Origin of the sequence: Nocardia amamiensis NBRC 102102, from assembly GCF_001612745.1 — a bacterium.
Lineage (GTDB): Bacteria > Actinomycetota > Actinomycetes > Mycobacteriales > Mycobacteriaceae > Nocardia > Nocardia amamiensis.
Genome location: NZ_BDBA01000061.1, coordinates 1 through 54,187, shown reverse-complemented (window position 1 = coordinate 54,187; position 54,187 = coordinate 1). Strand labels below are relative to the sequence as shown.

Here is a 54,187-nt window from a genome sequence, read left to right as displayed (position 1 = left end):
TGCCCGCCGATGGCGGCGCCTGGGACCTGGCCACCGTCGAGGCCGAGGCCAATATGCGCATCGCGCAGGCGCTGCGGGTGCAGGGCATCCCCACGGTGATCGCGATCGCGGCCGGTCAGCCGCTGGCCGACTTCGAGGGTGCGCAGCCGGAGCCGCAGGTCCGGCAGTGGCTGAACGCGGTGATAGACGCGGTGGCGGGCAAGCTGGAGGGCGGTGGACAGCCACAGCAGCCCGCCGAGGACCCGCGTTTCGCGGCGGCCGAGGCCGCGCTGGAGCAGGGCGACCTGGCCGGCGCGGAGGCGGCCTACGAGGCCATCCTCGCCGCCGAGCCGACGAACGAGGAGGCCAAGGGCGCGCTGCGCCAGCTCCGGTTCCTCGCCCGCGCGCAGGAGCTTCCGGAGGGGGCAATCGCGACTGCGGACGCCGACCCGTCGAATGTCGACGCCGCGATCGACGCCGCCGACCTGGAGCTGTTCCAGCAGCGACCGGAGGCGGCATTCGACCGGCTGATCGAGGTCGTGAAGCGCACGGCGGGCGACGAGCGCACGAAGGCGCGCACGCGCCTGCTGGAACTGTTCGAGCTGTTCGACCAGGCCGAGCCGTTCGTCGTGTCCGCGCGCCGTAAGCTCGCCGCCGCACTGTACTGAGCCCGCGCGCCGGCACCTTTCCGAGTTGACCGCGGTCCGCCTGACCGCGACTTCTCTGGATGCCCGCGAAGATCGCCGCGGAAACCAATGGCCGAGCCGGGGCGGAACTGGGACCATCGGCTGATGCCGCACTGGGTTCACGTTCTTCCCCAATTCCTGCTGGCCTGCCTGGTTCTCGCGGCGCTGCCGGGACCGGCGACCGCGCTGTTCCTGCAGCGCTCCGTACAGGACGGACGCACCGCTGGCTTGGCGGCCGTGGCCGGGAACGAAATCGGCGTGCTCGGCTGGACGCTCGCGGGCGGGGCCGGTCTGTCGGTGCTCCTGGTCGCGAATCGGGCGATGCATACCGCGGTGCACATCGTCGGTGCGCTGGTGTTGATCTGGCTCGGCGTGCAGGCGTGGCGGGGTGCGCGCGGCGGCGACGAGTTCGGTAGCGCGATGACGAAGTTGCTCCCGCCGGGCCGCGCGCCCGGCTCCGCCTTCCGCGCGTCGTTGCTCTCGATCGCGGCGAACCCCAAGGCGGCCGTCTTCGGTCTGACGATCCTGCCGCAGTTCCTTCCCACCAGCGGGCCGGTGCTCCCGACCGTGCTAATCCTGGCGCTCATCCAGTTGGTGATCGACACAGCCTGGTGCGTCGGGGTGGTCTTGGCCGCCGACCGCGCGGGCGCCTGGCTGCGCCGGACCGGCATCCGGCAGCGGGTCGAGCGCGCGCTCGCCGCGATCCTGGTCGCCCTTGGTCTCGGACTGGCCGCTGACGCACGCTGACCGAGCTCACCCGCCCGTCGGCGGGTTACCGCCCCTCGACCAAGCGGGCCGGATGGGCATACAGCGGAGCCGGACGTGCGGCTCGGCGCGGTCTTGGTCGCCTTCGGCCGGGGCTTGCCGAGGACGCACGCTGACCGAGCGCCTCCGCTTCGGCGCATTCCAGTCCCGCTCACGCGCTCCTTTCAGCACCGATCAGGGTCGAACGCCTCTCGCCACGATCCGATCACGTGGCCACGGCCGCAACCGATCGGACCGCGCCGCTCGCGTGTATCGCGACCACGTCCCGAATGCGCTCCGGAATGCCCGCTGACCCGGTCCTCGGCGTGGTGTACCGGTAGGTTGGTCCCGTGACCGGCCGCATCGCTATCGATGACACTGCCCCGTCCATCGCAGGCGGTCGGCCTGCCAAGGCCGTGGTCGGCGAGGTATTCCCGGTACGCACCGTGGTGTGGCGAGAAGGCCACGACGCTGTCGCCGCCACGCTGGTCGTGAAAGGTCCCGGCGCGTCGCGGCCAACCCGTGTCCGCATGACGCCGGACTACGAACCCGACGTGTTCAATGCCACGTTCACCCCGAACGCCGCGGGCACGTGGACTTACCGCATCGAAGGGTGGAGCGACCCCATCGCCACCTGGCGGTCGGCGATCGAGGCGAAGCTGGCCGTCGGGCAGAGCGCCGCCGACTTGGACAACGACCTCGAGCTGGGTGCCCGGCTGTTCGATCGCGCCGCGCAGGCCGTTCCGAAGAAGCAGTTCGAGCACCTGCGCGCGGTCGCGGCGGCGCTGCGCAGCGCCGAGCAGCTACCCGCGCGGGTGGCCCCTGCCTTCACCGAGGAAGTCGCCGACATTCTGCGCGCCACGCCGCTGCGCGACCTGGTCACCCGCGGTCCCCAGCACACAGTCCACGTCGAGCGGCACCGCGCGCTCTACGGCTCGTGGTACGAATTCTTCCCACGCTCGACCGGCGGTCGCGACGCCACCGGCAAGCCGGTCCACGGCACCTTCGCGACCGCGGCCGAACAACTCCCGCGTATCGCCGGTATGGGCTTCGACGTGGTGTACCTGCCGCCGATCCACCCGATCGGTGAGGTGAACCGCAAAGGCCGCAACAACGCGCTCACCGCGGAGCCGGGTGATGTCGGCTCGCCGTGGGCGATCGGTTCCGAGCACGGCGGTCATGATGCTGTGCACCCCGGGTTGGGCACGGAGGCCGATTTCGCCGCGTTCGTCGCGGCGGCGCACCGGCACGGCCTGGAGGTCGCGCTCGATCTCGCACTGCAATGCGCGCCCGACCATCCGTGGGTGCGGGCCCATCCGGCATGGTTCACCACCCTGCCCGACGGCAGCATCGCCTACGCCGAGAACCCGCCGAAGAAGTACCAGGACATCTACCCGGTCAACTTCGATATCGACCCCGATGGCCTCTACGCCGAGGTGCTGCGCGTGGTACGGCACTGGATCGACTCGGGCGTCAAGATCTTCCGCGTCGACAACCCGCACACCAAGCCCGCCGACTTCTGGGAATGGCTGATCGCGAACGTACGCCGCACCGACCCGGACGTGATCTTCCTGTCCGAGGCGTTCACCCGCCCCGCCCGCCTCTACGGGCTGGCGCGGCGCGGATTCAGCCAGTCCTACACGTATTTCACCTGGCGGGTGGCGAAGTGGGAGCTGACCGAGTTCGGCAACGAGCTGGCCGCGAAGGCCGACGAAGCCCGCCCGAACCTGTTCGTGAACACTCCGGACATCCTGCACGAGAGCCTGCAGCACGGCGGGCCGGGCATGTTCGCCATCCGTGCGGTGCTGGCTGCCACCCTCGCACCCACCTGGGGGGTGTATTCGGGTTTCGAGCTGTTCGAGCACCAGGCGGTGCGTCCGGGGAGCGAGGAGTACCTGGACTCGGAAAAGTATGAGCTGCGTCCGCGCCCGTTCGCCGAGGCGCTGGCTCGCGGGGAATCGTTGGAGCCGTGGCTCACCCGGCTCAACGAGATCCGTCGCGCGCACCCGGCCCTGCAACAGTTGCGCTGCCTGCACTTCCATCACGTGGACAACGACGCGCTGCTCGCCTTCTCCAAGATCGACCCGGCCAGCGGCGACGCCGTGCTGGTCGTGGTGAACCTGAACCCGTTCGGCGCGGAGTGGGGCATGCTCTCGCTCGACCTGCCCGCGATCGGACGTGAGTGGCACGACCACCCGGTGGTGTACGACGAGGTCAGCGGCGAGGAATATCACTGGGCCCAGACCAATTACGTGCGATTGGACCCCGCCAACGCGGTCGCGCACATCATCACGTTGCCGCCGGTATCCCAGCAGGCACGCGCCGAGCTGGCCTACCGCAGGACGCTGCGATGAGGCGACGGGACCTCATGCTGCTCGCGGCGGGCACGCACGCCGACCCGCACACCGTGCTCGGCGCGCACCCCCATCCCGACGGCACGGCCGTGCGGGTACTGCGCCCGCACGCGGAAACGGTGTCGGTGCGAGTGGGTGGCGTCGACCATGCGCTGAAATCCGTTGGCCACGGCGTGTTCGCCGCAGTGGTGCCGCATCCCGAGCTCATGGACTATCGCGTCGTGACCACCTATCCCGGTGGTCAGACGATCATCAGCGCCGACGGTTACCGCTTCCTTCCCACGCTCGGCGACCTCGACCTGCATCTGATCGGCGAGGGCCGCCATGAGCGTCTGTGGGAAGTGCTCGGCGCGCATCCGCGCCGGTACACCACCCTGGACGGGGAAGTCGATGGCACGTCGTTCGCGGTGTGGGCGCCGAACGCGCGCGGCGTCACCGTGATCGGGGATTTCGACGGCTGGAGCGGTAGTACCGCGCCGATGCGCTCGCTGGGCTCGTCCGGTATCTGGGAGGTCTTCGTCCCGGGTGTCGGACCGGGCAGCAAGTACAAATACCGGGTGCACGGCGCCGACGGACGCACCGTCGATCACGCCGACCCGCTGGCGTTCGCCACCGAACAACCCCCTGCCACAGCTTCGGTGGTCACCGAAAGCCATTACGGGTGGAACGACCACGCCTGGCTCGAGCGGCGCGCGGCCACCGACCCGACCCGAGCGCCGATGAGCGTCTACGAGGTGCATCTCGGCTCGTGGCGTCCCGGCCTCGGCTATCGGGAAATGGCCGACCAGCTGGCCGAATACGTGCAGGCGGCCGGATATACCCACATCGAATTGCTTCCGGTCGCCGAGCATCCGTTCGGCGGATCGTGGGGGTACCAGGTCACCTCCTACTATGCGCCGACGGCGCGCTTCGGTTCCCCCGACGACTTCCGCGCGTTCGTCGACCGCATGCACGCCGCGGACATCGGAGTACTGCTGGACTGGGTCCCCGCTCACTTTCCCCGCGACGAATGGGCGCTGGCCCGTTTCGACGGCACCCCGCTCTACGAACACGCCGACCCGCGCCGCGGCGAGCAACTCGACTGGGGCACCTACGTCTTCGACTTCGGCAGACCGGAGGTACGTAACTTCCTGGTCGCCAACGCGCGCTACTGGATCGAGGAATTCCACATCGACGGCCTGCGCGTGGACGCGGTCGCCTCCATGTTGTACCTGGATTACTCCCGCGCGGAAGGCGACTGGGAACCCAACGTGCACGGCGGCCGGGAGAACCTGGAGGCCGTCGACTTCCTCCAAGACCTCAACGACACCGTGCACCGCAACCACCCCGGCGTGGTCACCATCGCCGAGGAATCCACCACCTGGCCCGGCGTCACCCGCGGCACCGACGTCGGCGGACTCGGGTTCACGATGAAGTGGAACATGGGCTGGATGCACGACACCCTGGGGTTCCTCGGCCGCGACCCGGTGCACCGCAGCTGGCACCACAACGAGATGACTTTCTCGCTGATGTACGCCTGGAGCGAGAACTACGTGCTGCCGATCAGCCACGACGAAGTGGTGCACGGCAAAGGCACGCTCTGGACCAGGATGCCGGGTGACGATTTCGCCAAGGCGTGTGGCGTACGGGCGCTGCTGGCCTACATGTGGGCGCATCCCGGCAAGCAATTGCTGTTCATGGGGCAGGACTTCGGCCAGTTCCGCGAGTGGTCGCACGACCGCGGCCTGGACTGGCACGAACTGGACAACCCCCTGCACCAGGGCATCACCGCGCTGGTGCGGGACCTGAACGCGGTCTACCGCGCCTACCCCGCCCTCTGGAGTCAGGACACCACGCCGGGCGGCTACGCGTGGATCGAGGCGAACGACCGGGTCAACAACGTGCTGGCGTTCCTGCGCTACGGCTCGGACGGCTCGGTCGTCGCGTGCGTCTACAACTTCTCCGGATCGATGCACGAGGCCTACCGCGTCGGCCTTCCGCATGCGGGCTGCTGGGTCGAACTGCTGAACACCGACGCGGCGCACTACGGCGGCGCCGGTATCGGCAACCTCGGCGAGGTAATGGCGACCGACGAACGTTGGCACGACCGACCCGCCTCGGCCACGGTGACTCTCGCGCCGAACAGCGCGGTGTGGCTGCGGCCCGTTTGACGATGGGGTCGACGTGGCCGCGCGTCGGTCGTGCTGCGGAGAGTGCCTAGGTGAGCGAGCCGTTCAGGGTGTCCGATGGGCGTGCGGTCCCCGTTGCTCGGCCTGAGCGGCTGTCCTGCACGGTGGCCGCATCCGGCTCGCTCGCGCCGCACCGCTGTTGGGCGCTTACGGCATTACCAGGCACGCGATCCCGAGGTTCATACCGTTGCCGACCGTCATCGCGGGTGTGCTTACGGCGGCCGCTCCCTGCGTCATGGAGGTCCCCGGTGTCGTGGCGGTCCCTTGTTTCGCGGAGATGGTGTGTTGTCCGGTCGCGGTGGGCGTCCAGACCGTGGTGGCCTGGTTGCCGCTCACCTGCGCGGGATTCGGCGAGAAAGTTCCGCCGGCGCTGTCGGTGAACATGACCGGGTCGGAAGATGAAGCACTGTCCATCATGGCCGTCACGCGGTATTCGCAGTTGGTGCCGTAACTCGCGAAACCGAAGCTCATTCCTTGGGCCGCGCTGACCGAGGTGACTGCCGCCCCGGCGTTCGGTGCGACGAGCACGAGCGCGGTCGCGATGGCTCCGATCCCCGTGATGCCTACTCCAGCCCGCGACAAGTGGCGTTTGCGGGCGCGATACGGGTGTGCTGTCGTCCACATCTTGATCACTCCCGGACTGATTCGGTTGATGCGGCCGGATGGTCCGCACAGCTTCTGGGTTTGCCCCGCGCTCCGCAGTTCACAACCGAGCGTGGGTCTCGATCGGGTAGCGGGATGTGTCGTTCGCGACGATCCCCGGGACGTCCGGGCGGCGGAGTTTGCGGCGAACCCGCCGGTGAGCGTCACGTGTCCGTTCCGTGACGGTAGAGATGCCTATCCGGCTCTCGGTGGCCGCGCCGACGACCCGGCATCGGCCGGAATATGCAGGTCAGAAGTCATTCGACGATGAACCTCAGCGGAGCTCCGCTCGCTCCGGTGTGCCCAATGGAGCACTGCGTCGATGCGACGCCTACGGAAGGAATTCCCGGTAGCGCGGATCGGAGATGACGCTCCTCTCATCGGAGCGCCCGTGCGGGCTTCACGAGCCCAGCCTCCACGAGCACCCGGAACGCCGCGGCCTTGGCGTCGCAATGCTCGGCGTCGCAGCGAATCAGCTTCTGCATGACGATCCGGGATTGCGCGACGGTGAACGGCACCAGCGGCGCGGGATGACAGCGTGATTCGACTAGTCCGCCGTCAGGGACAGGCCCGGTTGCCTTTTCGCGGCGGTCGAGAAACCTGGGCAGGCCGTCGAATATCAGCCAGAGCAGAGCAAGAACCGTCGCGATGATGAGCAGCGTGGTGACAAGGTCATCGGGCATCTGGATCCCCCTGGCGCTATGTTGGTGTGGTTGGTGAGCACCCGGCGCCGGGGGCGGCTCAACCCGGCGCCGGGGCCACATTCAGAGTCGTCCTCCGGATCGTGTCCGCGCGATGGCGGAATCGGCGTCAATCCATAGCTATTCAGGGCGACATTTAGGCGTCAAAGGGCTACCGTGACGTCATGCCCACCACTCCGAATACGGCACTACGCGCGGCCAGGAACGCGCGACTGATGAGCCAGGACGATCTAGCCAGAGCGCTCAGGGAGGCCGGGTGCGCGAGCGCCACCAAACGCCTTGTGCAGCGCTGGGAGTCCGGCCTCACCACCAACCCCCGGCCGTCGCACGCACGAGCACTCGAGAAAGTCATGCGGCTCCCGATCGAATCGTTGGGATTCGGCGCCGTCATGGCAGGCCGAAGCCTGTCCGGCGGTGAGGACGGGACCGAGGTCGACTCGGCCATCGGTCAGGTGGAAACGGAGCAGTTCGCGAACGCGCGACGACCGCGGACTCCCGGCAACTACTCCGGGATCTGGCTGTCGCGCTATGAGTACTACTCGTCCGGCCGAGACGCGACGTTCACGGCCGTGCACCACGTAGTGGTGCTACAGCACGACAACCGCCTGACTGTGCGTAGCCTGCCGAACTCCGCACAGTCCTCCATGGAGATGGACCTGACAGTCGACGGGCACGTTGCCACGGGCACATGGAACGAGCACACGGCGCAGGAGGGCTACTATCGCGGCGCCTACTACCACGGCGCGATCCAATTGTTGATCGAGCTGACCGGGACTCGCATGGCGGGCAAGTGGATCGGGTTCGGCAAGAGCTTCGAGATCAACTCCGGTCCGTGGGAGCTGGTGTTGCAGGACTCCTCGACCTCGAAGGCCACGATCGAGGCGTACGATCGACCGCCGGATGTGGCCTGACCAGCGCAGCACTTTGACCGGGTATCCCCAGGTCAGAGCATCGCTGAAGATCACGCCAGGACGCAGCAGCGCACCGCCGACCCGTGTAGTTTTTACCCAATGAAGGCATTGCGTCGTTTCACCGTCCGTGCCCATCTGCCCGAGCGTTTGGCGGCCCTGGGTGAGCTCGCCACCAATCTGCGCTGGTCGTGGCATCCGCCGACGCAGGACCTGTTCGCCGCGTTGGATCCGCGGCGGTGGCAGGAGATGGGGCATGATCCGGTTCGGATGCTGGGCGAGGTGCCCGCGGTGCGGTTGGACGAGCTGGCCGCCGATCCGGATTATGCGGCGCGCGTGGACGCCGCGGCCGCGGACTTGCGCGATTACCTGGCGGCGCCGGGTTGGTTCCAGCGTCGGGCGGGGGAGGAGGGGGTGCGCGGCATCGCGTACTTCTCGATGGAGTTCGGCGTTACCGAGGTGCTGCCGAACTACTCGGGTGGGCTGGGCATCCTGGCCGGCGATCACCTGAAAGCCGCGTCCGATCTGGGACTGCCGCTGATCGGCGTGGGACTGCTGTACCGCTCGGGGTACTTCCGGCAGTCGTTGTCCGCGGACGGCTGGCAGGCCGAGCACTATCCGGCGCTGGACCCGCAGGGTCTTCCGCTGCGCGCGCTCACCTCGGGTGGTTCGCCGGTGCTCATTCATGTGGCCATGCCCGAGGGCAGGGTGCTGCGTGCGCGGGTGTGGATCGCGCAGGTCGGCCGGATTCCACTGCTGCTGCTCGACTCGGACATCGCCGAGAACGATCCGGAACTGCGCGCGGTCACCGACCGCCTCTACGGCGGCGACCAGGAACATCGGATCCGGCAGGAGATCCTGGCCGGCATCGGCGGCGTCCGCGCGGTCCGCGCCTACACGGCCGTGGAAGGGCTGCCTGATCCCGACGTGTTCCACATGAACGAAGGCCACGCGGGTTTTCTCGGTGTCGAGCGCATCCGCGAATTCATCTCGGCCGGAAAGGATTTCGATGCCGCGCTGGCCGCAGTGCGGGCGGGCACGGTGTTCACCACGCACACTCCGGTCCCGGCGGGCATCGATCGGTTCCCGATGCCGATGGTGCGCCGCTACTTCGGCGGCGCGCACGGCGAATCCGAATCCGCGCTGCTACCCGGCCTTTCCGTGGACCGGATCGTGGCGCTCGGACGGGAAGCCGACCCCTCCGTGTTCAACATGGCCCACATGGGGCTGCGGCTCGCGCAGCGCGCCAACGGCGTCTCGAAGTTGCACGGCGAGGTCAGCCGATCCATGTTCGCCTCGCTGTGGCCCGGATTCGACCCCGCGGAGGTGCCGATCGGGTCGGTCACCAACGGCGTGCACGCCACCACCTGGGCCGCGCGGGAATGGGTGGACAAGGCCCGTCAGCACATCGGGGCGGAGCTGGTCGAGGAGGCGCGCGGCTGGGAACGCCTGCGCGATGTCGACCTCACCGAGCTGTGGTCGACGCGGAACACGCTGCGCGGCATCCTGGTCGAGGAAGTGCGCCGCCGAGTGCGGGCGTCCTGGCTGGAGCGCGGCGCGGCGGAGGCCGAACTCGGCTGGGTCAACGGGGTTTTCGATCCGAACGTACTGACCGTCGGGTTCGCGCGGCGGGTGCCGACCTACAAGCGCCTCACCCTGATGCTGCGCGACCCGCAGCGATTGCGCGCCCTGCTGCTGGACCCGCGCCGTCCGATGCAGTTGGTGGTCGCGGGCAAGAGCCACCCCGCCGACGACGGCGGCAAGGCGCTCATCCAGCAGGTGGTGCGCTTCGCCGACGATCCGGAAGTGCGGCACCGGATCGTCTTCCTGCCCGACTACGACATGTCGATGGCTCGCTTCCTGTACTGGGGTTGCGACGTCTGGCTGAACAACCCGCTGCGCCCGCTGGAGGCGTGCGGCACCTCCGGCATGAAGTCCGCGCTGAACGGCGGGCTCAACCTGTCCATCCGGGACGGCTGGTGGGACGAGATGTTCGACGGCGACAACGGCTGGGCCATCCCCACCGCGGACGGCGTCCGCGACGAGCAACGCCGCGACGACCTGGAGGCCGCCGCGCTCTACGACCTGTTCGAGGGCACCGTCGCGCCGCGCTTCTACGATCGCGACGCGTCGGACATGCCGGTCCGCTGGGTCGAGATGGTCCGGCACACCTTGCAGACCTTGGGACCGAACGTGCTGGCCTCGCGGATGGTCCGCGACTACGCGGTGCAGTACTACGCCCCTGCCGCCGCGGCATATCAGCGGGCGACGGCCGACGATTTCGCCGTCGCGCGCGCGATCGCGGAGTACCGCCACCGGGTGGAGTCGGCGTGGCCGTCGGTCAAGGTGATCCAGGTGGACAGCGCGGGACTACCGGACACGCCGGTCATCGGGGCGCGGCTGTCGCTGACCGCGCGTGTCGAGCTCGGCGGGTTGAGCGTCTCGGACGTGGTGGTCCAGGCGGTGCTCGGACGGGTGTCCGCGACCGACGACCTCTCCGACATCACGACGGTCCCGATGACGCACAGCGGGTCCGATTCCGGCGTGGAGCTGTTCACTGTCGACACCCCGGTACCGCTGTCCGGCGCGGTCGGCTACACCGTGCGCGTTCTGCCGCACAACGACCTGCTGGCCTCCGACGCGGAGTTCGGCTTGGTGTCCGCGCCGAGCGCGTAGTGGGCGTGGCGCTGGTCATGACCTGCGACAGCGTGCCAGGCCGGTGTTGTTGTCGGTGGCGGGTGTCATGATGCCGGGTGTGACCAGGAGCGGTGTACCGAATGGGCGGGTGGTGCAGGCGTACCGCTTCGCGCTCGACCCGACGTCCGGTCAGGTGGACGCGCTGCGGTCGCATTGCGGCGCGCAACGGTTTGTCTACAACTGGGGCCTGCGCACAATCAAAGCGAACCTCGACCAACGGAATGCGGAACGCTCTTGCGGCATCGCAGACGATGATCTGACTCCATTGGTCGGGTGGTCAGCGTACGGGCTGCGCAAGATGTGGAACCAGGTCAAGGACGATGTGGCGCCATGGTGGCGGGACAACAGCAAGGAGGCGTACTCGTCGGGGCTGGCGAATCTGGCCGCCGCGCTGTCGAATTGGACGGCATCGCGTTCCGGAGATCGCAGCTACCGGCGAGTGCGGTTTCCGCGCTTCAAGTCGGGGAAGGCGCTGTTGTCGTGCCGGTTCACCACTGGCGCGTTCGGGCTCGCGCCCGGCACCGACCGGCGGCATCTGCGGCTGCCACGGATCGGGATGGTGCGTACCCACGAGTCGACCCGCAAACTGGCCCGCCGGATCGAGGCGGGGACCGCGCGGATCCGGTCGGCCACCGTCACGTCCAGCCGGGGCCGTTGGTTCGTGTCGTTCTCGGTCGAAGTTGCCCGCACTCACCGCGCACCGCAGCTGCCGGACACAGTGGTCGGGGTGGACCTCGGCGTGATGCGGCTGGCCGTGCTGTCGCGTCCTGTTACCGGCGTCTCCGACGAGCACGGGATGGTGGCCAACGCCGACCATCTCGAACACGCCCAAAAGCAGCTGAGACGGTTGCAGCGCCGGGCCGCGCGCCGCTGCGGACCGGACAAGCGGAGCGGTGCGACCCCATCGAAGCGCTGGCAGCGCACGACCACAAAGATCGCGCGATTGCATGCGCGGGTGGCGAACGCGCGGGTCGACGGACTACACCAGCTCACCACTGCGCTGGCCGACCGGTTCGGCACAATCGTGATCGAAGACCTTAACGTCACCGGCATGCTGCGTAACCGGCGGCTGGCCCGGCGTATCGCCGGGGCCGGGTGGGGTGAACTGCGTCGGCAACTGGACTACAAGACCAGGTGGCGCGGTGGCCGACTCGTGGTCGCTGACCGCTGGTTCCCGAGTTCGAGAACCTGCAACTGTTGTGGCGTGGTGAAAGCCAAACTGCGCCTGTCTGATCGTGTATTCGGTTGTGAGATGTGCGGTCACACCGCTGATCGCGACATCAACGCCGCCCGCAACCTCGCCGCTATCGCGGCAACGGTGACCGGCGGTGGGTCCTCCCCGAGTTGCGGGGCGACTGTAAACGAGCCCGCTGGAAACCCATGTAAGACCAGCTCTGCTGGCAGCGGGTACCGCCACGGGAAGCCCCACGAGGGCAACGCCGCGTGAGCAATCACGCGACTGCCGACGAGCTTGCAACATATGCACACTCCACGGCAACGGCTCAACGCGTTCTTCGCGACGACGATGCGATGATGTGGTTTACCTAATCCTCGCGGAGTAACCTCTCGCTCGCTTTCGCGCTGAACCATCCCACTCACCGGACCGTGGAATAAGCGGAGTGGGTTGGGCAGTTGAGCCCTTCGTGCGACAATCGGACCGCAGTCCGGTTTGTTTAGCCGGGGCACCATGTCCGCCGGAACGACTTGCAGGGATGAGGACCAGCATGACCATCAAATCCGTACTCGAACGCAGCAGCGGAAACACCCAGTTGGACGCGATCTCCACCGACATCGGCTTGCTGATCGTGCGCGTCGTCTTCGGCGGCTTGCTCGCCGCGCACGGCGCGCAGAAGCTCTTCGGCTGGTGGGGCGGCCCGGGCTGGCGAGCCAACGCCGACGGCTTCGAGCAAATGGGCTACAACCCGGGCAAGATCTTCGGGACGCTGGCGGGCCTGACCGAACTCGGTGGCGGCCTGCTTCTCCTGCTCGGCCTGCTGACCCCGCTGGCCGCTGCCGCCGTGCTCGGCACCATGATCAACGCGATCAACGTCACCTGGAGCGGCGGCCTGCTCACCGGCAAGGGATATGAGATGGGATTGCTGTTCGCGGCCGCGGCCGCCGGGCTGGCCTTCACCGGTGCCGGCAAGATCTCGCTGGATGCGGGACGTCCGTGGGAGCGTCAGGGATTCGTGTGGGGTGTGGCCGCGGTGATCCTCGGGGTCGTGACCGGCGTCCTCACGCTGATCCTGAAGTGGGTGCTGTGAATCATTGCCGAATCGCGGCGCGGTGACCTCGGGTCACCGCGCCGCGGTCGTTTATGGCCGATGTCATGTCACACTGCGGCCTGCTGAATCGTCGTTTCGGTGTTGCAGCAGAAGACAACCGAGCAAGGAGATGACCATGGCCATCGAGATCAGCAACCCCGCCGAACTGCACGACCCGACCGGATTCGGCTACAGCCATGTGGCGACCACACGCGGGGAGTTGGTGTTCATCGCGGGGCAGTACGACTCGGACGCCGAAGGGCACACCACCAGTACGGATTTCGCGGCTCAGGTGGACAACGCGTTCGCCAATCTCGGCATCGCGCTGCGCTCGGTGGGATTGGGCTTCACCGACGTCGCGCAATTGCGGACGCATATCGTCGACCACGACCTGGACAAGCTGGCCGTGCTCGGCAAAAAGATCGCGGCGATCTGGGGGGACAAACCCCCTGCGCAGACACTGACCGGAGTGGCCGCGCTTGCGCTGCCCGGGATGTTGTTCGAAGTCGATGCGGTGGCCGTGCGGGGCTGAGATCGCGTCGCCGGACAAAGGATTCGGTGGTGTCCCCGCGCCGCGTGCAGGGCTTGGCGCGGGGACGATCGATACGTTCGGTGTGGGAATTGGGGGTCACCGAAGTACCGCACACCAATCTACTTCCGTCTGGAAATATAGACCGGCGGGTGTGCGCGGTATCACACCGCCGCTGCTGCGGCGAGTCGTCCTAGCGCTTTGACCACGACGTCGGGGTCGGCGGTCTCCCAATAGGGCGGCAGTGAAGCGCGCAGATATCCGCCATAGCGAGCCGTGGCGAGGCGGGAATCCAGGATGGCCACCACACCGCGATCATCGACGCTGCGCAGCAGGCGCCCGGTGCCCTGCGCCAGCAGGAGCGCGGCATGGTTGGCGGCCACCGTCATGAATCCGTTGCCGCCCCGCGACTCCACGGCGCGCTGCCTGGCCGTGAGCAGCGGATCGTCCGGGCGTGGGAACGGGATGCGGTCCAGGATCACCAAGCTCAGCGAAGGGCCCGGCACGTCGACACCCTGCCACAGCGACAGCGTGCCGAACAGCGAGGTCTCCGGGTCGTCGGCGAACTTGCGGACCAGCGCCCCCGTGGCATCCTCGCCCTGGCACAAGATCGGTGTCCGCAACCGGTCGCGCAACGCGTCGGTGGCCGCGCGCGCCGCGCGCATCGAGGAGAACAGGCCGAGGGTGCGCCCGCCCGCCGCGGTGATCAGTCGCTCGATCTCGTCCAGGTACGCGGGCGCCAAGCCGTCGCGTCCCGGTGCGGGCAGGTGCTTGGCGACGTAGAGGATGCCGGACTTGGCGTGGTCGAACGGAGAGCCGACATCGAGCGAGTTCCAGCGGACGGTCTCGGCGTCCGACGGCGCCTCCGCGCCGTTCGCGGTGGCCGGGTCGACGCGGTTGCCCGACTGCGCGGGCAGGCCCCAGGTGATCGCGAGCCCGTCGAACGAGCCGCCGATCTGCAACGTGGCGGAGGTCAGCACCACGGTGGCGGTGCCGAAGAGCCTGCTGCGCAACAATCCGCCGACCGAGAGTGGGGCCATGCGCAACGAACGGCGCACGACGCCGCGGACCTCGTCGGCGGCCAACCAGATGACGTCGCGCCGGGCGGCCGGATCGGGCTCCTCGAACGCGGTCAGCGCGCGGACCGCGCTGTCGTGCACCTCATCGATCGCGGCCAGCGCCAGATTGCGGGCCGCGGCGCTCTCCGGATCGCCCTGCGCGGTGGTGGCGCCCGGCGGCGCGAGGGCGGTGCGCGCGTTCCAGGCCGCGTCCCGGATCAGGGCCAGTACCGGGGCGACGCCGTCGGGGAGGGTGTCCCAGCGTGCGGCGGGCAGCTCGTCCAGCACGGTGTGCCAGGCATCGGCGGCGCCCTCCAGGCGGTCCACCTCCTGCTCGTCGATCAGTTTGGCGCAGCGTCGCGCGGCGGCGCTGATCGCGGAAGGGGCGAGCTCGGCGGTGGCCACGCCGGTGACCCGATCGACCAATTCGTGCGCCTCATCGATGACCACGACATCGTGCTCGGGCAGTACCTGGATACCGCTGATCGCATCGATCGCGAGCAGCGCGTGATTGGTCACCACCACGTCGGCCTGCGCCGATTCCGTCCTGGCGCGCTCGGCGAAGCAATCCTGGCCGAACGGGCAGCGCGACTTGCCCAGGCACTCCCGCGACGACACACTGACCTGTCGCCAGGCGCGGTCGCTCACCCCGGGGGCGAGTTCGTCGCGGTCTCCGGTCTCGGTGTCGGAGGCCCAGTCGTTGAGCCGCTGCACCTCGCGGCCGAGGCGGGAGATCGCGAACGCGTCGAACAGCTCCGCCTCGGCAGGCTCGTCCGGGATGGCGCTGTTGATCTTGTTCAAGCACAGATAGTTGTTGCGTCCCTTGAGGATCGCGAACTTCGGCGTCCGGCCCAGCGGCCCGCGCAACGCCTCGGCCAGCCGCGGCAGATCCCGGTCGACCAGTTGGCGCTGCAACGCGATCGTCGCTGTGGAGACCACCACGGTGCGACCGGTGCGCACCGCGTGGTGCAGGCTCGGCACCAGATACGCCAGCGACTTGCCGGTACCCGTGCCCGCCTGCACCGCGAGGTGCTCCTTGGTATCGATCGCGTGGTCGACCGCCGCGGCCATGGTCACCTGCCCGGCGCGTTCCTTCCCGCCGAGCGCCTGCACGGCGGTGGCCAAAAGGTCGGAGACGGGCGGAAGTTCGGACACGCGAGCAGCCTACTCGGTGCCTCCGACAGGACGGGCCGGTCGGCGAGACCGGGCGGTCTACCGGCTGATGCTTCCTTCGAGATCGACGCCCGCCCCGCGCATGCGGTCCAGCGCGGCGGTCACGGTGTCCGATGCCACCCCGGCGGTGAGATCGAGCAGGACGCGGGTGTCGAAACCCTCGATGCGCGCGTCCAGCGCGGTGGCGCGCACACAGTGATCGGTGGCGATGCCGACCACGTCGACGGCGTCCACGCCGCGGTCGTGCAGCCAGTCGGCCAGTCCGGTGCCGTCGTCGGTCGTGCCCTCGAAACCGGAGTAGGCCGCGGTGTAGGCGCCCTTGGAGAAGATCTGGTGGATCGGGTCGATGGTCAGGGCGGGGTGGAAGTCGGCGCCGGGCGTGCCGACCCGGCAGTGCGGCGGCCAGCTGTCCACGTAGTCGGGCTCGTCGGAGAAGTGCGCGCCGGGATCGATGTGGTAGTCGCGGGTCGCGACCACCACGCTGTAGTGCGTCGCCGCGAGATGCTCGCTGATCCGGGCGGCCACCGCGGCGCCGCCGGTGACCGCGAGCGATCCGCCCTCGCAGAAATCGTTCTGGACGTCGACGATGATCAGTGCTCGGGTCACGGTGACCTCCCGCGGTGTGACTGGTGACCTACCGAGATTCTGCCGCCAGGCCGGACCACCGGTTAACTCGACGCGCGGGAAATTCCGGTGGACGCGATGTAAACGCCGCCATCTGGTGCACCACGTCGCCGAGCGCAGGCGCTGACCTCAGGCGAAGGTGGTTACGATCGCCGGTTCGCCCGAGGACAACTTGAGGCCCTCCCACGGCAGGCTGATCAGCCCGCGGGCGACCAGGTCGCGGCTGTCGGACAGCGTGGGCAGGTCTTCCACCGGCTCACCTCCGCGGACCAGCGGGACGAGCAGATCACGGGCTTGGAAGCCGTTCGACGGCGGTACCGGTCCGCCCGCCGGGTAGACGATCTCCTCGACGATCGTGCCGGTGTCGCGGGCCAAGCGGACCGCCTTCTTCGTGCCGCCGCGCGACTGTTTGTGACTGCTGCGTTTGGCCACCGGCAACCCGTCCACCTCGACCAGCTTGTAGACCATTCCCGCTGTCGGCGCGCCCGACCCGGTGACCAGCGCCGTGCCGACGCCGTAGACGTCGACCGGTTCGGCGCGCAACGCGGCGATGGCGTACTCGTCGAGATCGCCGGAGACCACAATGCGGGTCTTGGTCGCGCCGAGCGCGTCGAGTTGGTCGCGCACCTGGCGGGCCAGCACGCCGAGATCGCCGGAGTCGATCCGGACCCCGCCCAGTTCGGTGCCTGCCACCTCGATGGCGGTCGCCACGCCCTTGGTGATGTCGAAGGTGTCCACCAGCAGCGTCGTCCCGATCCCGAGTGTCCGCAGCTGGCTGCGGAACGCTTCGGCCTCGTGCGCCCCGTCGGGACCGCTGTGCAGCAGGACGAACGCGTGCGCGCTGGTGCCCGCGCCCGGAATACCGTAGCGGCGCACCGCCTCCAGATTGGAGGTGGCGTCGAAACCGGCCAGATACGCCGCGCGGGAACTGTCGGGGGCGGCATGTTCGTGGGCGCGCCGCGAGCCCATCTCGATCATCCGGCGCCCACCGGCGGCGCTCACCATGCGCGCTGCCGCCGACGCGATCGCGCTGTCGTGGTTGAGAATCGACAGGACCAGCGTCTCCAGCAGCACGCATTCGGCGAAGCTGCCGCGCACCGAGAGGATCGGGGAGCCGGGGAAATAGAGCTCTCCTTCGGCGTAGCCGTCGATGTCGCCGGTGAATCGATAGTCGCGCAGCCAGTCGAGGGTTTGCCGATCCGAGAACGGCGCGATGACGGCGAGTTCCGCGTCATCGAAGCGGAACCGCCGCAGTGCCTCGAGCAGCCTGCCGGTGCCACCGACCACGCCGTAGCGACGACCATTGGGCAAACGTCTGGCGAACACCTCGAAGGTGCACTGCCGCTGCGCCGAACCGTCGGCGAGCGCCGCGGCGAGCATGGTCAGTTCGTACTGGTCGGTCAGCAGCGCCGTGCTCGCGGTGCCGTCACGCAGGTCCACGCAGTCACTGTAGACATGGCGGCCGGGCCGCAGCGGCGGGCATCGTGCCGGTGAACCGGGAAAGCGCGAATCGGGGCTGCGTGGGCTTGTTTATCGGGAGTCGAGTCGTACCCTTGACGTTATGGCCTTGTGCAACATAGTCCGGGGTGACGTCGTCATGGGCGCCGCGAACGCGACAGTTTCCGCGGCACAGGCGACGCCAGAGGCGGTCGAATACACCGAGATCCTGGAGGCGGAGGACCGCCCCTGGGTGACCGTGGTCTGGGACGATCCGGTCAATCTCATGCATTACGTCACCTACATCTTCCAGAAGCTGTTCGGCTACAGCAAAGCGAAGGCGACCGAGCTGATGTTGAAGGTCCACAACGAGGGCAAGGCGGTGGTCTCGTCCGGTTCCCGGGACAAGATGGAACATGATGTCCAGCGGCTACACGCCGCGGGCCTCTGGGCCACCATGCAGCGGGACGACTGACCAGAACGCTACCCTGACGCCGTGCGTAAGTGGAGCAGGAAGAACTCGCTGAGCGGTCTCAAACTGCGTTCCGAAATGGACGCACGCGAGGCCAACGTGCTTCGGTCACTGGTGGGAGCGGTCTCCGGGCTGCTCACCGAACGCGCCGCGTCCGCCCCCGATGACGATCTGGCCGCGCTGACCGGATTACGATCCGGCAACACCGTCCCGCCCGACGACCCGCGGCTGCGCAGGCTCCTCCCGGACTTCCACCGCAGCGAGCCCGGCTCGCCGGACGCCGAGCGCGCCGGTCTCAACAGCGCGCTGCGTGGCCTGCACGAGCCCGACATCATCGATGCCAAGCTGGCCGCTGGCTCGGTGGTGCTGGATACCGTGCCGAGCGCGGGCGGCAAGATCGTGATCACCCCGGAGCAGGCCGACGCGTGGCTGACCGCGCTCACCGACGTGCGCCTTGCGCTCGGCACGGTGCTGAACATCGACGCCGACACGCCCGACCATCTCGAGCCCGAAGATCCGCGCGCTCCGCACCTGGACGTGTACCACTGGCTGACCTGGATGCAGGACTCACTGCTGCAAGCGCTGGCTCCCTGACCGGCTTCGGTGCGAAGATCGGCGCGGTCGATCAGCCGCCGTGAGGAGTAGAGATGGTGAAAGCCGAGCCGGGGGAGAACAGTTCGCTCACCGATGTCCCGGGTGTGCTGGTCGGTCATCACCACGTCCTCGATCCCGACGCTGCACTGGGCGCCGGGGCGGCCACCGGCTGCACGGTCGTGCGCGTGCCGGGCGGCGCGGTGGCGTCGGTCGACGTGCGCGGCGGCGGGCCGGGCACCCGCGAGACCGACCTGCTCGATCCGATGAACACCGTCCGCCAGGTCGACGCGATCCTGTTGACCGGTGGCAGCGCCTACGGTCTCGCCGCGGCCGACGGCGTCATGCGCTGGCTGGAGGAGAACGGCGCGGGCATCGTGATGGATCCGACCGACCCGGGCCGGGTGGTGCCGATCGTCCCCGGCGCGGTGATCTTCGATCTTCCGGTCGGGGCGTGGGGTATCCGGCCGACGGCCGAGTTCGGCTATCAGGCGGCGAAGGCCGCGGCGGTCGATTTCGCCCGCGGGTCGGTCGGTGCGGGTGTCGGCGCTCGCGCGGGATCGATCAAAGGCGGGGTGGGGACCGCGAGCGTTGTGCTGAGCGAAGGCGCCGCCGCCGGGATCACCGTCGCCGCGTTGATCGTGGCCAATCCCGTTGGCTCGGTATTCGATCCGCGCACCGGGTTGCCGTGGGGGTGCGGCACCGACGGACCCGAGTACTTCGGCCTGCGCGCGCCGACGGCCGAGCAGTTGGCCGCGGCCAATGCACTGCCGGTGAAAGGCACGGTGCTCAACACCACGATCGGAGTCGTGGCGACGGACGCCCCGCTCGATCCGGCCGGGTGCAGGCGGGTGGCGGCCACCGCGCACGACGGCTTGGCCAGGGCGATTCGTCCCGCGCATTCACCGCTCGACGGGGACACGATCTTCGCGCTCGCCACCGGTACGGCCGAGGAGAGCCCCGATCTTCCGCTGCCGCCCGCCTTTCCCGCCGATCTGCTCGTCCTGGACGAGATTTGCACGGCGGCCGCGGTGTGCGTCGAACGCGCCGTCGTCGACGCGATCCGCTCGGCCCACGCGGTCGCGGGCATCCCCGCCTATCGCGACATATTGTCGGGCTGATCTGCCGCGAACGTCCCGGCGCCACACACCACAGACCCGCCCGATATGTTCGTGGGAATAGCCGAATATCCTGGCTCGTTGTCGACTGCGATGGGTCGGCGTTGCGGAAAGGGTGTGCGACTCGTGCTGGTGATCAGGGCCGACCTCGTGGAGGCGATGGTGGCGCACGCGCGCGCCGATCACCCCGATGAGGCCTGCGGTGTCATCGCCGGGCCAGAGGGCTCGGATCGACCGGAGCGCTTCATCGCCATGGTCAACGCCGAGCGTTCGCCCACTTTCTACCGCTTCGACTCCGGCGAGCAGTTGAAGGTCTGGCGGGAGATGGACGAGGCGGACGAGACGCCGGTGGTGATCTACCACTCGCATACCGCCACCGAGGCCTACCCGAGCCGGACCGACGTGTCGTATGCCTCCGAGCCGTTCGCGCACTACGTGCTGATCTCCACCCGCGATCCCGAGCAGCACGAGCTGCGCAGCTACCGGATCGTCGACGGCGAGGTCGCCGAGGAGCCGGTGCAAATCGTCGACGCGTATGAGACCTAGACCGATGCCTGTTCCGGAAAACGAGGAGTACCCATGCCGGTAACCGTGTCCATCCCGACCATCATGCGCGGCCTCACCGGAGGTGAGAAGCGGGTGCAGGCCGAGGGCGCCACGTTGGCCGCGCTGATCGATGACCTCGAGGCCAACCACCCAGGTCTTGCCGAGCGCCTGCTCAAGGAGGGCAAGCTCAACCGCTACGTCAACATCTATGTCGACGACGAGGATGTGCGTTTCGCCGGCGGTCTCGCGGCCGAGGTGCCCGAGGACGCGAGCGTGACCATCCTGCCCGCCGTCGCCGGAGGCTGACCCGTCCCGTGGCGCGTTACGAATCGCTGATCGCGACCCTCGGCAACACCCCGCTGGTCGGGCTGCGCACCCTGTCCCCGCAATGGGACGGCGAGAACCACGTGCGGTTGTGGGCCAAGCTGGAGGACCGCAACCCCACCGGCTCGATCAAGGATCGGCCTGCGCTGCGCATGATCGAGCAGGCCGAGGCCGACGGGCTGCTGCGCCCCGGATGCACCATCCTGGAACCCACCAGCGGCAACACCGGCATCTCCCTGGCCATGGCCGCCAAGCTCAAGGGCTACCGGCTGATCTGCGTGATGCCGGAGAACACCTCGGTGGAGCGCAGGCAGCTGCTCACCATGTTCGGCGCGCAGATCATCGATTCCCCCGCGGCGGGCGGCTCCAATCAGGCCGTCGCGCTGGCCAAGCAGATCGCGGCGGAGAACCCCGACTGGGTGATGCTCTACCAGTACGGCAATCCGGCCAACGCGCTGGCGCACTACGAGACCACCGGCCCCGAGATCCTGGCCGACCTGCCGGAGATCACGCATTTCGTCGCGGGTCTCGGCACCACGGGCACGCTGATGGGCACGGGCCGGTTCCTACGCGAGAAGGTGCCCGGCATCGAGATCGTCGCCGCCGAGCCGCGTTACGGCGAGCTGGTCTACGGTCTGCGCAACATCGACGAGGGATTCATCCCCGAGCTGTACGACGAAAGCGTGCTGACCACACGTTTCTCGGTCGGTCCTTATGACGCGGTCAAACGCACGCGCGAATTGGTGCTGGAAGAAGGCATCTTCGCCGGGGTCTCCACCGGCGCCATCCTGCACGCGGCGCTCGGCGTCGCCCGCAAGGCGGTGCGGGCGGGCACGCGAGCGGACATCGCGTTCGTGGTCGCCGACGGCGGCTGGAAGTATCTGTCCACCGGCGCCTACGACGGCACCCTCGAGGAGGCGGAAGAGCGGCTCGACGGCCAGCTCTGGGCCTGATTCCCAGCACGCGCCGGTACCCTCGGTGAGGCGGGGCCACAACCCCGCGCGGCGAGGAGGTGGCCATGACCGGCGCGGGACTCGGGCCGTCGTTCGACCCTGATCGGATCGCGGCGATGCGTGCGCGGGTGGGGAAGCCCATCGGCGTTCCGGGGCCGCCGCCCGCGCCGAGCGGGGGATTCACCACCATCAAGCGGCTGTGGTTGCGTTCGGGGGTGCTGATCCTCGGATTCGTCGGACTGCTCTACGGCGTCGAAACAGTCGATGTCATGCTCGGCGGTCGGCTCGACTACGCGGGCATCGAGCCGCGCGAGGCCGACGGGTTGACCGGCATCCTGTTCGCCCCTGTGCTACACGATGACTGGGGTCACCTGATCGGCAACACATTCCCGGTGCTGGTGCTCGGCTTCCTCGTCCTGCTGGCGGGTCTCGGCCGCGGGTTGGCCGCGACCGCGATCATCTGGCTCGTGGCGGGAGTCGGCACTTGGCTCACCGGAGCGACGGGCAGCGTGCACATCGGTGCGTCCGCGCTGGTGTTCGGCTGGCTGACATTCGTCATCTCGCGCGGCTGGTTCGCCCGCAATATCGGACAGATCGCGCTCGGTATCGTGGTGCTTGCCCTGTACGGCTCGCTGCTGTGGGGCGTCCTGCCGGGACAGCCGGGAATCTCTTGGCAGGGGCATCTTTTCGGGGCGTTGGGTGGACTGTTCGCTGGCTGGGTACTCTCTGGTGATGAACGTCGACACCGCCGCGGGGATCGAGCCGGAGTCAACGCGTCGCCGCGATGAGCGCGCGGCCCGTCGCGAAACGAGGGGGATCCTTTCGTGAGCCAGAATTCCGCGTGGCAGCATGGGGGAATGCGCCTTACCGTCCTCGGGTGCTCGGGCAGCGTGTCCGGCCCGGACTCTCCTGCGTCGGGTTACCTGCTCACCGGCCCGGATATGCCGCCGACGGTCATCGATTTCGGCCCGGGAGTTCTCGGCGCGTTGCAGCGCTACGCCGACCCAGGTGAGGTCGATATCTTCCTGACTCATCTGCACGCGGACCACTGCCTGGATTTGCCGGGCCTGCTGGTGTGGCGGCGTTACCACCCCACACCGCCGGAGGGAAAGGCGATCGTGCGCGGTCCTTCGGACACGTCGCTGCGTATCGGCAACGCGTCCGCCGAGGTCGGCGGCGAATGCGACGACTGGTCCGATGTGATCGACATGCAGCCGTGGGCCGAGGGACAGCCGGTCGAATTCGGGCCGGGCCACACCGTCACCGCGCGCCGGATGTATCACCCGCCGGAGTCTTATGGCCTGCGGATCGAGACCGTGAGCGGCCGCACATTCGTCTACACCGGCGACACCGCGCTGTGCCCGCAGGTCCACGAACTCGCCCACGGCGCCGACGTCCTGATGGCCGAGGCGTCCTGGACGCACGACCCGGCCAATCGCCCGCCCGGCATACACCTTTCGGGCACCGAGGCGGGCCAGATCGCCGCCGCGGCCGGAGTGAAGGAACTGCTGCTCACCCACATCCCCCCGTGGACTTCCCGCGAGGACGTGATCGCCGAGGCGAAGGCACAGTTCTCCGGCCCGGTACACGCTGTCGCACCGGGCGAGACCTTCGATCTCTGATCCGATGATGGCCGAAGGGCCGCGAACACGCGGCGCCGCAGGCGCCGCAAATTCAACACAGTAGGCTGTGGCCCGTGTCGAGACGAGCCGATGGCAGGGCGGACGATGAGCTCCGCGAGGTCCGGATCACCCGTGGGTTCACCACGCATCCAGCCGGTTCCGTGCTGGTGGAATTCGGGCAGACGCGGGTGATGTGCACCGCGAGTGTCACCGAGGGCGTGCCCGCGTGGCGCCGCGACTCCGGGCTGGGCTGGCTCACCGCCGAATACGCGATGCTGCCCGCCGCGACGCATACCCGCAGCGGCCGCGAATCGGTGAAGGGAAGGATCGGTGGGCGGACTCAGGAGATCAGCCGCCTGATCGGCCGCTCACTGCGCGCCTGCATCGACCTGGCCGCCATCGGGGAGAACACCATCGCGATCGACTGCGATGTGCTCCAGGCCGACGGCGGCACCAGGACGGCCGCGATCACCGGCGCCTACGTCGCCCTGGCTGACGCGGTGACCTATCTCGGCGCGGCCGGGGCCTTGGCCGACCCGCAGCCGATCTCGTGCGCGATCGCCGCGGTGAGCGTCGGCGTGGTCGACGGCCGGGTGCGCGTGGACCTGCCCTACGAAGAGGATTCGCGCGCCGAGGTCGACATGAACGTGGTCGCCACCGATACCGGCACCCTGGTGGAGATCCAGGGCACCGGCGAGGGCGCCACCTTCCCGCGCTCCACGCTGGACAAGTTGCTCGACGCCGCGCTGGTGGCCTGCGAGAAGTTGTTCGTTGTGCAGAAGGAAGCGCTGGCGCTGCCGTACCCCGGCGTGCTTCCGGAGCCGGCCGAGCCGAAGAAGAAGTGATGACCCGCCGCCTGCTGGTCGCCAGCCGCAATGCCAAGAAATTGAACGAGCTGCGCCGCATCCTCGACGAGGCGGGCGTCGCCGGTATCGAGATAGTCGGGCTGAACGACGTTCCCCCGTACGACGAGGCTCCCGAGACCGGTGCGACGTTCGAGGAGAACGCGCTGGCCAAGGCCCGCGACGGTGCCGCGGCGACCGGTTCGGCCTGTGTCGCCGACGATTCCGGCCTCGAGGTGGACGCCTTGAACGGCATGCCGGGTGTGCTGTCGGCGCGGTGGTCGGGCGGCCACGGGGACGACGCCGCCAACAACGCGCTGCTGCTGGCGCAGCTTGCCGACGTTCCGGACGAGCGGCGCGGCGGGCGGTTCGTGTCGGCCTGCGCGCTGGTGGTGCCGGGCGGCGCGGAGACCGTGGTGCGCGGCGAATGGCCGGGCTCGATCGGACGCAAGCCGGTGGGCGACGGCGGCTTCGGCTACGACCCGCTGTTCATCCCGGCGGGCGGCGACATCACCGCGGCTCAGCTGACAGCCGCCCAGAAGGACGCGGTCTCGCATCGTGGGCGGGCGCTGGCCCAATTGGTGCCCGCGCTCGCTGCCCTGGCCGACTGACGCGGGCGTAATCCGTCCACCCGGGCGGCGTTCGGTCCGCCCGGGGTCAGACCCCGAAGTCTTGCTTGACCTGCTTCGCGTTGACGTGCTCGACGAAGAACGACAGCAGCGGGATGGTGCCTGCGAGCAGCGTGCCGACGGTGCGCGGGACGGGCCAGCGCACCTTGACCGCGAGATCGGCCGTGACCAGCAGGTAGACGAAGTACACCCAGCCGTGCACCACGGCGATCCAGCTCGGGGGGTGCATGCCGAAGCCGTACTTGGCGATCATCTCACCGGTGAGCAGCAGCAGCCAGAGGCCGGTGATCCAGGCCAGCGTGCGGTAGCGCAGCAGCGCCGGGGCGATCTTGGCGGCCTTCGCCGTCGGCGCGGGGGCGACGGCGGTCTCGGCGGAATTCTCGCTGGTGGTCAACCGGCGCTCCTCTCGCGGGTGTGCAGGCGGACCTGCGCATCGATGTCGTTGGCGTGCAGTTCGGCGAGGTACCGGTTGTACTCGGCGAGCACGGGGTCCTCGTCCCGGACGGCCTTCGGGCGCTCGGGCAGCAGGCCCGCCGGGATCTCCTTGGGAGCAACCGGTTTCGCGGCCCGTCCGGATGTGGCGGCGCCGCGTCCCGTGTCGGCGGGTTCGCCCTTCTCCTCGGCCTCGCGCTCGAGCCGGACGAACCGGAAGTAGGCGAAGACGGCGAATGCCGCGAACAGCGGCCACTGCAGCGCGTACCCGAGATTCTGGCCGGTGCCGCTCGCCGACTCGTACCGCTCCCACTGCCACCAGGCCAGCGCCAGGCAGCCCAGCGCGGCGACGATCACCAGCGCGATGAGGGCCGGACGATTGTGTGCCGAGCGGCGAGGTGAGGCGGACACGGCCTCTACGGTACCCGTTCTACTACGCAGGCCGTAGAGCTGGGTTTGTTTGCGCGGTGCTCAGAACGAGTAGATGACGCCGGTCAGTCGCTCGGATTCCGTCCACAGCCGCTGCCACAGGTCTTTGTTCTTCGACAGGCCGGTGGACGAGGAGGCGCGCACCGGGCCCTGGGTGCCGAAGAGCCTGGTCGGGCCCCAGTACACCGTGGGGTCGGCGTCGGGCATGGTCGCCGCGAACAGCGTCGAGTGGGCTGCCTTGGCGGGGGAGTGCCCGATCAGGCGGATGAACGGCTTGGCGATGTGGTCGAGCGGCGTCTCGGTGTGCGCGAAGAGGTCGGTGGCCGAGACGCCGGGGTGTACGGCGTAGGAGCGTTTGGCCGACCCGGACTCCATCAGCCTGCGTTGCAGTTCCCGCGCGAACATCAGGTTGCACAGCTTGGACTGCGCATAGGCGAGATTGCGCTGGTAGCGGCGCTTCTTGTAGTCGAGGTCGTCGATCTGGAGTTTCGGGGTCTGCTTGTGCGCGATGCTGGACAGCGTCACCACACGGTCGGTGATCCGGTCCAGCAGCAGCCCGGTGAGCGCGAAGTGCCCGAGGTGGTTGACGCCCCACTGGGTTTCGAAACCGTCCTTGGTCCGGGAGAACGGCAGGTTCATCAGCCCCGCGTTGTTGATCAGCACGTCGAATTCGCCGCAGTCGTGGGCGAATTTGCGCACCGAGGCCAGGTCGGCAAGGTCGAGTTCGGCCACCCGGACATCGCCGTCGATGCGGTCGGCTATCTCCTTCGCCTTGGCCGCGTTACGGCAGCCCATGATCACGGTCGCGCCTTTGGCCGCGAGGACTTCGGTGGTCACAGTGCCCAGACCGCCGTTAGCGCCGGTGATGACAAAGGTACGTCCCGTCTGGTCCGGGATCTCAGTGGGTTTCCACGCCATGGGCCAACCTTACTTTGGAGTAAGTTTCTGGGGAAGGTGTGTGCGGGATTCGGCTTAGATCGTCTCAGACGCGAGCGCCGGTTTCCGAGGATCGCCGCCACGACACGGGCATTTGCGCGGTCGTCGAGCTGTCGATCGGCTGCTGCGTCGCGGGTCGGGACGCCGGGCGCCATGGCCGCACATCGTGTGCCCGCGCAGACCGGTCGTGGTCGCTGTGATTTCGCTACGGTGGAAGATGTGACGGCCACAGTAGGCAGGCAATACGGCGGGCGCGCCGTCGTCGAGCGGAAGGCCGAGCGGCGTCAGCGTTTCCTCGAGGCGGCAACGCGGATCTTCGCCGAGCGCGGCTACGCGGACTGCTCGCTGGCCGACGTGTGCGCCGCCGCGGGCCTGTCCAAGCGGCAGTTCTACGAGGAGTTCCACACCAGGGAGGACGTCCTGGTCGCGGCCTACGACCGGATCCAGGACGAGGCCGCAGGCGCCGTCCTGGCGCGGATGCGGGAACTCGACCCCCGATTCGATCTGACCGCCGCGATGACCGCCGTGGTCACCGCCTACCTCGAATCGATCGGCTCCGACCCCTATCGCGCCAAGCTCGCCTTCATCGAGGTGGTCGGGGTGAGCGACCGGATGGAGCGGCATCGCCGCGAGCGGCGCCACGCCTGGGCGTCCGTGCTGGAGTCCCACGTCGTGCCGGCGGTCGCGCCCGGTTCCCGGGTGCGCGGCGCACCCGGATGGGCAGCGAGCGCTCTCATCGGCGCGATCAACGGGCTTGCGCACGAGTGGGTGCTGGCCGACCCGCGCCCGGCCGTCGCCGAACTGGTCGATCTGCTCGTCCCGATCGCGATGTCGCTGCTGGAGCGGCCGGAGCAGAGCTAATCGCCGCGGACGGCGTAATCGCCGATCGCCTGTTCCAGCGTGTCGAACGCGGTGGCGATGTATTCGGCGAGGGCGCTGGCGATGTCGTCGTTGGATTGCCCGTCGAGGGTGCGGCGCAAGGTTTCATCGAACAGCACGCGGTGCACTCCGCCGAGTAACGCGGCCACCACGCGGGGCATGATATCGGTTGCGGCGGAGTCGGTCTCGTCGGCCAAGGTAGTGGCGAGCGCCTGTTCGCGTTCGTCGTGGAACTCGCGTAACCGGGCCACCAACGCCGGACTGCCGGTGATCATGCCGGCGAATTCGGGTCCGGAGAAGCCGGTCACCGGATCGTGCCGCGCCGCCGCGTCCAGATAGGCCCGACGCAGCGCTGCGACCGCGGACTCGCCGGGTCCGCGCTCGCGCACGGCACGCGCGAGCTGGCCGACGAACACGTCGTGCAGGTCGAGGGCGAGGTCCTCTTTGCGGGGGAAGTAGTTGGTCACCGTCATCTTGGCGACCTGCGCCGCCGCGGCGACGTCGGCGATCGTCACGTTGTCGAAGCCGCGCTCGAGAAACAGCATGGTCGCGTGGTGGGAGATGTTGTCCCTGGTCTGCTGCTTTTTTCTGGCGCGAAGCCCGAGGTCTGCTGAGCTCATGCCGCCACGATATCTGATATCGACACAAAAATCTTCTTGACATAATTTTAGGTGCAGCATAAGTTTGTAGTCGTCACTAGAACGAAGGAGTGCCGGCGCGGATGAACCACGCACTTGTCGAAGCGGCCTCGGCTCGCATCAGTTCCACCATCGACCGAAAGGGATCGGCCACCATGCCCGATAAGACCAGTGCTCACGCCGCCATCGAGGCCGCGGTTCGCCGGCTCCGCACCGAAGGAGGCGCAACCGCCATCTCCCCGATCGCCGCGGCGCGACCTTCCCACTCCTTCCCGAGCGCCTCGCGCCGAGAACGGAAGGGAACCACGCCGATTCGCCCTGCAACGGCCTATCGCGCCAAGCCGCAGCGACCTCTGCGGATTCCCGGGCGCGGCTGACCACCGCTCCCGACCCGCCGTTCGGCGGCGTGCTCCGCGCGCCGCCGCACGGTCCACCCGGCAGGAAGGACGTTCCGTGACCCAGTTGTGCACCCATCCGGCCCGTTTCACGGGATCCGTCAGCGAGGACCCGATCAAGGACTACCTGCGGCTCATCGGCCGCACCGCGTTGCTCACCGCCGCGCAGGAGTTCGAGCTCGGCGAGCGGATCGAGGCGGGCGAGTGTGCCGCTCGTCGCCTCGAAAACTCCGGCGAGGCAGCGGAACTCGACGCGCGGGAGCGCCGGGAATTGCGTCGCCGGATCTCGGACGGTCAACGGGCCAAGAACCATATGGTCGAAGCCAATCTGCGCCTGGTGGTCTCGATCGCCAAGCGGTATCCCACACCGGCGGGCATGTCGCTGCTGGACCTGATCCAGGAAGGGACGCTCGGGATGATGCGCGCGGTGGAGAAGTTCGACCACCGGCGCGGACTGAAGTTCTCCACCTACGCGACCTGGTGGATCAAGCAGTCGATCGGACGCGCGCTGGCCGATCAGGGCCGCACCATCCGCATCCCGGTGCATGTCGTCGACGTGCTCAACCGGGTGAACCGCGCGCAGCGCGTCCTCGCGCAACGTTTGGCCCGCCCTGCCACGGTGGCGGAACTCGCCGCAGAGCTGGAGCTGTCCGAGGAGAAGGTGCGCGATCTGCTCGACCTCGGCCGCGAACCGCTCTCGCTGCAGACCCCGGTCGGCGCGGACGCCACCGAATTCGGCGAGCTCATCGCCGATACCGCGCCGGATCCGTCCGACGCGGTGGCCGAGTCCGCCCTGCGCGGCCAGCTCGACAAGGTGCTCGGCTCGCTGACCGCACGCGAGGCCGAGGTGATCGCACTGCGCTTCGGCTTGCACGGCGCAGAACCGCGAACCCTGGAGGAGGTCGGCAAGACCTACGGAGTATCCCGCGAACCGGCTCGCCAGATCGAGGCCAAGGGCATGGCGAAGCTACGGCAGCCTGGGCGGGCCAAGGCGCTCGAAGGCCTGCTCAGCTGATTCGCTGCCGTGTCGCTGGGATCTCACCTCGGCGGCAACATCGGCCCTGACGAACATCGCCACCAAGTTGCTGGAAGACCAGGCACGCGAGGAGGAGTCCGTGCTCGCGTGAGCCACTTGCGCTGCAATACTCGTGCACGTATATTCGTAGACGAGTAAAGGAGGTGCCGCGATGAAGAAACGCAAGGTCGACAACCTGCTGGCGCTCGCGGTGCTGTCCGTGATCGTCGAGCGGCCGATGCATCGCTACGAGATCGCGCAGACCCTGCGCGACCGGGGCAAAGACCAGGACATGACGATCAAGTGGGGTTCGCTCTACACCGTCGTGCAGAACATGGCGAAGGTCGGCTTCCTCGAGGTCGTCGGCAGTGAACGCGAGGGCGCGCGGCCGGAGCGGGTGATCTACCAGATCACCGGCGCGGGCCGCGCCGAGATGGCCGACTGGACCAGGGAACTGCTGTCCACTCCGGAGCCGGAACAGCACCGCTTCGTCGCGGGTCTGTCCATTCTCGCGGTGCTGCCGCCCGGCGAAGTGATCGAGTTGCTCGGCAAACGCCTCGACGCGCTGGAGCGGACCATCGGGACGGTGCGCCGCGAACTCGACGAACTCAGCACAACGCTGCCCCGGCTGTTCATCGTCGAAACCGAATTCGGGGTGGCGATGCTGGAAGCCGAAGCGGCATGGACGCGTTCGCTGCGCGACGAGCTGACCGAGGGCACCTTCCCCGGTCTGGCGCAGTGGCGTGAGTGGCACGACCGTGGCATGCGACAGTCCGAGGTCGCCGATCTGGTGGAGAGGGGGATGGCCGAGAGCTAGCCGAAACCGGACCCGGCGAGGTGCGGCAACACCACCGCCGGGGCCGATCGAACAGTCTCGAACCGCGCCCGCGACGCGCACCCGGCTACAAGGCTGGCAACCACAGGATAACCGGGTGGATGGCGCGCGGGTTGGTTCGGGCAACCGAAACCCGTATCGCACGAATCCTGGAGACACCTATGTCCACAACACGTACCGCCCTGGTCATCGGAGGCGGCATCGCCGGACCCGTCGTCGCGACGGCCCTGCGCAAAGCGGGCATCGACGCCCGCGTCTACGAGGCCTATCCCGGCCCGTCCTACGGCATCGGCAGCGGACTCGCGCTCGCGCCGAACGGCGTCGCCGCGCTCGACATCATCGGAGCGGGTGATCCCGTGCGCGATATCGCGCTCCCGGTCAGGGGGATGAGCATGTCCGTGGGAGACAAGCGGCTGTCCCTGCCGATCCTGTCCGGCCTGCCGCCGCTGCAGTTGGTCGATCGGAGCGAACTGCACCAGGCGTTGCACCGGCACGCGGTCGAGGCGGGCGTCCCGTTCGAGTACAACAAGCGCCTGCTCGATGTGCGCGAGGACGAGTCGGGCGTCACCGCCCGATTCACCGACGGCAGCACCGCCACCGCCGACGTTCTGATCGGCGCCGACGGCATCCGCTCGACCGTGCGCACGCTGATCGACCCGAATGCGCCGGGCCCCGACTACACCGGCATGCTCGGCTTCGGCGCGATCACCGAGTGCGACGCCGACATCCCGCCGGACAGCATGACTTTCGCGTTCGGCAAGCGCGCGTACTACCTGTACTGGCCGATGGGGGACGGGCGGGTGGCATGGGGCGCCAACTTGCCGCACAAGGAGTACCTGTCGCTCACCGCGGCGCGAGCCATCCCCAGCGCACAGTGGCTGAAGATTCTGCGCGAGACCTACGGCGAGGACACGCCGGGTGGCGAACTGGCCAGGCGCACCACCGAGGAGCAGTTGGAGGTGGTCGGGGCGCTGCACATCATGCCGCCGGTGCCGCATTGGTACCGCGGACGGATGGTGCTGGTCGGCGACGCGGTGCACGCGCCGTCCAACAGTTCCGGCCAGGGCGCGTCGCTGGCCATCGAGAGCGCCGTGCAGCTGGCCCGCTGCCTGCGCGATCTGCCCGCCCCGGAGGCGTTCGCGGTCTACGAGCGTTTGCGGCGCGGCCGTGTGGAGGGTGTCGCGGCGCGTGCGGCGAAGATCAACCACAGCAAGACGCCGGGGCCGGTGGGGCGCAAGATGATGCAGCTGCTCGCGCCGCTCATGATCAAGACGGTGATGAACCCGGAGAAGACCATGGGTCCCGAGCAGCGCTACCGGATCGACTGGGACGCGCCCGCGGATCGCGAACTCGCGGCGGCCTAGTGGTGAAGTCCTGCCGGTTCACCGGACCGGCAGGACTTCGAGCGCGGGGTGCATCGGCTAGGGAATAGACTTGCGCGGTGAACGATAGGGATTCCGATGGGAATGTCGATCTGAACCAACTGCGCACCTTCCTGGCCGTGCACCGCGCAGGGTCGATCACGGCGGGGGCCCGGCTGGTGGGGCTGTCCCAGCCGACGGTCACCGGTCAGTTGCAGGCGTTGGAGAAGCGGCTGGGCGCACGGCTGTTCGACCGACTGCCCCGCGGGGTGGCGCCGACTGCGGCGGCGACCCAGCTGGCGGCGCGGATCGCCGCACCGCTGGACGCGCTGGACACCGTGGCGGGGCCGGCCCGTCGTGCCGAGCCCGCGCCGCAACCCGCGGTGAGGTTGGCCGGTCCCGCCGAATTCCTTGCGGTGCAGGCGCTCCCGGCGTTGGCGGCACTGATCGCCCGGGGCGTGCGGCTGGTGGTCGAGGCGGGACTGTCGGACGAGCTGCTCGGTGGGCTGCGCGCCGGACACTATGACCTGGTGGTGTCCACGGTTCGGCCAAGAGGCCGGACGCTGGTCGCCGAACCGCTGACCGACGAGGAATTCGTCCTGGTGGCCGCGCCGTCGGTCGCCGCGCGGATCGACATGGAGCGGTTGCGCTCCAAAGGCCAGGAAGCGTTGTCCGGCGTCCCGCTGATCAGCTATGCCGCGGACCTGCCGATCCTGCGGAGGTACTGGCGACACGTCTTCGGCATCCGGCTCACCGCGGCGGCGGCGCTCGTCGTCGCGGACCTGCGCGCGGTCACCGCGGCGGTCGCGGCGGGCGCGGGTATCAGCGTGCTGCCGCGTTACCTCTGCGCGGCCGAATTGGATTCGGGAGCCCTGGTGGCGCTGCTGAAACCGGACGACCCGCCGATCAACACGGGGTTCCTGGTGCGCCGGCCCGGCGCGGTCGCCCGCCCGCACGTCGAGCTGGTGTACCAGCGACTGATCGCGGCGGCCGAGCAGTGGTGAGCCAGGATGAGCGTGGCACCCACAGGCCTCTCAGCCCGCGTTATCGCTCTGCGTCTGAATCGGGCAGGCCTTGATTGCGCTGTCGGACCAGGCCGATCCTGGAATAGGCGCTTTCTGGCGCGCTGCCCGGACCGGGGCCGCTCGTACGTCGAGCTGGTGAACCAGCGGCTGATCGTGCGGGGGACCAGGCGGTGGTGCTCGTTGACGAACGCTACCGGCGCGCGGCGCGGTCGCGCAGAATGCGCGCGGTCTGCTCGTCGCCGGGGAGGAACGCCTCCAGCTGGAGTTCGGCGAGCGTGATGTCGACGGCGGTGGCGAAGGAGGTGAGTGTGGTGATCAAGCGCAACTCGCCTGCGGCGCAGCGCAGCCGCAGCGGTACCGCGAAGCCGAGGTGGTCCGGGCCCGGATCGGCGTGCGGCAGATAGCCTTCCAACTCGGCGATCAGCTCCTCCAGGGCCGGGTCGGGGCTGCGTGCCATCCGGCCGCGCAGCGCCTCGGTGACATGCCTGCCCCATTCCGGCAGGTTGACCACTCGCGCGGCCAATCCCTCAGGGTGCAGCGCGAGCCGCAGCACGTTGACCGGAGGTTCCAGCAGCCACGGCGCGGCGCCCTCGGCGAGCACATCGAAGGCGGCGTTGGCGGCGAGCAGGATGCCGTAGGGTCGCACAACCAGTGCCGGGTAGGGCAGATGACCGTCCAGGATGGCGCGCAGCGCCTCCAGTACCGGCGCCAATTCCGTGGTGCCGAGCTCCGATTCGGGGAAGACCGGCGCGTAGCCGGCGGCGAGCAGTAGTCCGTTGCGCTCGCGCAGCGAGAGTTCCAGCGATTCGGCCAGTCGCACCACCATCGTGCGTCCCGGTCGCGAGCGCCCCTGCTCCAGGAAGCTCAGGTGGCGCTGCGTGGTGTCCGCGCGGATCGCGAGGTCGAGTTGACTGACCCGGCGCAGCGTCCGCCAATGCCGGAGCTGCCGGGCGAACCCGGTGGGTTCCGTCGCCGTCGTCATAGCAGCAGTATCGGTCGCCGCGCGGTCGCTCGCCATACCCTGCGGGGAATCGCACACGATCGGACGACCGGCCAAGCTCTGCCGTATGAGCAACCAACTCGATGAGCAGGAACTGACGAACTTCGCCGAGCGGTATGTCGCGCTGTGGAACGAGCCCGACGCCGAGGCCAGGTACCAGCGCATCCGGCAGCTGTGGTCGGCGGACGGAGCCCAAGTGCTGGTCGACCCGCCGCAGGCGATGCGGGAAGCGCTGTCCGCGCTGTCCTTTCCGATCCCGACCGTGGAAATCCGCGGCTACGAAGCGCTGAATCGCCGCGTCGACCGCGCCTACGACGAGTTCGTCGCTCCGGGCGAGCACGTGTTCACGGCGAAGGGACCGGCGATACGCCTGTCGGTGAACCTGATCGGCATCACCTGGCACATGGTGACCAAGGCCGACGGCGCGGTGGTCGGCGGCGGATACGACGTCATCGCGCTGGACGACAACGGCCGGATCCGGTGGGACCACCAGTACATCGGGGTCGCCTGACGAGTGCCGTTCAGGGACAGCCGCTCAGTACGCGGGCCATGGCGTCTTTCTCGGGCTGGGTAACCCAGAGCTGGTAGGTGGCCTTCACCTGAATCTGCCTGGTCACGTAGGCGCAGTGGAAGCCCTTGTTCGGCGGCAGCCATTCCGCCGCGTCGGAATCGCTCTTGGACTGGTTGGTGGGGCCGTCTGCGGCCGCCAAGTTCAGCGGGTCGTTCGCCAGGTCGCGGCGGCGTTCGGCGGAAAGCCTCTGAGCGCCTTTTTGCCACGCATCCGAGAGCGCGACGACGTGGTCGATCTGCACATCATCGGATGACTTCACGCCGCGCGTGAACTGAATGGTCTTGGCCGTGTAGGGGTCGTCGAGCGTTCCGGTGGCGACGATGCACTTGCCCGACTTGAACGTCACGGCGGTCAGGTCGCGCTGCAGGATGTCGTTGCGGGTGTCGCAACCGTTGTTGCCGCCGGGCACCGACACGTTGTCCGACCACGGCGGGCCGAATTCCTCTCGGCTGTAACCGGTTTTGGGGGCGCGGTCCGCGACGCGCAGGGAGTTCAGTAGGGCGATGGCCTCGCGGCCGGGTATGGCGGCGGCGCACGCCTTGCCGCCGGAACCGCAACCTGTCGCCGCGGACGACTCGCTGGTTCCGAGGTGGGCGCAAGAGACCAATCCGAGAGAAGTCGCGACCATGACGCTGATCAGGGCCAGGCGGTGTGCTGTGGATTTCATCGAACTTCCTAACGCCGAACCCACCGGAAACTGTAACCGGCGTCAAAATATCCACTGGCCGCGCCGACACAAACGCACGGCGCATATGAGATTCGGCACAGCTACCCGGATCGGACTGGTGCGCCAAGGCAGTTGGACAGCAGAGATGGGCCCGCCCCCGAATCGCCGTGCCGGCGCCGATTCGGGGGCGGTTCATCACGAGGAGGCCTGGCACCGCGCGGTTGTGCGGATGGTTGTCCACTCCGAAGACCGCACTGGGACGACACCACGGGGCTGATGAGGGGGAGGTCCCGAGGTGTCGAGCCGCGCCTGCTCCGGACTCACTCGTGACGATCAGGGATGATCGGGATCCGCCCGGTGCGGGTGGGTCGGGCGACCTGTAGCCGCTTGCGCACCAGCACCTTTTCGCTCCATCTCGATCATGCTTGATTCTACGTATCGAGACAGTAGATAGCCGGGACGGCGATTGGCAAGTTCGTTCAAATGTTCCGGAAAATTTCTCAGATGATTGTCAGTTTCCACCATGCATCTACTGCATGACTACGGATGTACGCGTACTGTGGCACCGCATCGACACCTGTGACGAGTGTCACCACGCGGCCGGTCACAGGCGGCCGTGATCGTGTGTCGAAACCAGGTGAAGGCAAGCAAACCGGAACCTGGAAGGACGACCACATGCCTACCGTCGAAGTACTCGACTCGTTTCTCCACTACCGCGACACCAGCGAGGGTTCGACCCCGGTGGTGTTCCTGCACGGCAACCCCACCTCATCGTACCTGTGGCGCAATGTGATTCCGCACGTCGCCGATCGAACCAGGGCGCTGGCGCCGGACCTGATCGGGATGGGGGGGTCGGGCAAGCCCGACAGCGGCTACCGCTTCACCGATCACGCCGCCTACCTGGACGCTTGGTTCGACGCGCTCGGGCTGGACCAAGTGGTCCTGGTCGGGCACGATTGGGGCGGCGCGCTCGGCATGCATTGGGCTGCCCGGCATCCCGGCCGGGTGCGTGGCATCGCGCTGATCGAGACCTTTCTGCGGCCGATGGCCTTTGACGAGCTGCCCCCGCTCGGCGCTGAGCTGTTCCGCAAGTTCCGGTCCGCCGAAGGCGAGCGAATGATCCTGGAAGAGAACACCTTCATCGAGTTCAACCTACCGAAGGGCGTCGCCGACCTCGCCGCCGAGGACCACGACGTGTACCGCGCGCCGTATCCGACCCCGGAGTCGCGCAAGCCGCTGCTGGTGTGGCCGCGGGAATTCCCGCTCGACGGCGAACCCGCCGATGTGGTCGCCATCGTGCGCGAGTACGGCGCGTGGGCGGCTGCCACGCCCGAGGTGCCCAAATTGCTGATGGCGCTGGAGAACGGCGTCGGCCTGGGTTCGCCGGAAGCGATCGACTGGGCCGCGACCACCTTCGCGAGCGCCGAGGTCGCGCCGATCGGTCCGGCCGGGCACCACGCGCCGGAGGACCGGCCGGACGAAATCGGTCGCGCGGTCGCGGACTGGCTGGACCGGCACGCTCTGCTCGGGGCGGCCGCACGGTCGTGACGCGGGCGCTTCGCCGAACGGCTCGGCGGAGTCCGTGCCGGCTCCGGCGCAGGCGGTGACCGGTGCCGCTTGCGCAGGCCACGAGACAGGCCGAATGATGGCCGGATGGGCACGGAGCAGGACCTGGTCGCGGCGGATGAGAAGGACATGGTCGCCCGCGCGGTCGCGGGCGACCGGGACGCCATCGGGCAGGTCGTGCGCCTGCTGCAGGACCCGCTCTACCGGCTGGCCCTGCGCATGGTCTGGCGGCCCGCCGAGGCCGAGGACGCGACACAGGAGATCCTGCTGCGCGTCCTCGACCACCTGCACACCTGGCGCGCCGAGGCGAAGCTGCTCACCTGGGCCTACCGCATCGGCGTCAACTACCTGCTGAATCTGCGACGGCAGACCCCGCAGGAGGCCGCGCAGCTGAGTCTGGACGCCTATCGGGAACGACTGGCCGACGGGCTCGCCGACGCGGACTACCGGGGACCGGAGGCGCAATTGCTGACCGCGGAGGTGCGGCTCACCTGTAGTCAGGGCATGCTGCAATGTCTGGCCCGCGACGAGCGGATCGCCTTCGTGCTCGGCGATGTCTTCGAGCTGAGCTCGACCGAGGCCGCCTGGGTGCTCGGCATCACCCCGGCCGCCTACCGGAAACGGTTGGAGCGCGCGAAGAAACGGCTCGGCAACTTCATGAACGCGACCTGCGGCCTGGTCGACCCGGCGGCGTTCTGCCGCTGCTCACGCCGAGTGGACAAGGCGCTGGCCCTCGGCCGCGTCGACCCGCACAAACCGGAGTTCGCACACCATCCGGTCAGCGCTGGCGGTCGCACCGCAGCCGAAGCCGAACAGCAGATGATCGATCTGCACGACGCGGCATCGGTCTTGCGCGCGCACCCGGATTACGCCGCTCCTCAGGCGAAAATGGATGCGATCGCCGGCCTGCTCGGCTCCGGCCGCTTCCCCATGCTGGGCGAGGGCTGATCCGCTAGTTCGGTTGGAATGGCCGGACGCCGTGCGGTCGGTCGAGGCTCACGTTGTGCGCAGTTCGGTTGCGAGCCGGGCGATGTCGGCCGGGCCGACACGGCAGCATCCGCCGATGACGCGTGCGCCCCGTGCCACCCAGGCGCGTGCCTGTGCCGGGGCGAATCGGGCGGAGCCGGCCCAGGTGCGGCGCGCGGCGTCCCAGCCTTCGCCGCTGTTCGGGTAGGCGACCACAGGTTTGCCGGTGCCGGCTGCGAGTTCGATCGCAGCGGTGACATCGGCGGGCGCGCAGCAGTTCACGCCGATCGCGATGATCGAGTCCGACGCGGCGGCGACCGCGAAGGCGTCCGCGAGCGGCTGCCCTGCCCGGGTGCGGGTGCCTTCGATGGTGTAGCTGAGCCACGCGGGCACACCGATGTCGGTCACCAGGTCGACCAACGCCTCGGCTTCGTCGATGTCCGGGACGGTTTCCAGCGCGAGCAGATCGGCGCCGGCGTCCGCAAGCACCTCCAGTCTCGGCCGATGCCAAGCCCGTAGTTCGCCCACGCTGCGTCCATAGCGTCCGCGGTACTCCGAGCCGTCGGCCAGGGCCGCGCCGTACGGGCCGATCGAGGCGGCGACCCAGCGCTGCCGCCCGTCCGCACAGGCGTCACGCGCTGCCCGCGCCAGGGCAACGCTGCGGCGCAGCAGCCGGATCGAGTCCGCCCGGCTCAGCCCGCGCGCGGCGAATCCCTCGAACGACGCCTGATAGCTCGCTGTGGTCGCGATATCGGCCCCTGCCTGGAAGTACGCCGCGTGCACGGCCTCGATCGCGGCGGGATCGTCCACCAGGAGCCGGGCCGACCAGAGTGCGTCGGACAGGTCGTGGCCGCGCGCCTCCAGCTCGGTGGCCAAGCCGCCATCCGAGATCAGCACCCCCGACGCGAGGTCGAACAGCACGGGTCCACTCTATGCCTCGACCATGAATGCTCGTCGTGTGCGTGACACGCCAACCGTGTCGGCGCACGCACTCCGGTCGTTCGCGGCGCTTCGTCGAGGCGGCGTCGGCGATACACCGTTCGCAGCGATGGAATCCACAGCCTCGCCGCTCATCTCGGCTACCGCAGCGCTGCGGGGCGGAGCAAGTACCCGCCGGTGCGAGCGACAACAGCGCTTCGGGTTCTCGTGGATTTTCGCGTAGTGAACTACGCAGGACCAGGCCTGATTCGCGGGGATACGGTCCGAGTCCCATACTTCGGCGAACGGATCGAGTGATGACGCAATTCGGTTCCCTCACCCATCTCGGGCTGTATCTGATCGACAAGGAAACCGGCGGACCGATTACCCGCCACCCCATCTACGCCGAGGTTGTCGTCACTCAGTACGACCCCGGTTCCGATCGCGGTCGGATAGACGAGGCTGTCTCGGCGGGGGTGTACGCGGTCGACGCCGATATTCGGCGGCAAATGCACGACGCTGTCCGCCGCGCCGTCAGCCAGGCGATCCGCACCGGGCTCGCACCCGCCAGCGTCGAGAAGCTCTGCGAGAATATCGATCTCACTGCCGAGTTGACCGAAAACGTCCTGCGGCACATGCTCGACCGAGCCGGGGTCGAGCACGTGGGCGCGCTGGACACCGAGCAGATCGACTCGATGGCCGCGGAAGCGGTAATCGACAACGCGACCGGGATGGACCTGGAGCCGATGGCGGCCTCGGATCGGTCCGTCAAGTGGTCGGCGCCGCTCGGTGTGCTGTGGACCGACCACGTGGGGTACGCGTCCTACGACCTCACCCGGCTGCCGTCGCTGGTCTGCCACTATCTCGACAGCGAGGCCGGCCTCCGCCGCGCCGGGGTGGTCCGCCGCGGTGGAGACGGCGGCGGGGAGGAGGCCATCAGCATCCGCGCGCTGCCCTATGGATCATCGGGGTGGATCGACGTCCTGAACCAGAGCCGGTTCACCGACGGCGCGGTTGTCGGCAGGCTGGTGGTGCCGCAGCCGGGGCTGCGGCCGCCGCATTACGAGGCGGGCATGTCCTCCATGCAGAACCCGAGCCTCACCGACTGGCAGTTGTCCCCGTCGTCGTTCGCGACCAATCCCAACCAGCTCATCGGCGAGAACGGCTGCGAAAACCTCTACCCGGCAACACTTTCGCTGCACGAGTTCGTCACCAGACAGGTGGTGCGGCTCAGCGACGACCCGCCGGGCATCGACATCCCGGACCCCTACCGCGCCGCCTACATCGATGAGTACAAGGTCACTTGGAGCGCGCTCGGGCATTCCCTGGGCGAGATCCTCTACAGCATGCCGCTGGCTCCCGGTGAGTCGGTGAAGCTCGCCGTGATCGATTGGTCCTGGGACAGCCTCACCAAACGCGATGAGAACACCAAACTGACCGAGGAGATCCTGCACCAGACGCACCGCGACCGCACCATCAGCGAAACGGTCCAGGCCGGGCTACGCGAAATGCAGCACGGCTCCAATTTCATGGGCGGTGTCGCACACTCCGGCGGCGGCAGCGGCGGGGCAAATCTCGGTGTCGTCGGTCTCGGCGCGGCCGTCGGCGACGCGTGGAGTATGGGCGGCTCCACCGCGACCAGCGAGGGCAGCCGCGATTTGACCGCCCAGAATGTGCAGCGACTCAGCGACAGCTTCAGCCAGGCCAGCTCCGCACAGCGCGAATTGAATTCGACGGTGGTGATCCAGGCCAGGCAGGAAGAGAAGGAAACGATCCAGACCCGCACCTTCTCCAACTACAACCGCGCCCACACGCTGACCATCCTGTACTACGAGGTGTTGCGCCACTATCGGGTAACGGTGCAGTTCCTTCGCCGGCGTCCCGCGGTGCTGGTGAAATATCCAGGGGCGATCACCACTTTCGGCATGGCGGAACTGCTGCGGCACCGGGCCGCGCTCGAACCGGTCCTGCTGGACCCGACGCTCGCGCCCGGGTTCGCGGCCCTGGTCAAGCAGGATCAGGTCGCCAGGAACCAGACGCTGCACAATGTCGACCCCACGAAGCTGGACAAGCCGATCCCGCAGTTCTGGGAGGGCGACATCCGGTTCGCGCTCTTCGAATTCGGCGTGAAGACGTCGGATGGCCTGCGGGACAAGACCGACGAGCTGGCGATGGTGAACCTCATCGTGGTGGACGGCAATTCGACGGTGACGCGGCCACTGCTCAAGCAATGGGAGAAAGGATCCGAGACCGACAACATCAATGTCGGCGAGCGCCTCAACGACACCGCGATGGGCTGGTTCATCACGAAGCCGTCCAGCGGTCCGATCGCGTGGCGGGATCTGGTCGGATTCGAGTTCGTCCTGCACGACGATGACGAATGGCGGATGGACCGTCTCGCCATCAGGGCCTTCCATCCAGGCGGTGCCGTCGCACTGCTCGACGACACCGACGTGGACTTCTACTTCCCGCTCAACGGCGCCTCCAACACCGTTACGTTCATTCGCAGGCCAGGCCCCCGCCCGGCCGACCTTCCGCCCACCTGGTCCCCCGCGAAATCGCTGACACCGGAGGAATATCAGGCGGCGCAGCGCCTGATCGATCACGCCAACAGCAACAACGCCTATTACAACCGGGCGATCATGCTGGCCACTCGGACCGCCGACATCAGCGTCGCCTTCGAATCGATGCCGTGGCAGGACGGCAAGACGCTCGCGGATGTCGCGATGCCGACCCCGCTGGAAGTGTTCGGCAACCATGTCGCCTACCCACTGACCGCCATCGGCGTCGTGGTCGGTGGTCCGCCGCCGGAGGCACAGGCCGAGCGGCTGATCACCATGCCGACCCGCGGTGTGTTCGCGGAAGGCAAGCTGGGGCATTGCAATATCGCCGAGGAGATCGACAACACCCGATTCTGGAAGTGGGAGGAACACCCGATCCCGATCCAGGCGCCGGATATCGCGCCGGTTACCCCGACCACCCCGAACCCGACCCCGACCACACCGACGCCGACACAGTTCCCGCAGTCCCTGGTCAATGTGGTGTCCCCGACTGCGGCGCCCGATCCCGTCGGCTTGGCGGCCGCATTGCAACTGCTCGGAACCCCGGACATCTTCCGCGACATGTCCGGTCGTGCCGAGGTCGCCGATCTGCTGAAGAAACTGTCCGACAACACGATTTCGATCGCCGAGGCCGCCAACCGGGCCAGGGAGATCCAAGCCAAGTACGGCAGTTCCGCCGCCGGAGGCAGTGGCGGCGGTGCGGCCGAACCCTCCGTCGGGCTCGGCTCCGGCCGCACCACACCGAGCGACCGGTCTTCGACGACCACCCAGGACCTGCAGGATCTCCAGCACGTGCTGGGCAATGCGCAGGCGAAGAACCTGATGACACCGCAAACCGCGCAGGACACCTTCACCAAAGCGGCACAGCGCGCCTACGACCCGGACTACGTCACGGTCGGCACCCGGGCGCCGGGCACAACCGTGCCGGTCACGGCGGCCAACGACACCCAGCTCGGCCAGGCCGCCGCGGTCGAATTCTTCAATGCCACCGACGTCGACAACTACTTCCTGGACACCACCGGCAAAACCTTCGCCGGATGGTTCAGCGCCACCCTGGCCGGACGCGGTAGCTGGGGGCCGCTATCGATGTCGATGGACATCGATACGCTCAACCGGTTCACCGAAACCTGGAATGCCTTCCCTGCGATCGTCGGCACCGACCGCGGCGCGGGCGTCCCCGGCATCTCGCTGCCCGAATTCGCCACGTTGATGGCGAAATTCCTGCACGAAACCGGTGGGCGGTTGTTGTTCCGTGGCGCCGAAACCGTCGGCGGTTACGGTCATCCCGGACTGTCGTACGCGTTCGATTCCTTCGTCATCCAGCGTCCCGGCGAGAACCCTTTCACCAAGGGCTCCTACAACACCAGCAATGGCAACCGCACCGCCTTCGCCTGCTTCCACGACCCGGTCTATCTCGCCGTGTTCGGGACGCTTGCGCCCACCGCGCAGGTGGTGCGTGATCGCACGGAATGGAAAGGCACTGTCTGGCCGTCCGGCGTGCCGACCACGATCGACAGTTCGACGGCGTTCCTGCAGGAGGCCGACTTCTACAAGTTCCGCGGCCGTGGCGCCATCCAGTCCACCGGCCGTGTCGCCTATCTGCCGATCGTGGACTTCGTACGCGGATACACCGGCGACGACTCCCGCATCACCGTCGTCAAACAACGCTGGGCCACTGTGGCGACCACCCTGGCTTCCCAAGGAATCACGCTCACCACAAACGACGACTTCGCCACCGCATCGAGCAATGCCGACTGGGATGCACTCTTCCAGTCGATCACGATCCAGGCGGTCGCCATTCGCGGTCACAACAACATTCCCGGCAAGCACTATCTGCCGATGTCGTCCAGCGCGGCCGTGCTGCGCGGCACCGGCCGAGGTTCGGCCTACTTCGTGGCCATCGCCATCGCGGGCAACAATCCGTCGTACGGAAACGATGTGCGCCAACGCATGCTGGAATTCATCGGGACCCTCTGGCGCACACCGATGCCCGCGCCGGGATCGGGAGGCGGCACTATCGAGCTCTAACACTGATCGCGTTCACCCGATCGGGAGCGACAGCGCGCTGGGACCGGAATCCCAGCCCCTTGACCGGCGAACGCTCGTGGCCGAGGCGCTCGGCCACGAGCTCACTCGTCCTCGCTGGGCTGGGCGGTCGGGGGAACGCCGGTGTCGAGGAAGCGGATCAGCCGATCAATACGTGCGGTGTGATCGACGCAGCGCTCCATGTGGTGTCCGAGCAATGCGTTGTCGATCGCCATATCGGTGGGCGGCTGGGATGCGGGGTCGCGCAGCGCCGAATGCAATTGCTGGTGGAGCGTTTCCATCGATGGTGCGGCGAGCGTCTCCTCGGACAGCGGTTGCTGACCGGCAACCGCACGTCCTGCCAGTGCCGTATGCTCGGCGGCCAGCTTTCCCATCGCGGCGAGGATGCCCAGGATCGGCTGCGGAGCGACCTGCGCGGGGTGACGCTGATACACCTGATCGGCGACCCGGCTGGCCAGCCACCCGATCCGGGATAGTTCACCGGCGATCTGGATCGCGGTCACCACATGCCGCAGGTCGCGGGCGACGGGCGCCTGCAGCGCCAGCAGTACCACGGTGCGCGCCTCGCACGCGCTGTACATCTTCTGCAGCTGCTCGTCGAGCGCGAAGGCCTCGTAGGTGGCGGCGAGGTCGGCGTCGACCAGCGCATCGGTGACACGCTCGACGGCGTCGTGGGCGAGCGTGCTCATCAGCGTCAAGTCCTTGGTCAACGCAATGAGCTCGGCAGTGAACTGGGTCCGCACCGCCAAATTCTCACCTATCGACCGGCGCGGGGTCGATTCCTTACCGGATGTTCTTCGGTAACGACATAGCCTCGGCGCTACCCCCCTTGCGCTCGCCGTCGTCGGAAGATCGGCGGCCGCCCTTGTTCCGATCGGCGAAATACCTGGTAGTGCAGCAGGTTTCAATTCGCGGCCGGCTTCGACTACGAGCGATCCGTCGGCGTCGATCGATGCGTCGGCGAAATCGCCATGGCGGCAGCTGCGGTGGGTCCCACGCGCAGAGGTATCGCGGCACTGAGCATCGTGGCGTGCGTCATACCAGCTGCCTATCGCGCATAAACCCTGATCAGGCCAATAATTGCCGCGGTGTCGAAGCATGCCGACCAGTAGCGGCGCTGTTACTGTCGCCGCATGCCGAACATGCGCGACATCCAGCATCGGGTAGTGACGGCGTTCCAACGCCGCGTCGCCAACCCGATCACTCGCACCGTGCCCATCCAGACTCTGCTGGAAACCACCGGCCGCGTCAGCGGTCAGCCGCGCGTCACCCCGATCGGCGGAAAGAAGATCGGCAGCGAATTCTGGCTCGTCTCGGAGTTCGGCGAGCGCTCGCAGTACATCCGGAACATCAAGGCGGACAACCACGTCCGGCTACGCCTGCACGGGCACTGGCACACCGGCACCGCGCACCTGCTGCCCGACGACGACGCCCGTACCCGCCTGGCCTCCCTGCCACGCGCCAACAGCGCGGCAGTCCGATTGGTCGGCACCGACTTGCTCACGGTGCGGATCGACCTGGACGACTGAACTGGGCGACCGACTCGACCGGCGCGTCCCGGGTTGACTCAAGCCGAGTGAACGTAGGCAACCAAGGTTTCCCGCATGTCTCCCGCAACCGAGGAATCCGGGAAGTGCTCTGCCAGTAGCCCTTCCAATTGGTTGAGACGCTTGCGCACCCACGAGAAATGAGCACTGATCGGGTTCTCCAACACTGGCGATACAGCGGCAATACTGCCGTCCAAGTCGCCGAGGCGCGCGCTCGCGGACGCCAAGTAGATTTGAGACAACATCTCGTCACCGGGGGACCGCTGCACTCGCCACGCGGCAATTGCTTCCTCAGACGCCTGCACAGACTTACGGAGCGTCTTCTTGTCGTCCGCCCACATTAGCGAAAAACCCCGATAGTAAATCTGTTTGGCTGGCGTGAATGTGAACAAGCCGGGTATTTCGTCCGGTCCCGCTGCGTCCCGTGCACGCTCGGCCTGGTCGAGCAGTTCGAGCGCCCGCGCCGAGTCGCCAAGGTTCGCGACCGACGCAGCCAGACCGCACAAGAGCCGGGGTTCGGCGGTGCCGGTCGAGTGCGTGACGTACCTCAGCCCGTCCGTTGCCGCGTCTCGTGCGCGTTCGAAATCCTTCACGAACCGGAACGCCAACGCTTGTGTACCGCGCGCCCATGCCCTCAACTGGTCGTGGTCCGCCCGGTCGCCGAGTTGGAACGATGCTTGTGCGTGAACGCGCGCCGTGTCCGCCTGCCCAAGGTCGAGCGTCAGGTACGACAACACTCCACACACACGGCCGAGCGCTATATACAGCTCGCGTATCTCGTCTGGCCGGTGCGCGCCCAACTTGATACGTCGCACCAACTCCGCGCGAATGTCCATAGCTCGACTCAGGGTTCGGTCATATGACTCGAACCGGGCGTTGCGGGCTACGTCGATGATGCCGGATTGCATATCGTCCAGCGGCACCGCGTCCGGTTCGGCTAGAAGCGCCTCGGACTCCCTCCGCGCCTGGTCGAGCATCCGCAACGTGTCATTGCGCCGCGCGTGCTCGGCTTGGTCCGCATCCCACGCCGAGATCAAGGCGCCACCTGCGTTGAGCGCCCTGTCCACGCGCTCGGCCCATCCGCGATCTTTCGGCCAACGTCGCCCCGCTTCAATGTTCGCCAGCTGCGAGTAGTCGCAGAACGTTACCGCTGCAAGTTCGCGCAAGGTGAGTCCGCGTTCGGTCCGTAACTGCCTGAGCGTACGGCCGGTTCTATCTAGTTCCATCCCGCACAATCGTTGCTCCGCTGACGGCATCTCACACCTCAAATGCGGACCTGTCGCTTGAAACGGCTTAGTCCAGCACACATGCACTCGCTCGTGCTGATGTTTAAAGTGCCTGGCCAGAGCAATAAGAAGCCCGGCGGGGCGTCGCATCAAGGCACCGGACGGACTTCGCGGTGTGGCGCTACGGGCGTTTGAACTCGCCATCGACCACGCCAGCGGTGAAGGCATCCCATTCGCCAGGCGTGAACACCAGTGCCGGGCCGGTTGGGTTCTTGGAGTCCCGGACACCGACCATGCCCCCGTCCAAATGCGCGACCTCTACGCATTCGCCGCTGCCCCCCGAACTGTGGCGTGATTTGAACCACTTCGCCCCCGTCAGGTCGACTTCAGCGTTCACTGCCATAACTCCTTGCTAGCTCTCTCAATAGGGTGCGGCTCGCGCGGGCATCCATAGTCGCTCCGGCCAGCGTACGGAACGTGTGCCGACAGCGCTGCACGTCCTCGCGCTTCTCTAGATACGCATCCCCCGTGTAGCTCTCTGCGTAGATGACAGATGGTTCCACTGGTCTGCCTTGTGAGTCCTTCGGGAAGGTCATCACAATGAACGGGGTGACGAGCCTGCCGGTTGGCAGGCCAGCTTCCTGCCTGAGTATGCGTAGCTCGATGTTGTCACGCGTACTCATGTCCGCCGCGTGTCGGCACTGATCGGCCATCACCTGCGGGTTGCCGACGATCGTCCGCAGTGCGTTCTCGTGTATCACGGCCGTGAGCTTGCACGGGTTCCGGGGCCGCGTGAGTAGATGCTGACGCCGGGCGCGAACTGCTGCCAATCGCTCCAAGTCCGCCTCCGAGACTTGAGGCTGTCTGGCTCGGTTCATGGCCTGCGCGTAGTTGTGAGTTTGAAGCAGACCGGGGATGATGAGCGGCTGAAATATCGCCAATTCGTTTGCGGTAGCTTCAAGTTCGACGTACGTGTTGAACTTCGGCTCCAGTACGTCACTGTAGGCTCGCAGCCAAGAACGGACCGGGGCCTGTCCAGCAAGTTCCTTCCACGCCACAAGATCTTCCGCGTCGACCCCGTACAGTCCGCCCAGGGCGTCAAGGTCTGTCGCTCTGACCGTCTTGTTGCGCCCGTTCTCCAGCCTGCTGATGGTTGCGTTACCCCAGCCGAGTGTCCGCGCTGCTACCTCCAAGCTCAGGCCCGCCTGCGTCCGTGCATCTCGTAGCAATCGGCCCAGTTGCCTACGCGGCAGGGTGGTTTCGGTGTCTTCTGGCCCGTCATCGTCTTCGGTCACCCCGTGCGATCCCCTTCCGCGTTGCGATGCAGCTTCCTTCCACAACGGAAGAAGCGTAGCTCTGTCAGGGGAAGGCTTGCTGCGCTTTCGCGCGACTTTCGCGACCCGGTCGCACCGCGCACCAAACATCGGCCCTTGACAACATCCTGTTCGCATGGCAACGACTACCCGACTCGACAAGGCGCAGGCCGATGCGATGGATGTACGGGCATGCGGAGCATCAACGAGCGGTCCGGGAGATCGGCAAATGCCGAATAACGGGCTTCCGCAACGAAACCCGTTCGTCGGTCCACCTGCCGCGCTGGCGGTCGATGTCCCTGCCGATGTTGTCCAGCGGTACCTGAACGCCCTACACGAGTGGCAACCCGAGCAGACCCCCACCGACCAACCTGACCAAGAGACCTAAAGCCGATGGAGCACACACCTTTCGGGGACACACCCCGGTCCCGCTGCCACTTCTACCGGCGTGTGTGTGATCTGCCCGCAGTGATCGACCCGCCCGAACTGGGACGCATCATCATGCGATCGTCGCACGTGGGGGCACTGACCATGCCTGCGCCATTGGGTCGCGCAGTCAGAGACGTGTTGCGGCGGCGTAGAGATGCGCTAGGACCGATCCTGGCGCATCCTCGCTCGAACAGGTGGACGTATCTGATCAGACCCGATCTTCCCGAGGACACGAAGCTTTTCGCCGAGTTGTTCCGTATCAACGTGTCGATTGTCGGGGAAGGTGGGACGGTCGCGTTGCCGTCGCCCACGGCCGAGTCCGGTGCGGTGCGGCATTGGATCGAGGCACCCCGCGACCGGTTCCGTCCGTCCGGACTTCTTGTCGTGGACTGCATCCGGGCGTGTGGCGGTCCGGGTAGGCGTTGGGCGGTCACCCATGTGTGACTGCACGGTTCCGCTGTCGCGGTGCCGATGGTGGAAGACAGCAGACGGCGCACCCAACGGGCAGCGTGGTTTCGTGACGCACGTCAGATGCCCGGACAGCCGACATTGCCTGCGCCTGGTCCCGCTGGTCGACGGCACGATCAGCGAGCACGACCGCAACATCGGTGGTGTCTGCCCGTGGATCGGGTTCCGGGTGGTTGATGACCGGAGGAATACGCGATGACTTCTCCGCTACCGAACGATCCGGATGTGCATCTGTCGGTGTTCCTGCACGGCGCACGGTTCGACTTCGCTGCCTGCCTCACTGCCGCCCTGATGTTCGTTCAAGAGCATCGGGAACGTCACTACATCGACGCCGTGAACATCCTCCCTGACAGCCCTGAAGGCTGGCCCAGATTGCCATGTGAACGGCTGTATGTCGAGCGATGATTGTTCCTTGCCCGGTGACCGTGCACGCGCGACACTGACCAGTTCGGACCATGACGAGAAGCGAGGTAAACGTGGGGAATGACGAGCAGCTGACCATGGATCTCGGCGTACCCGTCGAGCAGACCGCATGGGGAAAGTGGGTTGATCCGGACCGCCGTAAGGCGCAAGCCCAGATGTTCATGGACCATGCAGGTATAAGCCGCATTCCGTCCGAGCCGTGGCCGGAAGGCTCGGCGGAAGTGAAACGGCTGGACCCGATCGTTGCGGAGTTGTTCCCGGATATGGTTACTGCGATGGCTCCCGAGAACGCCGATATGGCCGATGCTTTCATTTGCTTCATCGGCGAATGCTTCATCAAGTTCGCGGGGGCCGCATGGATCGAATACGAATGGCCCGGCAGAGAATACACCTTCTATGAAGGCATAAATCCCGCACTTCGATTCGACACAGACGATGAAGATGAAATCACGGCATGGTACCTGATGGACAGCATGATTGGATACAACCCCGAAGATCACGAAGGGATGTTCTCGGATATGGCCGCAGCCATACGTGAATATGCGGGTTATCACGACGAGAAGCGTAGAGAAGATTCCCGCGCGTAACGTAGTCATTCACCTCCAGTCAACTGCTTCACGCCTCCGGGGGGCGCGGCAATGCCCGAGTACGATAGGGACCGGCATAACTACAACAACAACGCGCGTGGCAGGATATTTGAAAACGGCGCCGCTCAGTACTTTCGCGACCGTGAAAACGGATACGTTCAGCAGTCGAGAATTTTCAAGGTCCCGAATGTAGGTAATATTAGGTTCGACAAGATCAGAGACGACCGAGGGCTGATCTTCACGATTGAAGAGAAGTCTGGGAGGATGGAGAGTAAGAAGGATAAAAAGCAGCTGGAGGTTGTTCGAGCGCTTCTCGGCAAGGGTGAAATACAGCAACACGTACTCCGGACCGTCGAGGGCGAATACAGGTCGCCGGAAGTGCAGAAGCTTATCGACGGTTTAGTCCGCGACTTCAAGGAAAAGTTCACGCATCAGGTCATCCCTCGACACGTTGCCCGCGAGATTTGGGCGATCGGAATGCAAAGGGAAACGGGTAAACAGCTCGAATTGCCCGGTGTTCGCGAGAAGGCGGGGCAGGAAAAGGCGCAGGAGCTACAAAAGCGGAGAGATAAAATCGCGCTGCTGGCGAAGGCGCGCGGGCGGGCCGAGAAGTTCCGGAATATGCTGCGATTCCGCGATGGTGCTACCCGTGGCCGAGCGGAAGCCCCTGAGCGAGTCGAGCGTGACCGGCAGGCACAAGAACAAGCCAAGCTAGCCAGGCAGGCGCGCGAAACACCGGGTGTAGGGGTGGAACGTGAGGCTGCCGAGAGGGTGGCGCGAGAATTCCCGGTGCCCAATCAGTTTCAGGTGCGGGAAGCTGCCGATGCCGGGGAACAGGCAGTCCGAGAGGCAGCCGACGCCGCGGACCTGGAGCGTGCGGCAGCCGACGCCCGCACGGCGGAGGAGAAAGCGCGCGAAGAAGCCCGTATTGCCCGCGAGGCAGCCGACGACAAGGAACGCGCGGAAGAACTTGCACGACTGCAAGCTCGGGGAGTGCCGCCGGAAGTGGTGAAGCTTCTCGAACTCGGCCAAGCGCAACCACCGTCAGCGGCGGTGCGAGAGCACCCTGGTCATGCGCCGGGCGTGGTGCGAGGCGGCACCAGGCACGGACCGGAACGCTCGCGTGGAATATCTCGCGACCTATAGCCGAGCGTCCACCCGGTTGGTCGGTGGGCGGCCGTAGATGCAGGATGCGCCAGGTAGGGTCGCGCGGCCGGGGGAGCCGTTCGGTTCGCTGGTGCTCGCGATCGTGGTGGCCGTGATCGAGGTGGCAAACATCGAGGTCTCTTGGCCTGTTGTGGTTTAGGTACAGGAGAGACCCGCGTACCTCGAGAGGCTGAGCCGCGGGGCCGATTCCTGTGCAGACAGGCCCGGATTGCGGATGCCATCGGCACAGCGGAGGCGGTTATAGCATTCCGGCGGCTTCGAGTTGGTTCAGGATCTCCGACACTCGCGTGTGAATCTCTTTCAGGCTGGAGACAAGCGGCACGTCGTCAGTTGTGTCGGGCACGTCCACGACGACAGTTGCCCTGAGTCGGTTGTTGTAGGTGAGCCTGGACTGGGTTACGCCAGGGCGAAGTCTCAGACGGAAATGCTTGAAAACGGCTCCGGGCACAAGTTCGTGGACCGCTAGACCGGGGATGTCCACGACTTCGTAGTCATCCGATGGCGCGAAAATAAGCTCCGCCCGGAAATAGTTGGTGACGAGCACTTGGCGGTGTTTGTCGCGGTTGACGAGCTTGCAGAGAAGGCCTAGTGGGTGGTGTGTCGGCTCGGGATCGTTATAAGGCTGATGGTGGACAATTATCGCTGTAGTCGTGGCATCGAAGATCTCCTGAACGCGTATCTCCTTGCCCTTACTGTCGGTGCGGCTCAGCAAGGTTGGGAAATGCTCCGAATGCGGATAGACGGAATGGTCGAGCGCGGCCCGTAGGTTTGTGAGTGCATCGCCTGTGATCAGTGCCCAATCGTCGGGTACCTCGGAGACGCTTACGGCCGCTACTTGGCAGTCGACCTCGTTCTCGTATTCGGTGCTGGGGGAAAGGTCGACCCGGACCTCGACGGGGTTCGCCTCCTGGTATTCCGAGATCCTGCGTTCGAGGTCGGTGATGTGGTGATTTGCGCGGGCAAGCTTGTGCCGTGCGCTTGCGATGCCGGTAATACCGTTCATACTTTCGAGCCTACCGACAGTGCTGGAGTCGGCGGCGCATGCTCATCTCTGAACTTCGATCTCGAATCATCCCGATCGACGGACGACAGATTGGGAAGGGAGTTCTGGCTCGACTCCGAGTTCGGCGAGCGCTCCCAGTACAAGCGAAGTAGAGATTGATCGCCTGACCGGGATCCGAACAATTTGCTGGGACGATGGTCGGCATGATCCGTGTGTTGGCTGCCCGCTGGACCGCTCTCGTACCGATCCTCGCGTTTCTCGCTCTCGCGGCCACGTGGGGCCGCGGTCTGCCGGGTATCGCGGTGGTGATCGTGGTGGTCGCGTTGGTCGGGGCGGTGCTCGCGGCGGTGCATCATGCGGAGGTGGTTGCGCGGCGGGTCGGGGAGCCGTTCGGTTCGCTGGTGCTCGCGATCGCGGTGACCGTGATCGAGGTCGCGCTCATTGTCACGCTGATGACGTCGGGTGGTGACAAGACTTCCACGCTGGCGCGTGACACGGTTTTTGCGGCGGTCATGATCACGTGCAACGGCATCTTCGGTCTTGCCCTATTGGTCGGCGCGGTACGCAGGCGGGTAGCGTTTTTCAACGCGGAGGGCACCGGCGCCGCGCTGGCCACGGTCGCGACCCTGGCCACGCTCAGCCTCGTGCTGCCGACCTTCACCACGAGCAAGCCCGGCCCGGAGTTCTCTCCGGCGCAGCTGGCCTTCGCCGCGGTCGCCTCCCTCGCGCTGTACGGCTTGTTCGTCATGGTGCAAACGGTGCGCCATCCGGATGACTTCCTGCCAGTCGAGGCCGACGGCGTCGTCACCGAGGATGACGAGTACGCCGAGCGCCCCGGCGTGCGCTCGGCGGTGAGCAGCCTCGCCCTGCTGTTCGTCGCCCTGATCTGCGTGGTCGGGCTGGCGAAGGTGGTCTCACCCGCGGTGGAGTCGGCGGTCGACTCGGCGGGTCTGCCGCAATCGGCGGTCGGTGTGGTGATCGCGCTGGTGGTACTGCTGCCGGAAACACTCGCCGCCGTCCGCGCCGCCCGCCGCGACCAAGTACAGATCAGCCTCAACCTCGCGCTGGGTTCGGCCATGGCGAGTATCGGGTTGACCATTCCGGCCATCGCCGTGGCGAGTATCTGGCTGGACGGACCGCTGGTGCTCGGACTCGGCGCGACCCAGATGGTTCTGCTGGCCCTGACCGTCGTGGTGGGCGGGCTCACGGTGGTGCCAGGACGGGCGACCCTCTTGCAAGGCGGCGTCCATTTGGCTCTGTTCTCGGCCTTCGTGTTCCTTGCCGTCAGTCCCTGAGCGGTCGCTCCGGGTACTTGGCCGCGTATTCGCGGTGTTTTCCCAGCGCTTCGGTAGCGGCGACAGAGTGGGAAGTCGAGTGCGACATCTCCGCTGGAGATCCCGGCGCCGGCGCGGCTGCTCGATACCGTGAGATCCATGCACAACGAGCCGGGCCCGCTACGCATCCCCGAGGTGGACGCGATACGGGGTTTCGCGCTGTGCGGGATGCTGGTGGTGACCATCCGGCAGATCGCGGACATGGCCGCGACGGACGAGACCGGCATGGTGATTCCGGTGGGGCACGCGCTGACGGTGGTGTTCGAAGGGCGGTTCTTGCCGATCTTCTCGTTCGTGTTCGGGCTCGGCTTCGCCGTGCTGCTGGACCATGCGGCCGAGCGGAGCGAGCGTCCGCGACTCGTGCTGGTCCGCCACTTGGTCGTGCTCGGCGTCATCGGCCTGATCCATCAGCAGTTCCAGCCGGGGGAAGCGCTGTTGCCGTACGCGCTGGTCGGGTTGGCGATCCTGCTGCCTGCGGCGGTGCTGCCGAATTGGGTGGTCCTGATCGCGGGCCTGGCCGGCACCGTCGGCGTGGCGGCGGCCTTTGGTGGCGAACTGGCTCTGGTTCCCGGGTTGTTCCTGCTCGGCTTGGCCGCCGCTCGCGCCGGGATCGTCGAGACCATGGGCCGGCGGGGTTGGGAGATCGGTGTGGTGTTCGTTGTCACGCTGCCCGCGGCGGTGGTGGCGGCGAGGTGGGAATACCGGACCCCGTATCTGGATTTGTGGTCGACTCCCGCCGCGGCGGTGTCGGGTCTGCTCGGCGCGCTTGCCTACCTGACCGGATTTCTCCTGCTGCTGCGCATCGAACCGGGACGGGTGTTGTCGGAGGTACTTCAGCCGCTGGGCCGGATGGCCGTGACCAACTACGTCGGCGCCACGGCGCTGATCCTGCTCGCCGAACCGCGCCTCGGGCTGTCCGGCTCGACCGACTATGCGGCGCTGCTGGGTTCCGCAGTCGCGATCATTGTGGGACAGGCACTGTTCAGCGCGGTGTGGCTGCGGTTCTTCGACTACGGTCCGCTCGAATGGGTGTGGTGGTGTGTCACCTCGTGGGCGGTGGTGCCGATCTATCGTGCGCGGGTGCCGAGCCGCCGGTATTGACCTCGCCGGCGCCGGTCTCCAGCGCGGCCAGCGTGGCGGGAACCAGCGGCGCGGTGTCGAATTGGACGGCGACCTCGACCAGCCAGGCCAGCTCGCCGGCGAGCGTTGGCTGGCTCGGCTCGGTGAAGGATTCGTCGTCGAGGGCCGGTGGCAGGCCCAGCCGGTAGGCCCGCAGCGCGGCGGCGATGCGCGCGGCTTCGATCGCGGCCGCCCGTGTGCGCTCCGGGACCGTCAGTTCGGTCGCCAGACGCTCGGCGACCATGGTCGCCTCGGCAGACAGATGCGGCT

The 54,187-nt window shown here is 67.4% G+C and carries 53 protein-coding genes; 35 read left to right on the top strand and 18 right to left on the bottom strand.

From position 1 onward, the window contains the following. The 4 genes from NA4_RS14320 to glgB form a co-directional block, all read left to right on the top strand. Nucleotides 1–647: tetratricopeptide repeat protein (locus NA4_RS14320; RefSeq protein WP_067469966.1), on the top strand; the 647-nt coding region annotated here is incomplete at its 5' end. A 123-nt stretch (nucleotides 648–770) separates the two neighbouring features. Further along, complete coding sequence (locus NA4_RS14315; protein ID WP_067469993.1) at nucleotides 771–1,412, top strand: LysE family translocator; 642 nt, start codon at nucleotides 771–773, stop codon at nucleotides 1,410–1,412. A gap of 347 nt (nucleotides 1,413–1,759) precedes the next feature. After that, complete coding sequence (locus NA4_RS14310; RefSeq protein WP_067469964.1) at nucleotides 1,760–3,763, top strand: alpha-1,4-glucan--maltose-1-phosphate maltosyltransferase; 2,004 nt, start codon at nucleotides 1,760–1,762, stop codon at nucleotides 3,761–3,763. Continuing rightward, the gene (gene glgB / locus NA4_RS14305) at nucleotides 3,760–5,913 is read left to right on the top strand and encodes a 1,4-alpha-glucan branching protein GlgB (protein ID WP_067469962.1); all 2,154 of its coding nucleotides are present in this window, start codon (nucleotides 3,760–3,762) and stop codon (nucleotides 5,911–5,913) included. Before NA4_RS14310 ends, glgB begins: the two co-directional genes overlap by 4 nt. A gap of 165 nt (nucleotides 5,914–6,078) precedes the next feature. Here the strand turns inward: glgB and NA4_RS14300 are convergent, their stop codons facing one another. Beyond that, nucleotides 6,079–6,555 carry a hypothetical protein gene (locus NA4_RS14300; protein ID WP_157129005.1) on the bottom strand — a complete coding sequence of 159 codons (477 nt, stop codon included), beginning with the start codon at nucleotides 6,553–6,555 and terminating at the stop codon, nucleotides 6,079–6,081. 395 nt (nucleotides 6,556–6,950) lie between these two features. Then, nucleotides 6,951–7,256 carry a hypothetical protein gene (locus tag NA4_RS14295; protein WP_067469958.1) on the bottom strand — a complete coding sequence of 102 codons (306 nt, stop codon included), beginning with the start codon at nucleotides 7,254–7,256 and terminating at the stop codon, nucleotides 6,951–6,953. Between the two features lie 182 nt (nucleotides 7,257–7,438). Between NA4_RS14295 and NA4_RS14290 the strand changes: the two genes are divergently transcribed. The 5 genes from NA4_RS14290 to NA4_RS14270 all read left to right on the top strand — a co-directional run bounded on the left by NA4_RS14290 (nucleotide 7,439) and on the right by NA4_RS14270 (nucleotide 13,675). Beyond that, nucleotides 7,439–8,185 carry a helix-turn-helix transcriptional regulator gene (locus NA4_RS14290; protein WP_084497083.1) on the top strand — a complete coding sequence of 249 codons (747 nt, stop codon included), beginning with the start codon at nucleotides 7,439–7,441 and terminating at the stop codon, nucleotides 8,183–8,185. A 99-nt stretch (nucleotides 8,186–8,284) separates the two neighbouring features. After that, complete coding sequence (glgP, locus tag NA4_RS14285; RefSeq protein WP_067469953.1) at nucleotides 8,285–10,858, top strand: alpha-glucan family phosphorylase; 2,574 nt, start codon at nucleotides 8,285–8,287, stop codon at nucleotides 10,856–10,858. A 79-nt stretch (nucleotides 10,859–10,937) separates the two neighbouring features. Then, nucleotides 10,938–12,326 carry an IS607 family element RNA-guided endonuclease TnpB gene (gene tnpB, locus NA4_RS14280; protein ID WP_169811040.1) on the top strand — a complete coding sequence of 463 codons (1,389 nt, stop codon included), beginning with the start codon at nucleotides 10,938–10,940 and terminating at the stop codon, nucleotides 12,324–12,326. A gap of 277 nt (nucleotides 12,327–12,603) precedes the next feature. Next, nucleotides 12,604–13,143 (top strand): DoxX family membrane protein, encoded by a 540-nt coding sequence (locus NA4_RS14275; RefSeq protein WP_084497082.1) that lies wholly within the window; start codon nucleotides 12,604–12,606, stop codon nucleotides 13,141–13,143. A gap of 136 nt (nucleotides 13,144–13,279) precedes the next feature. Then, a complete protein-coding gene (locus NA4_RS14270; protein ID WP_067469984.1) occupies nucleotides 13,280–13,675 on the top strand; it encodes a RidA family protein in 396 nt (131 codons plus the stop codon). A 161-nt stretch (nucleotides 13,676–13,836) separates the two neighbouring features. On the opposite strand, the gene NA4_RS14265 is transcribed toward NA4_RS14270, so the two are convergent. From NA4_RS14265 to NA4_RS14255, 3 genes are all read right to left on the bottom strand, one after another. Then, the gene (locus NA4_RS14265; RefSeq protein ID WP_067469947.1) at nucleotides 13,837–15,885 is read right to left on the bottom strand and encodes an ATP-dependent DNA helicase; all 2,049 of its coding nucleotides are present in this window, start codon (nucleotides 15,883–15,885) and stop codon (nucleotides 13,837–13,839) included. 57 nt (nucleotides 15,886–15,942) lie between these two features. Next, nucleotides 15,943–16,509 carry an isochorismatase family protein gene (locus NA4_RS14260; protein ID WP_067469944.1) on the bottom strand — a complete coding sequence of 189 codons (567 nt, stop codon included), beginning with the start codon at nucleotides 16,507–16,509 and terminating at the stop codon, nucleotides 15,943–15,945. A gap of 147 nt (nucleotides 16,510–16,656) precedes the next feature. Further along, the gene (locus NA4_RS14255) at nucleotides 16,657–17,967 is read right to left on the bottom strand and encodes a nicotinate phosphoribosyltransferase (RefSeq protein ID WP_067469941.1); all 1,311 of its coding nucleotides are present in this window, start codon (nucleotides 17,965–17,967) and stop codon (nucleotides 16,657–16,659) included. Between the two features lie 121 nt (nucleotides 17,968–18,088). On the opposite strand from NA4_RS14255, the gene clpS reads away from it, so the two are divergent. The 10 genes from clpS (at nucleotide 18,089) to rdgB (ending at nucleotide 25,043) form a co-directional block, all read left to right on the top strand. Further along, the gene (gene clpS, locus NA4_RS14250) at nucleotides 18,089–18,439 is read left to right on the top strand and encodes an ATP-dependent Clp protease adapter ClpS (RefSeq protein WP_157129003.1); all 351 of its coding nucleotides are present in this window, start codon (nucleotides 18,089–18,091) and stop codon (nucleotides 18,437–18,439) included. 21 nt (nucleotides 18,440–18,460) lie between these two features. Further along, entirely contained in the window at nucleotides 18,461–19,030 is a 570-nt protein-coding gene (gene aosR, locus NA4_RS14245) for an oxidative stress transcriptional regulator AosR (RefSeq protein WP_067469939.1), read from the top strand. Nucleotides 19,031–19,083: 53 nt separating this feature from the next. Then, the gene (locus NA4_RS14240) at nucleotides 19,084–20,148 is read left to right on the top strand and encodes a P1 family peptidase (protein WP_067469936.1); all 1,065 of its coding nucleotides are present in this window, start codon (nucleotides 19,084–19,086) and stop codon (nucleotides 20,146–20,148) included. Nucleotides 20,149–20,271: 123 nt separating this feature from the next. Continuing rightward, nucleotides 20,272–20,691 carry a M67 family metallopeptidase gene (locus tag NA4_RS14235; RefSeq protein ID WP_067469981.1) on the top strand — a complete coding sequence of 140 codons (420 nt, stop codon included), beginning with the start codon at nucleotides 20,272–20,274 and terminating at the stop codon, nucleotides 20,689–20,691. A gap of 33 nt (nucleotides 20,692–20,724) precedes the next feature. Continuing rightward, nucleotides 20,725–20,997, top strand: a complete 273-nt coding sequence (locus NA4_RS14230) for a MoaD/ThiS family protein (RefSeq protein WP_067469933.1) — start codon at nucleotides 20,725–20,727, stop codon at nucleotides 20,995–20,997. 8 nt (nucleotides 20,998–21,005) lie between these two features. Beyond that, nucleotides 21,006–21,968 carry a PLP-dependent cysteine synthase family protein gene (locus tag NA4_RS14225; RefSeq protein ID WP_067469930.1) on the top strand — a complete coding sequence of 321 codons (963 nt, stop codon included), beginning with the start codon at nucleotides 21,006–21,008 and terminating at the stop codon, nucleotides 21,966–21,968. Between the two features lie 65 nt (nucleotides 21,969–22,033). Further along, on the top strand, nucleotides 22,034–22,756 hold the full coding sequence (locus NA4_RS14220; protein WP_084497085.1) for a rhomboid family intramembrane serine protease: 723 nt from the start codon (nucleotides 22,034–22,036) through the stop codon (nucleotides 22,754–22,756). Nucleotides 22,757–22,825: 69 nt separating this feature from the next. Beyond that, a complete protein-coding gene (locus NA4_RS14215) occupies nucleotides 22,826–23,590 on the top strand; it encodes a cyclic nucleotide-degrading phosphodiesterase (RefSeq protein WP_067469927.1) in 765 nt (254 codons plus the stop codon). 74 nt (nucleotides 23,591–23,664) lie between these two features. After that, a complete protein-coding gene (gene rph, locus NA4_RS14210) occupies nucleotides 23,665–24,435 on the top strand; it encodes a ribonuclease PH (protein WP_067469924.1) in 771 nt (256 codons plus the stop codon). After that, entirely contained in the window at nucleotides 24,435–25,043 is a 609-nt protein-coding gene (gene rdgB / locus NA4_RS14205; RefSeq protein WP_067469921.1) for an RdgB/HAM1 family non-canonical purine NTP pyrophosphatase, read from the top strand. Before rph ends, rdgB begins: the two co-directional genes overlap by 1 nt. Before the next feature lie 46 nt (nucleotides 25,044–25,089). On the opposite strand, the gene NA4_RS14200 is transcribed toward rdgB, so the two are convergent. Genes NA4_RS14200 through NA4_RS14190 form a run of 3 tightly spaced genes read right to left on the bottom strand, consistent with a single transcriptional unit; the run spans nucleotide 25,090 to nucleotide 26,840 of the window. Beyond that, entirely contained in the window at nucleotides 25,090–25,455 is a 366-nt protein-coding gene (locus NA4_RS14200; RefSeq protein ID WP_067469918.1) for a DUF3817 domain-containing protein, read from the bottom strand. Beyond that, nucleotides 25,452–25,904 (bottom strand): transcriptional regulator, encoded by a 453-nt coding sequence (locus NA4_RS14195; protein WP_067469915.1) that lies wholly within the window; start codon nucleotides 25,902–25,904, stop codon nucleotides 25,452–25,454. The genes NA4_RS14200 and NA4_RS14195 overlap by 4 nt, the downstream gene beginning before the upstream one ends. 60 nt (nucleotides 25,905–25,964) lie before the next feature. After that, on the bottom strand, nucleotides 25,965–26,840 hold the full coding sequence (locus NA4_RS14190) for an oxidoreductase (protein WP_067469912.1): 876 nt from the start codon (nucleotides 26,838–26,840) through the stop codon (nucleotides 25,965–25,967). 237 nt (nucleotides 26,841–27,077) lie between these two features. On the opposite strand from NA4_RS14190, the gene NA4_RS14185 reads away from it, so the two are divergent. Next, nucleotides 27,078–27,719 (top strand): TetR/AcrR family transcriptional regulator, encoded by a 642-nt coding sequence (locus NA4_RS14185; RefSeq protein ID WP_067469975.1) that lies wholly within the window; start codon nucleotides 27,078–27,080, stop codon nucleotides 27,717–27,719. On the opposite strand, the gene NA4_RS14180 is transcribed toward NA4_RS14185, so the two are convergent. Next, entirely contained in the window at nucleotides 27,716–28,357 is a 642-nt protein-coding gene (locus NA4_RS14180) for a TetR family transcriptional regulator (RefSeq protein ID WP_067469909.1), read from the bottom strand. The two genes, NA4_RS14185 and NA4_RS14180, sit on opposite strands and share 4 nt — an antisense overlap. A 471-nt stretch (nucleotides 28,358–28,828) precedes the next feature. On the opposite strand from NA4_RS14180, the gene NA4_RS14170 reads away from it, so the two are divergent. The 4 genes from NA4_RS14170 to NA4_RS14155 all read left to right on the top strand — a co-directional run bounded on the left by NA4_RS14170 (nucleotide 28,829) and on the right by NA4_RS14155 (nucleotide 32,985). Next, the gene (locus NA4_RS14170; protein WP_067469903.1) at nucleotides 28,829–29,785 is read left to right on the top strand and encodes a sigma-70 family RNA polymerase sigma factor; all 957 of its coding nucleotides are present in this window, start codon (nucleotides 28,829–28,831) and stop codon (nucleotides 29,783–29,785) included. Nucleotides 29,786–29,957: 172 nt separating this feature from the next. Continuing rightward, nucleotides 29,958–30,602 (top strand): PadR family transcriptional regulator, encoded by a 645-nt coding sequence (locus NA4_RS14165; RefSeq protein WP_067469900.1) that lies wholly within the window; start codon nucleotides 29,958–29,960, stop codon nucleotides 30,600–30,602. A gap of 179 nt (nucleotides 30,603–30,781) precedes the next feature. After that, nucleotides 30,782–31,984, top strand: a complete 1,203-nt coding sequence (locus tag NA4_RS14160; RefSeq protein WP_067469898.1) for an FAD-dependent oxidoreductase — start codon at nucleotides 30,782–30,784, stop codon at nucleotides 31,982–31,984. A 77-nt stretch (nucleotides 31,985–32,061) separates the two neighbouring features. Next, nucleotides 32,062–32,985, top strand: a complete 924-nt coding sequence (locus NA4_RS14155; protein WP_067469895.1) for a LysR family transcriptional regulator — start codon at nucleotides 32,062–32,064, stop codon at nucleotides 32,983–32,985. Between the two features lie 211 nt (nucleotides 32,986–33,196). Here NA4_RS14155 and NA4_RS14150 read toward each other — a convergent pair whose 3' ends face one another. Continuing rightward, nucleotides 33,197–33,988 carry a helix-turn-helix domain-containing protein gene (locus tag NA4_RS14150; RefSeq protein WP_067469973.1) on the bottom strand — a complete coding sequence of 264 codons (792 nt, stop codon included), beginning with the start codon at nucleotides 33,986–33,988 and terminating at the stop codon, nucleotides 33,197–33,199. Between the two features lie 85 nt (nucleotides 33,989–34,073). Here NA4_RS14150 and NA4_RS14145 point away from each other — a divergent pair, with 85 nt between their 5' ends. Then, nucleotides 34,074–34,517 carry a hypothetical protein gene (locus NA4_RS14145; protein WP_067469892.1) on the top strand — a complete coding sequence of 148 codons (444 nt, stop codon included), beginning with the start codon at nucleotides 34,074–34,076 and terminating at the stop codon, nucleotides 34,515–34,517. 10 nt (nucleotides 34,518–34,527) lie between these two features. Here the strand turns inward: NA4_RS14145 and NA4_RS14140 are convergent, their stop codons facing one another. After that, a complete protein-coding gene (locus tag NA4_RS14140) occupies nucleotides 34,528–35,244 on the bottom strand; it encodes an HNH endonuclease family protein (protein WP_067469889.1) in 717 nt (238 codons plus the stop codon). Between the two features lie 675 nt (nucleotides 35,245–35,919). Between NA4_RS14140 and NA4_RS14135 the strand changes: the two genes are divergently transcribed. Together NA4_RS14135 and NA4_RS14130 are read left to right on the top strand one after the other, a co-directional pair. Then, nucleotides 35,920–36,792: a haloalkane dehalogenase gene (locus tag NA4_RS14135; RefSeq protein ID WP_067469970.1), complete on the top strand. Its 873-nt coding sequence runs from the start codon at nucleotides 35,920–35,922 to the stop codon at nucleotides 36,790–36,792. Nucleotides 36,793–36,897: 105 nt separating this feature from the next. After that, nucleotides 36,898–37,758, top strand: a complete 861-nt coding sequence (locus NA4_RS14130; protein ID WP_067469887.1) for an RNA polymerase sigma factor — start codon at nucleotides 36,898–36,900, stop codon at nucleotides 37,756–37,758. 48 nt (nucleotides 37,759–37,806) lie between these two features. Here NA4_RS14130 and mmuM read toward each other — a convergent pair whose 3' ends face one another. Beyond that, nucleotides 37,807–38,694, bottom strand: a complete 888-nt coding sequence (gene mmuM, locus NA4_RS14125; protein WP_245671349.1) for a homocysteine S-methyltransferase — start codon at nucleotides 38,692–38,694, stop codon at nucleotides 37,807–37,809. Between the two features lie 317 nt (nucleotides 38,695–39,011). On the opposite strand from mmuM, the gene NA4_RS14120 reads away from it, so the two are divergent. Further along, nucleotides 39,012–43,283 (top strand): hypothetical protein, encoded by a 4,272-nt coding sequence (locus tag NA4_RS14120; protein ID WP_067469881.1) that lies wholly within the window; start codon nucleotides 39,012–39,014, stop codon nucleotides 43,281–43,283. Between the two features lie 101 nt (nucleotides 43,284–43,384). Here the strand turns inward: NA4_RS14120 and NA4_RS14115 are convergent, their stop codons facing one another. Next, a complete protein-coding gene (locus NA4_RS14115; protein WP_067469878.1) occupies nucleotides 43,385–44,044 on the bottom strand; it encodes a phosphate signaling complex PhoU family protein in 660 nt (219 codons plus the stop codon). Between the two features lie 390 nt (nucleotides 44,045–44,434). On the opposite strand from NA4_RS14115, the gene NA4_RS14110 reads away from it, so the two are divergent. Beyond that, nucleotides 44,435–44,830 (top strand): nitroreductase/quinone reductase family protein, encoded by a 396-nt coding sequence (locus NA4_RS14110; protein WP_067469875.1) that lies wholly within the window; start codon nucleotides 44,435–44,437, stop codon nucleotides 44,828–44,830. A 38-nt stretch (nucleotides 44,831–44,868) separates the two neighbouring features. On the opposite strand, the gene NA4_RS14105 is transcribed toward NA4_RS14110, so the two are convergent. The 3 genes from NA4_RS14105 to NA4_RS14095 form a co-directional block, all read right to left on the bottom strand. Beyond that, entirely contained in the window at nucleotides 44,869–46,074 is a 1,206-nt protein-coding gene (locus NA4_RS14105) for a helix-turn-helix domain-containing protein (RefSeq protein ID WP_169811039.1), read from the bottom strand. A 181-nt stretch (nucleotides 46,075–46,255) separates the two neighbouring features. Next, nucleotides 46,256–46,471 (bottom strand): DUF397 domain-containing protein, encoded by a 216-nt coding sequence (locus tag NA4_RS14100; RefSeq protein WP_373862789.1) that lies wholly within the window; start codon nucleotides 46,469–46,471, stop codon nucleotides 46,256–46,258. Beyond that, nucleotides 46,461–47,369, bottom strand: a complete 909-nt coding sequence (locus NA4_RS14095) for a helix-turn-helix domain-containing protein (RefSeq protein WP_067469865.1) — start codon at nucleotides 47,367–47,369, stop codon at nucleotides 46,461–46,463. The genes NA4_RS14100 and NA4_RS14095 overlap by 11 nt, the downstream gene beginning before the upstream one ends. A 964-nt stretch (nucleotides 47,370–48,333) precedes the next feature. On the opposite strand from NA4_RS14095, the gene NA4_RS40355 reads away from it, so the two are divergent. The 4 genes from NA4_RS40355 to NA4_RS14080 all read left to right on the top strand — a co-directional run bounded on the left by NA4_RS40355 (nucleotide 48,334) and on the right by NA4_RS14080 (nucleotide 50,440). Further along, the gene (locus NA4_RS40355; RefSeq protein WP_157129002.1) at nucleotides 48,334–48,483 is read left to right on the top strand and encodes a hypothetical protein; all 150 of its coding nucleotides are present in this window, start codon (nucleotides 48,334–48,336) and stop codon (nucleotides 48,481–48,483) included. Next, nucleotides 48,480–48,689, top strand: coding sequence for a hypothetical protein (locus NA4_RS40350; RefSeq protein WP_157129001.1), 210 nt, complete (start codon nucleotides 48,480–48,482; stop codon nucleotides 48,687–48,689). The genes NA4_RS40355 and NA4_RS40350 overlap by 4 nt, the downstream gene beginning before the upstream one ends. Before the next feature lie 71 nt (nucleotides 48,690–48,760). Next, on the top strand, nucleotides 48,761–49,294 hold the full coding sequence (locus NA4_RS14085; RefSeq protein WP_157129000.1) for a hypothetical protein: 534 nt from the start codon (nucleotides 48,761–48,763) through the stop codon (nucleotides 49,292–49,294). A gap of 51 nt (nucleotides 49,295–49,345) precedes the next feature. After that, nucleotides 49,346–50,440, top strand: a complete 1,095-nt coding sequence (locus NA4_RS14080; protein WP_067469856.1) for a hypothetical protein — start codon at nucleotides 49,346–49,348, stop codon at nucleotides 50,438–50,440. Nucleotides 50,441–50,699: 259 nt separating this feature from the next. Here the strand turns inward: NA4_RS14080 and NA4_RS14075 are convergent, their stop codons facing one another. Continuing rightward, nucleotides 50,700–51,464, bottom strand: a complete 765-nt coding sequence (locus NA4_RS14075; RefSeq protein WP_067469852.1) for a hypothetical protein — start codon at nucleotides 51,462–51,464, stop codon at nucleotides 50,700–50,702. A 203-nt stretch (nucleotides 51,465–51,667) separates the two neighbouring features. On the opposite strand from NA4_RS14075, the gene NA4_RS14070 reads away from it, so the two are divergent. Then, nucleotides 51,668–52,759, top strand: coding sequence for a calcium:cation antiporter (locus NA4_RS14070; protein WP_067469968.1), 1,092 nt, complete (start codon nucleotides 51,668–51,670; stop codon nucleotides 52,757–52,759). Nucleotides 52,760–52,897: 138 nt separating this feature from the next. Beyond that, on the top strand, nucleotides 52,898–53,899 hold the full coding sequence (locus NA4_RS14065; RefSeq protein WP_067469849.1) for a DUF418 domain-containing protein: 1,002 nt from the start codon (nucleotides 52,898–52,900) through the stop codon (nucleotides 53,897–53,899). Here NA4_RS14065 and NA4_RS41385 read toward each other — a convergent pair. Then, nucleotides 53,841–54,187, bottom strand: a 347-nt coding sequence (locus NA4_RS41385) for a DUF6545 domain-containing protein (protein WP_218022298.1), incomplete at its 5' end; no start/stop codon positions are given. The genes NA4_RS14065 and NA4_RS41385 overlap by 59 nt on opposite strands.

Coding starts and splice junctions, on each gene's coding strand:
- glgB (WP_067469962.1), top strand. CDS start 3,760: ATGAGGCGACGGGACCTCATGCTGCTCGCGGCGGGCACGCACGCCGAC.
- NA4_RS14275 (WP_084497082.1), top strand. CDS start 12,604: ATGACCATCAAATCCGTACTCGAACGCAGCAGCGGAAACACCCAGTTG.
- NA4_RS14230 (WP_067469933.1), top strand. CDS start 20,725: ATGCCGGTAACCGTGTCCATCCCGACCATCATGCGCGGCCTCACCGGA.
- NA4_RS14165 (WP_067469900.1), top strand. CDS start 29,958: ATGAAGAAACGCAAGGTCGACAACCTGCTGGCGCTCGCGGTGCTGTCC.
- NA4_RS14105 (WP_169811039.1), bottom strand. CDS start 46,074: ATGGAACTAGATAGAACCGGCCGTACGCTCAGGCAGTTACGGACCGAA.
- clpS (WP_157129003.1), top strand. CDS start 18,089: ATGGCCTTGTGCAACATAGTCCGGGGTGACGTCGTCATGGGCGCCGCG.
- NA4_RS14290 (WP_084497083.1), top strand. CDS start 7,439: ATGCCCACCACTCCGAATACGGCACTACGCGCGGCCAGGAACGCGCGA.
- NA4_RS14160 (WP_067469898.1), top strand. CDS start 30,782: ATGTCCACAACACGTACCGCCCTGGTCATCGGAGGCGGCATCGCCGGA.
- NA4_RS14180 (WP_067469909.1), bottom strand. CDS start 28,357: ATGAGCTCAGCAGACCTCGGGCTTCGCGCCAGAAAAAAGCAGCAGACC.
- NA4_RS14130 (WP_067469887.1), top strand. CDS start 36,898: ATGGGCACGGAGCAGGACCTGGTCGCGGCGGATGAGAAGGACATGGTC.
- NA4_RS14190 (WP_067469912.1), bottom strand. CDS start 26,840: ATGGCGTGGAAACCCACTGAGATCCCGGACCAGACGGGACGTACCTTT.
- NA4_RS40350 (WP_157129001.1), top strand. CDS start 48,480: ATGACTTCTCCGCTACCGAACGATCCGGATGTGCATCTGTCGGTGTTC.
- NA4_RS14070 (WP_067469968.1), top strand. CDS start 51,668: ATGATCCGTGTGTTGGCTGCCCGCTGGACCGCTCTCGTACCGATCCTC.
- NA4_RS14120 (WP_067469881.1), top strand. CDS start 39,012: ATGACGCAATTCGGTTCCCTCACCCATCTCGGGCTGTATCTGATCGAC.
- NA4_RS14135 (WP_067469970.1), top strand. CDS start 35,920: ATGCCTACCGTCGAAGTACTCGACTCGTTTCTCCACTACCGCGACACC.
- NA4_RS14295 (WP_067469958.1), bottom strand. CDS start 7,256: ATGCCCGATGACCTTGTCACCACGCTGCTCATCATCGCGACGGTTCTT.
- NA4_RS14300 (WP_157129005.1), bottom strand. CDS start 6,555: ATGTGGACGACAGCACACCCGTATCGCGCCCGCAAACGCCACTTGTCG.
- NA4_RS14140 (WP_067469889.1), bottom strand. CDS start 35,244: ATGAAATCCACAGCACACCGCCTGGCCCTGATCAGCGTCATGGTCGCG.
- NA4_RS14080 (WP_067469856.1), top strand. CDS start 49,346: ATGCCCGAGTACGATAGGGACCGGCATAACTACAACAACAACGCGCGT.
- glgP (WP_067469953.1), top strand. CDS start 8,285: ATGAAGGCATTGCGTCGTTTCACCGTCCGTGCCCATCTGCCCGAGCGT.
- NA4_RS14270 (WP_067469984.1), top strand. CDS start 13,280: ATGGCCATCGAGATCAGCAACCCCGCCGAACTGCACGACCCGACCGGA.
- NA4_RS14220 (WP_084497085.1), top strand. CDS start 22,034: ATGACCGGCGCGGGACTCGGGCCGTCGTTCGACCCTGATCGGATCGCG.
- NA4_RS14110 (WP_067469875.1), top strand. CDS start 44,435: ATGCCGAACATGCGCGACATCCAGCATCGGGTAGTGACGGCGTTCCAA.
- rdgB (WP_067469921.1), top strand. CDS start 24,435: ATGACCCGCCGCCTGCTGGTCGCCAGCCGCAATGCCAAGAAATTGAAC.
- NA4_RS14215 (WP_067469927.1), top strand. CDS start 22,826: ATGCGCCTTACCGTCCTCGGGTGCTCGGGCAGCGTGTCCGGCCCGGAC.
- NA4_RS14065 (WP_067469849.1), top strand. CDS start 52,898: ATGCACAACGAGCCGGGCCCGCTACGCATCCCCGAGGTGGACGCGATA.
- NA4_RS14145 (WP_067469892.1), top strand. CDS start 34,074: ATGAGCAACCAACTCGATGAGCAGGAACTGACGAACTTCGCCGAGCGG.
- NA4_RS14240 (WP_067469936.1), top strand. CDS start 19,084: ATGGTGAAAGCCGAGCCGGGGGAGAACAGTTCGCTCACCGATGTCCCG.
- NA4_RS14150 (WP_067469973.1), bottom strand. CDS start 33,988: ATGACGACGGCGACGGAACCCACCGGGTTCGCCCGGCAGCTCCGGCAT.
- NA4_RS14315 (WP_067469993.1), top strand. CDS start 771: ATGCCGCACTGGGTTCACGTTCTTCCCCAATTCCTGCTGGCCTGCCTG.
- NA4_RS14075 (WP_067469852.1), bottom strand. CDS start 51,464: ATGAACGGTATTACCGGCATCGCAAGCGCACGGCACAAGCTTGCCCGC.